This window comes from Streptomyces sp. Y7 (assembly GCF_043195415.1).
Taxonomy (GTDB): Bacteria; Actinomycetota; Actinomycetes; order Streptomycetales; family Streptomycetaceae; genus Streptomyces.
This window is the reverse complement of sequence record NZ_JBIDDQ010000027.1, coordinates 56,985-106,088: the sequence shown is the minus strand read 5'-3', so window position 1 is coordinate 106,088 and position 49,104 is coordinate 56,985. Positions and strand designations below refer to the sequence as shown.

The 49,104-nt window shown below is 72.0% G+C and carries 37 protein-coding genes (1 of these 37 cut by a window edge); 30 read left to right on the top strand and 7 right to left on the bottom strand.

Annotated elements, in window-relative coordinates; translation table 11 throughout:
- Positions 1-253: 253 nt before the first annotated feature.
- Both tgmA and tgmB read left to right on the top strand, forming a co-directional pair.
- On the top strand, positions 254-445 hold the full coding sequence (gene tgmA, locus ACGFW6_RS38045) for a putative ATP-grasp-modified RiPP (protein ID WP_393520648.1): 192 nt from the start codon (positions 254-256) through the stop codon (positions 443-445).
- Positions 446-459: 14 nt separating this feature from the next.
- Positions 460-1,398: an ATP-grasp ribosomal peptide maturase gene (gene tgmB, locus ACGFW6_RS38040; RefSeq protein WP_393520646.1), complete on the top strand. Its 939-nt coding sequence runs from the start codon at positions 460-462 to the stop codon at positions 1,396-1,398.
- Positions 1,399-1,650: 252 nt separating this feature from the next.
- Here tgmB and ACGFW6_RS38035 read toward each other — a convergent pair whose 3' ends face one another.
- Both ACGFW6_RS38035 and ACGFW6_RS38030 read right to left on the bottom strand, forming a co-directional pair.
- Positions 1,651-3,342 carry a C40 family peptidase gene (locus ACGFW6_RS38035; protein WP_393520644.1) on the bottom strand — a complete coding sequence of 564 codons (1,692 nt, stop codon included), beginning with the start codon at positions 3,340-3,342 and terminating at the stop codon, positions 1,651-1,653.
- Between the two features lie 355 nt (positions 3,343-3,697).
- On the bottom strand, positions 3,698-4,756 hold the full coding sequence (locus tag ACGFW6_RS38030) for an NAD-dependent epimerase/dehydratase family protein (protein ID WP_393520642.1): 1,059 nt from the start codon (positions 4,754-4,756) through the stop codon (positions 3,698-3,700).
- 616 nt (positions 4,757-5,372) lie between these two features.
- Between ACGFW6_RS38030 and ACGFW6_RS38025 the strand changes: the two genes are divergently transcribed.
- The 25 genes from ACGFW6_RS38025 (at position 5,373) to paaE (ending at position 39,333) form a co-directional block, all read left to right on the top strand.
- A complete protein-coding gene (locus ACGFW6_RS38025; protein ID WP_393520640.1) occupies positions 5,373-7,238 on the top strand; it encodes a phage tail sheath family protein in 1,866 nt (621 codons plus the stop codon).
- A gap of 33 nt (positions 7,239-7,271) precedes the next feature.
- Complete coding sequence (locus ACGFW6_RS38020; RefSeq protein WP_004003113.1) at positions 7,272-7,796, top strand: phage tail protein; 525 nt, start codon at positions 7,272-7,274, stop codon at positions 7,794-7,796.
- 26 nt (positions 7,797-7,822) lie between these two features.
- Entirely contained in the window at positions 7,823-8,551 is a 729-nt protein-coding gene (locus tag ACGFW6_RS38015; protein ID WP_393520638.1) for a hypothetical protein, read from the top strand.
- Entirely contained in the window at positions 8,544-9,287 is a 744-nt protein-coding gene (locus ACGFW6_RS38010; protein ID WP_393520636.1) for a hypothetical protein, read from the top strand. Before ACGFW6_RS38015 ends, ACGFW6_RS38010 begins: the two co-directional genes overlap by 8 nt.
- A gap of 84 nt (positions 9,288-9,371) precedes the next feature.
- Positions 9,372-10,322, top strand: coding sequence for a DUF4255 domain-containing protein (locus ACGFW6_RS38005; protein ID WP_393520634.1), 951 nt, complete (start codon positions 9,372-9,374; stop codon positions 10,320-10,322).
- Between the two features lie 33 nt (positions 10,323-10,355).
- On the top strand, positions 10,356-12,332 hold the full coding sequence (locus ACGFW6_RS38000; RefSeq protein WP_393520632.1) for an ATP-binding protein: 1,977 nt from the start codon (positions 10,356-10,358) through the stop codon (positions 12,330-12,332).
- Complete coding sequence (locus tag ACGFW6_RS37995) at positions 12,323-12,619, top strand: hypothetical protein (RefSeq protein ID WP_393520630.1); 297 nt, start codon at positions 12,323-12,325, stop codon at positions 12,617-12,619. Before ACGFW6_RS38000 ends, ACGFW6_RS37995 begins: the two co-directional genes overlap by 10 nt.
- Positions 12,616-19,464: a DUF4157 domain-containing protein gene (locus ACGFW6_RS37990; RefSeq protein ID WP_393520628.1), complete on the top strand. Its 6,849-nt coding sequence runs from the start codon at positions 12,616-12,618 to the stop codon at positions 19,462-19,464. The genes ACGFW6_RS37995 and ACGFW6_RS37990 overlap by 4 nt, the downstream gene beginning before the upstream one ends.
- Before the next feature lie 16 nt (positions 19,465-19,480).
- Entirely contained in the window at positions 19,481-20,164 is a 684-nt protein-coding gene (locus ACGFW6_RS37985) for a hypothetical protein (RefSeq protein ID WP_393520626.1), read from the top strand.
- Positions 20,161-20,859: a hypothetical protein gene (locus tag ACGFW6_RS37980; protein ID WP_393520624.1), complete on the top strand. Its 699-nt coding sequence runs from the start codon at positions 20,161-20,163 to the stop codon at positions 20,857-20,859. The genes ACGFW6_RS37985 and ACGFW6_RS37980 overlap by 4 nt, the downstream gene beginning before the upstream one ends.
- Before the next feature lie 10 nt (positions 20,860-20,869).
- Positions 20,870-21,256, top strand: coding sequence for a hypothetical protein (locus ACGFW6_RS37975; RefSeq protein ID WP_393520622.1), 387 nt, complete (start codon positions 20,870-20,872; stop codon positions 21,254-21,256).
- Positions 21,249-22,388: a hypothetical protein gene (locus ACGFW6_RS37970; protein WP_393520620.1), complete on the top strand. Its 1,140-nt coding sequence runs from the start codon at positions 21,249-21,251 to the stop codon at positions 22,386-22,388. Before ACGFW6_RS37975 ends, ACGFW6_RS37970 begins: the two co-directional genes overlap by 8 nt.
- Positions 22,389-22,426: 38 nt before the next feature.
- On the top strand, positions 22,427-22,963 hold the full coding sequence (locus ACGFW6_RS37965) for a phage baseplate assembly protein V (protein ID WP_393520618.1): 537 nt from the start codon (positions 22,427-22,429) through the stop codon (positions 22,961-22,963).
- 191 nt (positions 22,964-23,154) lie between these two features.
- On the top strand, positions 23,155-23,490 hold the full coding sequence (locus tag ACGFW6_RS37960) for a hypothetical protein (protein ID WP_393520660.1): 336 nt from the start codon (positions 23,155-23,157) through the stop codon (positions 23,488-23,490).
- The gene (locus ACGFW6_RS37955; RefSeq protein WP_125526666.1) at positions 23,487-23,879 is read left to right on the top strand and encodes a GPW/gp25 family protein; all 393 of its coding nucleotides are present in this window, start codon (positions 23,487-23,489) and stop codon (positions 23,877-23,879) included. The genes ACGFW6_RS37960 and ACGFW6_RS37955 overlap by 4 nt, the downstream gene beginning before the upstream one ends.
- On the top strand, positions 23,876-26,977 hold the full coding sequence (locus ACGFW6_RS37950; RefSeq protein ID WP_393520616.1) for a putative baseplate assembly protein: 3,102 nt from the start codon (positions 23,876-23,878) through the stop codon (positions 26,975-26,977). The genes ACGFW6_RS37955 and ACGFW6_RS37950 overlap by 4 nt, the downstream gene beginning before the upstream one ends.
- Positions 26,974-30,765, top strand: coding sequence for a putative baseplate assembly protein (locus ACGFW6_RS37945; protein WP_393520614.1), 3,792 nt, complete (start codon positions 26,974-26,976; stop codon positions 30,763-30,765). The genes ACGFW6_RS37950 and ACGFW6_RS37945 overlap by 4 nt, the downstream gene beginning before the upstream one ends.
- Positions 30,765-32,951 carry a hypothetical protein gene (locus tag ACGFW6_RS37940; RefSeq protein ID WP_393520612.1) on the top strand — a complete coding sequence of 729 codons (2,187 nt, stop codon included), beginning with the start codon at positions 30,765-30,767 and terminating at the stop codon, positions 32,949-32,951. Before ACGFW6_RS37945 ends, ACGFW6_RS37940 begins: the two co-directional genes overlap by 1 nt.
- A gap of 78 nt (positions 32,952-33,029) precedes the next feature.
- Positions 33,030-34,577, top strand: a complete 1,548-nt coding sequence (locus ACGFW6_RS37935; RefSeq protein ID WP_393520610.1) for a DUF6519 domain-containing protein — start codon at positions 33,030-33,032, stop codon at positions 34,575-34,577.
- Positions 34,577-35,464 carry a peptidoglycan-binding protein gene (locus ACGFW6_RS37930; RefSeq protein ID WP_393520608.1) on the top strand — a complete coding sequence of 296 codons (888 nt, stop codon included), beginning with the start codon at positions 34,577-34,579 and terminating at the stop codon, positions 35,462-35,464. Before ACGFW6_RS37935 ends, ACGFW6_RS37930 begins: the two co-directional genes overlap by 1 nt.
- A gap of 144 nt (positions 35,465-35,608) precedes the next feature.
- The gene (gene paaA, locus ACGFW6_RS37925) at positions 35,609-36,586 is read left to right on the top strand and encodes a 1,2-phenylacetyl-CoA epoxidase subunit PaaA (protein ID WP_393520606.1); all 978 of its coding nucleotides are present in this window, start codon (positions 35,609-35,611) and stop codon (positions 36,584-36,586) included.
- Positions 36,583-36,876, top strand: a complete 294-nt coding sequence (gene paaB, locus ACGFW6_RS37920; RefSeq protein ID WP_030957096.1) for a 1,2-phenylacetyl-CoA epoxidase subunit PaaB — start codon at positions 36,583-36,585, stop codon at positions 36,874-36,876. The genes paaA and paaB overlap by 4 nt, the downstream gene beginning before the upstream one ends.
- Before the next feature lie 10 nt (positions 36,877-36,886).
- A complete protein-coding gene (gene paaC / locus ACGFW6_RS37915) occupies positions 36,887-37,714 on the top strand; it encodes a 1,2-phenylacetyl-CoA epoxidase subunit PaaC (protein ID WP_393520604.1) in 828 nt (275 codons plus the stop codon).
- A complete protein-coding gene (gene paaD / locus ACGFW6_RS37910; RefSeq protein WP_393520602.1) occupies positions 37,708-38,217 on the top strand; it encodes a 1,2-phenylacetyl-CoA epoxidase subunit PaaD in 510 nt (169 codons plus the stop codon). The genes paaC and paaD overlap by 7 nt, the downstream gene beginning before the upstream one ends.
- Complete coding sequence (gene paaE / locus ACGFW6_RS37905) at positions 38,218-39,333, top strand: 1,2-phenylacetyl-CoA epoxidase subunit PaaE (RefSeq protein ID WP_393520600.1); 1,116 nt, start codon at positions 38,218-38,220, stop codon at positions 39,331-39,333.
- 102 nt (positions 39,334-39,435) lie between these two features.
- Here the strand turns inward: paaE and ACGFW6_RS37900 are convergent, their stop codons facing one another.
- Entirely contained in the window at positions 39,436-41,601 is a 2,166-nt protein-coding gene (locus ACGFW6_RS37900) for a TerD family protein (RefSeq protein ID WP_393520598.1), read from the bottom strand.
- 166 nt (positions 41,602-41,767) lie between these two features.
- On the opposite strand from ACGFW6_RS37900, the gene ACGFW6_RS37895 reads away from it, so the two are divergent.
- Complete coding sequence (locus ACGFW6_RS37895) at positions 41,768-42,730, top strand: Dyp-type peroxidase (protein ID WP_393520596.1); 963 nt, start codon at positions 41,768-41,770, stop codon at positions 42,728-42,730.
- Positions 42,731-42,754: 24 nt separating this feature from the next.
- On the opposite strand, the gene ACGFW6_RS37890 is transcribed toward ACGFW6_RS37895, so the two are convergent.
- Positions 42,755-43,147: a DUF5997 family protein gene (locus ACGFW6_RS37890; protein WP_393520594.1), complete on the bottom strand. Its 393-nt coding sequence runs from the start codon at positions 43,145-43,147 to the stop codon at positions 42,755-42,757.
- A 71-nt stretch (positions 43,148-43,218) separates the two neighbouring features.
- On the opposite strand from ACGFW6_RS37890, the gene ACGFW6_RS37885 reads away from it, so the two are divergent.
- Complete coding sequence (locus tag ACGFW6_RS37885; protein WP_393520592.1) at positions 43,219-44,025, top strand: LysR family substrate-binding domain-containing protein; 807 nt, start codon at positions 43,219-43,221, stop codon at positions 44,023-44,025.
- 18 nt (positions 44,026-44,043) lie between these two features.
- Here ACGFW6_RS37885 and ACGFW6_RS37880 read toward each other — a convergent pair whose 3' ends face one another.
- The 3 genes from ACGFW6_RS37880 to ACGFW6_RS37870 all read right to left on the bottom strand — a co-directional run bounded on the left by ACGFW6_RS37880 (position 44,044) and on the right by ACGFW6_RS37870 (position 48,240).
- A complete protein-coding gene (locus ACGFW6_RS37880) occupies positions 44,044-46,866 on the bottom strand; it encodes a beta-L-arabinofuranosidase domain-containing protein (protein WP_393520590.1) in 2,823 nt (940 codons plus the stop codon).
- Between the two features lie 179 nt (positions 46,867-47,045).
- Positions 47,046-47,741: an HAD family hydrolase gene (locus ACGFW6_RS37875; protein WP_393520588.1), complete on the bottom strand. Its 696-nt coding sequence runs from the start codon at positions 47,739-47,741 to the stop codon at positions 47,046-47,048.
- A gap of 19 nt (positions 47,742-47,760) precedes the next feature.
- Positions 47,761-48,240, bottom strand: coding sequence for an Lrp/AsnC family transcriptional regulator (locus ACGFW6_RS37870; RefSeq protein ID WP_393520586.1), 480 nt, complete (start codon positions 48,238-48,240; stop codon positions 47,761-47,763).
- A gap of 196 nt (positions 48,241-48,436) precedes the next feature.
- Here ACGFW6_RS37870 and ACGFW6_RS37865 point away from each other — a divergent pair, with 196 nt between their 5' ends.
- Positions 48,437-49,104: the 5' end (the start) of an FUSC family protein gene (locus ACGFW6_RS37865; RefSeq protein WP_393520584.1), read on the top strand. The gene runs 829 nt beyond the window's last position; the window shows 668 of its 1,497 coding nt (coding positions 1-668); the start codon lies at positions 48,437-48,439; the stop codon falls past the right edge of the window.

Genomic DNA, 49,104 nt, shown 5'->3' with positions numbered 1-49,104 from the left:
GGCCGGACCGCCGCGCCGCGCGGACGGTCCGGCCACCCCGACTCCTCAAAGGCCCTCTGTGAGCGGGCGGTTACCTGTTGTTGCTCCTGTGACAGTTGGGGCGTCCCATTCGATGAATGAATTGCGGGGACGGCGTGCAACTGGTGCGGCTGATGTGACGACCTTCACCCCGTTGTGGCGGAAAGTGATGAATTCCTTACGCAAGGAGCGCGTAAGTGACGGTAACTCAAACAACGCGACACGGAGGTTTAAAGTGCAACCGTTCACCCTCAAGTACGCTTTCCCCAAGGGCATTGCGCACGCGGTGACGCCGTACCACTTCGACGCGGCCCGGCAGCTGAACATGCTGCCCGACGGCCGGCCCGCCATCAGTGACCCGGACCTCCTGCTCGCGGTCGGCACGACGACGTCCACCGCCGGGTCCGCGACCCACTTCGACGACTGACGAACCGACCACGCATGACGGTTCTGATCCTGACGTCCGAGGAGGACGTGACCGCCGACATGGTGGTGGCCAGACTGTACGCGACGGGAACCCCCGTGCTGCGGCTGGACCCCGCCGACCTGCCGGGCAAGGCCGTGCTGGCCGCGGACTACGCCCACGGCGACTTCGACGGCCATCTGTCGGTCAACGGGCATGTGCTCAGCATGGGCGGACTGCGCTCCATCTGGGTGCGCAGACCCGGCGAGCCGGCCGCGCACGCGGCCGAACCCTCACCCTGGCTCACCGCCGAGACCCGGCAGGCGCTGTACGGGATGCTCCACTCCGCCGCCGCACGGTGGATGAACCACCCGCGCAACGCCGAGCAGGCCCGGCTGAAGCCGTGGCAGCTGAGAGTCGCCCATTCCAGCGGCTTCGCGGTGCCACCGACGGTGATCACCACGGCACCCCGCCTGGCACGGGAGTTCGCCGCGGAGCACAGGGACGTGGTCGTCAAGTCGGCCTCGGGGCCGCCGCCCGGAGACTCCGTGTCCCTGCCCACGACCCTGATCGGGCCCGACGCGGACTTCTCCGCCGTCGCGGCCGGGCCCGCGCTGCTCCAGCGGTATGTACCCAAGCGCGCCGACATCCGGCTGACCTGTGTCGGGAACCGGCTGTTCGCCGCACGCAAGGAGGCCGAACCCGGACAGGTCGACGGACGGTTCGGCGAGACCGGGCACGCCTGGGAGCCGGTTCCGGTCCCGGACCGCATCGGCAAGTCGGTGCACGAGTACGTCACCCTCGCCGGACTGGCCTACGCCGCCTTCGACTTCGCCGAGGACAAGGACGGCATCTGGTGGTTCCTGGAGTGCAACCAGGGCGGCCAGTTCGGCTTCGTGGAGCTGGAGACCGGGCAGCCGATCGCCGAGGAGGTCGCCCTGTGGCTGGCACAGCGCAGATCGGACCGCCGCGGTTGATGCCCCGGGGCATGTCGGGGAGCACCGGTCCGGCCTGTGTCGTGAAGACCGGCGCGGACGGCGGCGAGGCGGTGCGACGTCGCCGTGGAGACGGAGCGGACGGGTGGGGCCAAGCCCGTCTTCTCCGACTTTCCCAGCGGCTACCGGCTCCGGCTCCGCTCGCGCACCTGAAGGGCACCGGTTTCCCGGCGCGTGGCCCCCGCGTTCGAGGTTGACGCCCGCTGAAGGCCGCCTGAACGGCCGTACAGCGGCTCAGGCCGGCCGTATCGCGCTGTGGATCGCCGACTCTCCGGCGTAGTGGATCGACTCCTCGCGGACGAGCATCCCGGGCCCCGGGGCGTGGATCATCATGCCGTTGCCGGAGTGGATCCCGACGTGCCCAGCGTGGAAGAGGACCAGGTCCCCGAGTTCGAGCCGGGTCAGGTCGACACCCTGCCCGGCCGTCGCCTGCTCCGGTGCCGTGCGCGGGAGCGCGATGCCCGCCGCCTTCCAGGCGGCCTGGGTGAGACCGGGACCGTCGAACGCCTCGGGGCCGGTCGTGCCCTGGACACAGGGCTTGCCCAGCTGGGCGCGCGCGAACTCCAGGGCCCGGATGGCGCGGGTGTCGTGCGACGCCGTCGACGTGAGGGCGGTGGCGGTCGCCGGGGTGGCGGCCGGGGCAGCGGCCGGAGGCGTCACCGTGAGAGTGCCGAGGTAGGGGTCGGTGACGGTGGCCGGGGTGGAGGTCTGTGGCGTTGCCGTGGTGACGGTGCCGAGGTAGGGGTCGGTGACGGTGGCCGGGTCGGAGGTCTGCGGCGTTGCTGTGGTGACCGTGCCGAGGTAGGGGTCCGTGACGGTGGCCGGGGTGGAGGTCTGTGGCGTTGCCGTGGTGACGGTGCCGAGGTGCGGGTCGGTCACGGTGGCCGGTGCCGCGGCCGTGGTGAGGGTGCCGAGGTAGGGGTCCGTGACGGTGGTCGTGAGGGGGGCCGTCGCCGGGGTGGCCGGTGCGGTCGTCGGCCGCGCCGTCGCTCCGGGCGGCACGGTGGTGAGGTCCGCGGCCGACTGCGTCTGCAGGGCCTGCCACCGGTCCTCCGCCGAGGGCTGGGCCTGGGCCCGCGTGGTGCCCCAGGTGTCGGACGCGGGCAGCGCGGCGATCGCCGCCTGGGGAGCGCTCCGCCCCATGGCGTGCAGGGACAGGATTTCGCGGGCCCGGTCGAGCTTGCGCCGGTTCTGCTCCTTGGTCGTGCGCAGCGAGGCCCGCGTCTGCGGATCGGTCGAGGAGTCGAACGCCGGGACGGGCGCCGAGGCCGAGGCGGGCAGGGCGGGGAGCGCCGGGAGGACCTGGGTGGCCTGAAGATCCGCCGACGGGGTCGCCGGCGCGGCCGGCAGGGCGGCGACGGGGCCGGCGGTCAGCTCGGCGACCGGAGCCGCCCCGGTGCCCCGACCGGACGTCAACTCCCTGACCGGCGCGGCGGGCAGTTCCAGCGGCGCGCGACCCGTCGACTCTCGTGCCGGGGCGAGGTCCTGCATCGCACGCGCGGGCCTGCGCTCGACGGGGCGGTCCGGCGTCCTGTCGCGGGGCAGCACGGCCGGCACGGTCGGACCGAGCCTCTCGCGCGCGGCGTCGAACCACTGCCGGCTGACGGTGTCGAGCACGGGGTTGCTGCGGGTGCCCTCGCCCGCCCGGGTCCCGGAGTCGGCCGGGCCGGCGCCGCGCGTGCGCGGCCCTGTCGACGCCGCGCGGGTGGCGTTGAAGGTTCCCGAGTCGGTCTCGGCCCGGTCGTAGAGGGAGGCGATCCGGCGGCTGACTTCCTCGCGGCTGGGTGCCTCGTCCGCGGACGAGGGGGCGGCGCCCGCCGTCTGGCCGAGCAGCGCCACCGAGGTGAGGGCCGCCGACGCGAGTGCGGAGTTGCGCATGCCGGGCAGGCTGAGAGCCCCCGGCCGCGCGGTGCCTTCCGGCGCCATGGGCGACGTACTCCTTCCGTGCTCCGCCTACCGAGTGGGCGGTGGGGGTACCCCAGGCCGCTCAGGCCCTGGGGGAGGGTTCGGGCGGTGTGCTCCGGAAGGTGTGCCCTACGGCCCGTGCCCCGAAGGGCAGTTGGCCGATTCACCCCAAGTTCGGTCGGGCCCCCGGCTCCGGTGAACCCTGTGAGCGCACCGGACTCGGCGGAGGCCGCGCGTCCCGGCGGGTTCGCCGGAGGTCGTCGTGCGGCCTGATCCGTAACCTAGCCAACTTGTGTGCCTGCCGTGAAGGTTGAGGCGTTAAATGTCCGATACGTTTCTGTGACCTTCGACGCTTCCGAGGGGGCGCCGGCCCGGTTCACTGCGCCGTGCGCCGGCGTCGCCACGCTTCGTAGTGATCGAGGACCGTCTCCTCGATCGGGCGGTAGGTGACACCCAGTTCGTTCACGCTGCGGCTGTTGTCCACCCGGAACCGGATGCCGAGGTGTCCGCGGATGTAGTCCTGCGTCAGGCCGAAGGCCGGGCCGAGGAATCGCACCGGCCAGTGCGGGAGCGCGGTGCGCGGAAGGCGGGGGTCGCGGGGGTACCGGCCGCGCAGGATGCGGGACATCTCGTGGAACGACGTCATGGTCTCGGCGGCGACGATGTAGCGGCCCTTCGCGTCCGGGTTCTCCGCCGCCGCGATGTGCGCGTCGGCCACGTCGCGCACGTCCGCCGTGGTGAAGCTGAAGTCCGGGGCGCCGTAGAAGAAGTAGCCCTTGAACAGTTCCTGGAGCAGGAACAGGCTGCCGGACTCGGAGGCGGGTGTCAGGGAAGGGCCCAGGATCAGGCCGGGGTTGACCGTCACCAGACGCCAGCGCCCCTGGGCGGCCTCCGCGTCCCGCGCGGCGCGCTCGGCGACCGTCTTGGCGTAGTGGTACGGGTTGTTCTCCACGGTGCTGGTGCTGTTGAAGTACCGCTCGCGGAGCACCCCGTCGTCCATCTTCAGGACGTCCGCGTAGTCACCGAAGATCGTGCCCACGGTGGAGGTGAGGACGAGCCGGTCGACCGTGGGCGTCCGTTCGACGGCCCCCAGTACGTTGCGCGTGCCGAGCAGGGCCGGGTCCACCATCTCCCGGCGGCCGTCCTTGATCTTCTCCGGCATGCGGAACGGCGACGCCACGTGGAACACCGTCCGGCAGCCGGTCATCGCCTCGTCGAAGGCTCCGTCGGTGAGCAGGTCCGCCTCGAACAGGGAGAGCCGGCCGGGGTGGGCGTCCTGCATCGCCCGCAGGGGCCGCACCTTGGCCGTGGCGGCCGTACTGCGCACGGTGGCGTGGACGCGGTGGCCGCGTTCCAGGAGCCGATGCACCAGATGACTGCCGACGAACCCACTGCCGCCGGTCACCAACACGGCTGCCGAACCGTCCGAGCCCACGCCCTCACCCCTCACGTCCCGCGGTCGCGGGTCACCTTATGGCCGCGTGTCGCCGGCGCGGCAGACGCGGTGCGCGCTCGCGTCGGTCGCGTAAGGGGCGGTCCTGGGAGGCGAGGTTGACGGGTGCGTTCGCGTCACCCCTGGAAAACCGGCCAAGGAGGGATGTGTGCGACTCGGGGAGGTCGCACGTGCGTGCGACCAGTCGAACGGGGTGGGTCAGGGGTTCCGGCGTGCTCCCCGGCCCGGGAGCCACCCTGTCGCGCGATCCGCTGTGCAGGATCTGTGAACCACCTGGCCGGGGCGCGCAGGCGAGGTGTGCGGATGCCGCGAGGGCGCCTTCACCAAACCCCCTCCCGGGGTGGCCTGAAGGCGCCTTGTTCCGTCAACTTCGCACGCAGCAAGGTGGATTGAGCACTTGAGCATCAGGAGTCACAAGCGCATTGCTTGGCCCGGACAGCCGACAAGTCCGGGGTAACGACGGGGGAACTGATGCGGTGTGCGCAGCCGCCGCCATAGACCCGCGGGGGCCGTTCGCGCACCCGTCCGGCACTTCTCCCTCTTCCGTCTCTTGGTGCCTTCGTCCCGGTGCCCGAGACAGGGATTAGAAGGAGGGGGAATGCCGATGAGCGCGGTGAGCGCCGCCAGGCCGACGTATCCCGGCGTCTACGTCGAGGAGCTTCCCAGCAGCACCCGTACGATCTCGACCCTGACCACGTCCGTGACCGCCTTCGTGGGCCACACCCGACGCGGTCCGCTCAACGAGCCGGTACGCGTCACCAGCTTCACGGAGTTCGAGCGCCGCTTCGGCGGCCTGAGCGCCCGGAGCGCCGTCGGCTACGCGGTCCACCAGTTCTTCGGCAACGGCGGCACCGTGGCGGTGATCGTCCGTGTCGCCAAGGCAGGCAGCGGCAAGGCCGCCTGCGTCACCTTGAAGTCCACCGAGGGCCACAGCGAGGGCCCGGTCCTCGAAGTGCACGCCAAGGAGCCCGGCGTCTGGGGCAACGGTCTGCGCGTCGCCGTCGACCACGACACCCCGTGCCCCGACGAGACCTTCAACCTGAGGGTCTACGACGCCAAGGGCGACGCCCGCGAGAGCTTCACCGGCCTGTCCATGGACACCGGCCACGGCCGCTACGCGCAGACCGTGATCAACGCGGGCTCGAAGCTGATCCGCGTCGAGGTCGTCGGCGAGGGCCGGCCCGACCCGTCCGGCACCGTCTCCAAGCCCTTCGGCGACGAACTCCCGAACCTCGCCGTCGACCTGACGGTCAAGATCGGCGAAGTGGAGCGCGAGTTCACGCTCTACGACCCCGACTGCGACGGCGAAGCCCCGTGCAGCGTGGCCGAGCTGGCGCTGCTGCTCGAACGCAAGCTGCGCGCCCTGCCCGACGCGCCCGGCAACCACGCCTTCGCCGGCGCCGAGGTCACCGCCTTCGGCCGCCGTATCCAGGTCGTCGCCGGCTCCACCGACCCCGAGGACGTCGTCCGCTTCGTCGGGGAGTGCGCCAACGACCTCGGCCTGGAGGCCTCCGTCAACCCGCCGGTCTTCCCGCTGGAGGGCGGCGAGGACGGCGAGGCGCCCGGCCCGCGCGACCTCATCGGCTCCGAGGGCGACAAGTCCGGCATCCAGGCGCTGCGCGGCGTCGCCGACGTCAACCTGCTGGTGCTGCCCGAGCTCGCGGCGTACGAGAAGACCGAGGACGCCCTCACCGTCATCTCGGCCGCCCAGCGGCTGTGCGCCGAGCGCCGGATCTTCCTGCTGGTCGACGCGCCGAGCACCTGGGCCGGTGTCGACACCGCACGCGCCGGGCTCGCCGCCTTCGACGCCGTGCGGGGCAACCACGCGGGCCTGTACTTCCCGCACCTCCAGCTCACCGACCCGCTCACGGGACGGCTGCGCTCCTTCCCGCCGTCCGGCGCGGTCGCCGGCGTCATCGCCCGCACCGACTCCGAGCGCGGCGTGTGGAAGGCCCCGGCCGGCACCGAGGCGCGGCTCGCGGGCGTGCACTCGCTCACCGTCAACCTGACGGACCGCGAGACCGGCCTGCTCAACCCGCTCGGCGTCAACTGCCTGCGTACGTTCCCCGTCACCGGCCCGGTCGTCTGGGGCGCACGCACGCTGGAGGGCTCCGACGCTCTCGACAGCGAGTGGAAGTACGTGCCGGTGCGCCGGCTCGCCCTCCACGTGGAGGAGAGCCTGCAGCGCGGCCTGCAGTGGGTGGTCTTCGAGCCCAACGACGAGAACCTGTGGCAGCAGATCCGGCTCGCCGCCTCCTCGTACCTGCACACCCTCTTCCGGCAGGGCGCCTTCAAGGGCGGCACCCCGCGCGAGGCGTACTTCGTCAAGTGCGACAGCGACACGACGACCACCGAGGACATCGAGAACGGCGTCGTCAACGTCCTCGTCGGCATCGCGCCGGTGAGGCCGGCGGAGTTCGTGATCGTCAAAATCCAGCAGACGTCCGGGCAGTTCGCGCTCTAGGCGCCGGGAATCGTGGAGAACTGAAGGAATCCGATGGCAGAGTTCACGGTCAACGCGCATCGCTTCGACCCCTACAAGAACTTCAAGTTCCTGGTCCTGTGGGACGGTCGCACGGTCGCGGGCATCAGCAAGATCAGTCCGCTGAAGCGGACGACGGAAGTCGTCAAGCACCGGCACGGAGGCGACCCGTCGTCCCCCAGGAAGTCGCCGGGCCGCTCCGAGTTCGAGGGCATCACCCTGGAGCGCGGCGTCACGCACGACCCCGAGTTCGACCGCTGGGCCAACAAGGTCTGGCAGGTCGGCGCGGGCCTCGGCTCCGAGGTGTCCCTCGCGGACTTCCGCAAGGACATCGTCATCCAGGTCCTCAACGAGGCCGGTCAGGTCGCCGTCTCGCACAAGCTGTACCGGACCTGGCCGAGCGAGTACCAGGTCCTGGGCGAGCTGGACGCCAACGCCAACGCGGTGGCCATCCAGTCGCTGAAGCTCGAGTGCGAGGGCTGGGAGCGGGACTACGAGGTGCCCGAGCCGGAAGAGCCGTCGTTCCTCAACCCAGCTTGAGCAGTGGGTAGTTGAGGGGGGACGAGATGGGTATCACCGGGGCGGCCGAGCTGCTGGCCACCTGGGAGGCGGGCCTCGCCGAGGCCCCGACGGGGCGCGCCCTGCTGCTGCACCGCACGGCGCGCCCGGACGCCGACGCGACGACCCTGCCGGTGCTGCCGGTGGGGGAGCGCGAGGCCGACCTGTTCGCGCTGCGCCGCGCCCTGTTCGGGGAGCGGATGCAGGTGCGGCTGGGCTGCGCGGCGTGCGGCGAGGACATGGAGTTCGACCTGGACGCGGGCGAGTTCGCCCGGTCGCTCAACGGGCCGGGAGAAGCGCTCGTGCGGGTCGAACAGGACGGCTGGGACGTACGGTTCCGGCTGCCCGGAACCGCCGACCTGGCGGCCGCGGCCCGTTCGGCGGACCCCCGTGCCGCCCTGCTCGCGCGCTGCCTGGTCTCGGCGGCGCGCGACGGGGCGGCGGTGACCGCCGGCGAACTGCCCGCCCCGGTGCAGCGCCGGATCGCCGAAGCCGTCGAGGCCGCCGACCCGGGGGCCGACGTGACGCTCACCATCGCCTGCCCCGAATGCGGCGCCGCGACCCGGGCCGAGCTGGACATCGCCTCCTACCTGTGGACGGAACTGGACGCCTGGGCACGGGACCTGATGCTCGACGTCCATCTGCTCGCCACGTCGTACGGCTGGAGCGAGCCGGAGATCCTGGCGCTCAGCCCGCTGCGGCGCCGCTACTACCTGGAGCTGTGTGCGGATGTCTGACACCGACGGGGCGCCGGTGCCCGACTTCCTCGACCGGCTGATCGCCCGGCACGCCCCGGCCGCCGCCGGATCCCGCCCGGACGTGGTGCGGGTACGCCCCCGGCTGCCCGGCCCGTTCGAACGGGTCGAGGCGGTACGCGGCACCGCGCCGGAACCGGACGAGGGCGCCGACCTGCTGTGGCCCGCGACCGCACCGGCCGCCGAACGACCGGGGGAGGCGCCGAGCCCGGCACCGCCCGTGGCCCGGCCGCACACGGAACGGGAGCGGACGGTCGTACGCACCGAACACACCCCGGCCGACCCGGCACCGCGGCCCGCCGCCCGGGCCCTGCCCGAGACACCGCTGCTGCGCCCCGTCGCCCCGGTCGCGCCCGGCCCCCGGCCGGCACCGGACGCCGGGCGGGCGGCGGGCCGGGGCCGCCACGAGCGGGGCCCCGCCCAGAGCGCGGCGCCCGTACCCATCCCCCCGGGTACGGACGCCGCATCCCCCGCCGCCGTGTCCACCCCACCGCGGCCCAGCGCCGCGGACACGGCGGCGGCACGCGACGCCGTACGGCAGGCCGCCGCCCGGCGCCCCGGACGGGCGCCCGAGCAGGTCGTGCAGGTGCAGATCGGGCGGCTGGAGGTGACGGCCGGACCGCCGCCGTCCGGCGGCACCCGGCAGCGGACGCCGTCGGCGGGCCGCCAGGGGGCGGCCCTGAGCCTCGCCGACTACCTGGCGCGAGGGCGGGAGTGACATGCGGCCGCTTCAGCGGGACGAGGGCCTGCGGCGCAGCCGGCAGGACGACGTGACAGACCGAGGAACCGAGGAACCGACGCCATGAGCAACGCACTCGCCATCGCCCATGTCACCCAGGCCCTCGCGCTGCTGCTCGCGTCCAACGTGGGACCGGAGTTCGACGAGGCCGTGAAGGTGGAACCGCACAAGCCGCCGACGGAGCCGCCGGACTACCCCACCGTCAACGTCTTCCTGTACCAGGTGACCCCCAACACCTCGATGCGCAACAACGACCTGCCCACCCGCGCGTCCGACGGCACCCTCGTCAAGCGGCCGGTCGCCGCGCTGGACCTGCACTACGTCATCAGCGCGTACGGCGACGAGACGACGCTGGTCGGGCAGCGGCTCATCGGTTCCGTGGTACGGACCCTGCACGAGATCCCGGTCCTCCCGAAGGACGTCATCGAGCAGAGCGGCCAGCTCCCGCACCTGGCGGGCAGCGACCTCGCGGAGGCGACCCAGCGGGTGCGGTTCACGCCCACGGTGATGGACGTCGACGAGACGTCGAAGCTGTGGGGGATGCTCCACCAGACGCCGTACGCGCTGTCGGTGGTGTACCAGGCCACCCTGGTCCTCATCGACGGCCGTGAGCAGCCGGTGCCCGCCAAACCGGTCGAGCGGCCCGAGGTGCGGGTGCTGCCGTTCGGGGCACCGGGCGCGCCGGTTCCCCCGGGGCCGGAGCCGGCGGCCGCTCACGGCACGTCGGTGAACGGCTCCGGTACGGCGACCGAGGCGACCGACGCCGGAGTGGGGCGGGCGCCGGGGAAGGCCGTGGGGCAGGCGCCGGGAAAGGCCGTCGCCAAGACCCCGGGCAGGACCAAGGCGCCCGCGAAGACCGCGGCGACGGCACCGGCCGGGCCCGCCGCCAAGGCAGCCGCGAAGACACCTGCCAAGGCTCCGGCACGCGGCCGCAAGGGGACCGCCCAGCCCGGCAGACCGGCCAAGGCGGGTGGCGCGGCGCCGGACGGCGGAGCCGAGGACACCGAGAACTGACACGGCATGGGAACGACGGGGGCAGGTGAGGGCATGGGGACGAACGAGCCGGGCACGGGGACCACTTCGCGTACGACGGACGGCCACGACACGGGCGCGACACTGATCGAGGAGATCCGCCGCGTCCTCGCCCGCGTCGACGCCCACGCCCGGGCAGCCGACGTCGACGAGAGCCCCGAGGCGGAGCCCGCCACGAACCCGGCGGCACCGGGCACCGGCCCCCTGGACGCCCTCGTCACCTGCTTCGGCCTCACCGCCTTCGAACGCGACGTGATCCTCCTCGCCGCCGCCGACGAACTCGACCCCACCACCGCCGCCCGCTGCGCCGCCGCCTGCGGTGACCCGCAGCGGGCGTACCCGACGTTCTCCCTCGCCCTGGCCGCGCTCGCCGACCCGCACTGGAGCGCGCTCACCCCCGTCGCCCCGCTGCGGCGCTGGCAGATGGCGGAACTGGACGACGAGTCCCGGCTGACCACCTCCCGCCTCCGCCTGGACGAGCGGATCCTGCACTTCCTGCTGGGTTCTCCCTACCTCGACGCCCGCCTGCACGGCCGGCTGCGCCGCACCTCGGTGCCGGAACAGCTGCCGCCGTCGTACGACCTGGCGGCGAGCCGTGTCGCCGAGGGCTGGACGACCGGGGCGGCCCCCGACGCGCCGCTGCTCGTCGAGGTGACCGGCGGTGATCTGCGCAGCCGCGCCGACATCGCCGCCGCGGCGGCCGCCCGGTCCGGGCTCGGGCTGTACGCCATGGGCGCCGAGGACATGCCCACCGATCCCGCCGAACGCGACCGGCTCGCCCGGCTCTGGCAGCGTGAGGCGATCCTGCTGCCCGCCGCGCTGCTGGTCGAGGTCGGAGACCTGGACCGCGACCAACGGGCCGCGACCGAGGCGTTCCTCGCCGGAGCGGCCGTACCCGTCGTCGTGTCCAGCGAGGACCCACTGCGCACGGACCGCCCGCACGGCGCCCGGGTGGCGGTACCGCGCCTCGACGACGAGGAGCAGGTCGAGGTGTGGGGCCGGGCGATGCACCCGATCGCCGACCTCGACGAAGTGGAACTCCGCTCCCTGGTCGCCCAGTTCCAGCTGCCGCCGCACGTCATCCGGACCGCCGCCGCGACGGTACGCCACAGGCTCCCCTACGAGGACCTCGACGCCGCCCAACTCGCGTGGCGGGCGGGGCTGGAGGAGGCCCGGATCGGCATGGACGAGCTGGGCCGCCGGATCGAACCGCAGGCCGGCTGGGGCGACCTGGTCCTGCACGACCGCCAGACCGGCGTCCTGCGCGAGATCGTCGCCCATGTCCGCCAGCGCGCCACCGTCCACCAGGAGTGGGGCTTCGCCGGCACCCTGCGCCGCGGACTGGGCGTCACGGCCCTCTTCGCGGGCGGCTCCGGTACCGGCAAGACGCTGGCCGCGGAGGTCATGGCGAAGGAACTCGGCCTCGACCTGTTCATCGTCGATCTCTCGCAGGTCGTCAGCAAGTACATCGGCGAGACGGAGAAGAACCTCCGACGGGTCTTCGACGCCGCCGAACGCGGCGGCGCGCTGCTGCTGTTCGACGAGGCCGACGCGCTGTTCGGCAAGCGCAGCGAGGTCAAGGACAGCCACGACCGGTACGCCAACCTGGAGGTCAGCTACCTCCTGATGCGGATGGAGGCCTACCGCGGCCTCGCCATCCTCACCACCAACATGAAGAAGGCCCTCGACACCGCCTTCCTGCGGCGCATCCGGTTCGTCGTCGACTTCCCCTTCCCCGCCGAGCACGAGCGCGCCGAGATCTGGCGGCGGGTCCTGCCCTCGCGGGCCCCGGTCAAGGGCATCGACGCGGACCTGCTCGCCCAACTCACCGTCGCGGGCGGCTCGATCCGCAACATCGCGCTGTCCGGCGCGTTCCTGGCCGCCGAGGAGGGCGACCGCCTCCAGATGCGCCACATGCTGGCGGCGGCCCGCACCGAGTACCAGAAGCTGGAGCGTTCCCTGACGCCGGGGGAGGTACGGGGATGGGTGTGAACGAGCCGCAGCGCGGCGAGCCGCGCGAGATCCGGGTCGAGATCGGCGAACTCGCCCTCAACGGCTTCGCCGTGGACCCGGAACGGGTGTCGGACGCCTTCGAGCACGAGCTGACCCGCCTGGTCCGGGCGCACGGTGTACCCCTCGCGTCGGACGGCGCGGTCGCCGTCGGTGCCCTCACCGACCTGCCCACGCTGCCCGCCGGCCTGACCGCCCGCCGCCTCGGCCAGGAACTGGCCCGCGCCGTGCACGAAGGGCTCAGCGGCCACGGGGAGGTGACCCCATGAGCTCCCAGACCCAGGACGGCCACGCCGAACAGTCCGCGGAACAGCGCCGCCGCAAGCGCAAGGAACGCGCCGCCAAGTCCCGTACGCCGGAGCCCAAGGACATCGTCAGCGGCGCCGGCCAGCCGCTCGACCCCGGCGTACGACGCGACTTGGAGGAACGCCTCGGCCACGACCTCGGCCGCGTACGCCTGCACACGGGCCGCGACGCGGGGCAGCTGACCGAGCTCCTCGGCGCGGACGCCGTCGCCGTCGGCCAGGACGTCTTCTTCGCGGAAGGCGCCTTCAAGCCGGGCACCGACGAGGGGCGCCGCCTCCTCGCCCACGAACTCCTGCACACCGTCCAGAACCCGCACGGTCTGGGCACGTTGCGTGCGGGGCGGGAGCTGGGAGCGGTGAGTCTGCCGCAGGAGGCGATCGAGCGGGAGGCGGAGACGGCCGCGCGGGAGGTCGCGGCGGGAGCGCAGAACGAGGGCGCCGAGCGGGCGGCCGAGGTCGAACAGGGGCAGGGGACGCCCGGGTGGCTGCGGTATGCGACGGTCGATGCTGATCGGCGGCGGATGGAGCAGCTGGATCCGGCGACGCTGGTCGACCGTCTGGCCAACACCGTCCTGCGTTCGCTGCGCGGTGACCCGGAGGACCGGTCCGGCCGGGTGCGGCTGCAACTGGCGCGGATGTCTCCCCAAGTACAGGACGTGGTGTTCGACCGCCTGGACAAGCGGCTGCCCGCGCCCATGCTCGACCGGCTCCTGGAGGCCGTCGAGGAGACAGAGCAGGCCGGTCCGCTTCCGATGGACGCGGCAGCGGCACCGCTGGCCGTGCCCGGGGCATCCGACGAGGTCGCCGAGGAACGTCGTGGCGAGCCGGCCTCGGACGAACGTCCTGACGCGGGCGAGCGGCAGGAGCGCACCGAAGGCAGGACGCAGCCCGACAAGGAGAGCGAGCAGGAGCCCGGCCGGGAAGCGGCCAAGCCCGGTGACGACAAGGGCAGCACGTCCCCCGAGGACGCCGCCGCGCAGGACCAGGAGGAGGCCGACGCCCGGGACCAGGACCGGTCGACGGCCGCGCAGGACGACAAGGAGACTTCCGACCGCGAGAACAAGGACTCCGCTGCCCGGGACGACCGGCAGCAGACCGAGGGCGAGGGCGCGCAGAAGGACGGCGAGAAGAGGGACGAAGCCGCCGCCGAGGAGGATCGGGAAGAAGCCGGAAGTCAGGACGAAGCCCCGCAGGAGCCCGAGCGGCAGGCGGGCGAGCAGCAGGCGCGTCAGGCCGAGGAACCGGTCGCGGCGAACGCCGCCGCTGTCCCGTCGCCCGTGGACAGGAGCGGTGCGGAGCCTGGGGAGCGGTCCCGGACCGGCGGCGACACGGGCACCCACCGACCGGCGGGCGACCCGGAGAACGAACAGGACGCGGACGACGACCCGTTGGGGCTGGACTCGGAGCCCGCCGAGCAGGAGTCGGACGCCGACGAGGACACACCGTCGGCGCGGGCGGACGAACCCGTCCCCGACATCGACCTCGTGGGATACACGGAGGCGGCCAAGAACCCCGGCCTCGTCGAGGAGCGGAAGAAGGGCACCGCGCCCCGGCCGGCCCTCCCGTCCGCGGATGCCGGCCCCGGGCCCGACGCTGCGGCTGACGAGGGATCCGCCGCAGTGCAGGAGGCGCCCGCACGAACTGCCGCCGAGGACGGAAGCGGAGACAACACCGACCAGGACCTCTTCACCGGCGCTCTCGCCGACAACGACCTCGGACCGGACGGAGCCGGCGACGGCTCCCCGGGCAGCGCCACCGGAGCGTCCGGGCTCACCTCCACGTCCCCGGAATCCGCCACGGGCGCTGCCGACAGGACACGGGCGGAGCAGCGCGCGGAGGACGAGGAGGCCCGCCGCAGGGACGAGGACGCGCGCACCGCGGACGGCGCGGGAGCAGGCGCCGCCTCGCCGGAGGGGGAACCGGCCGGGCCCGAGCGGCTCGCGAAGGCGGACGAGGACGCCCGTGCCCAGGACGCGGGCCCTTCTCAGGCTTCAGGCAGGACGGCGGACACGGGCGGACAACCCGAAAGCGCGGGAAAGCAGGACTCGCAGGCCGAGGGCGGCCAGGAGAAGAGCGAGACGAAACCGGACGGCGGAACCGACAAAGAGCCGTCCAAGCCCGCGGACAAGGGCGAGGACAAGGCGGGCGGTGGCGGTACCGGGCCGGGAGGGGGCAGTACCCCTGGCACGAAGCCGGCTCCGAGCCCCGGCGACCAGGACGTCACCGAGGGCAACGGCAACGCCACCACTCCGGGACCGCAGACCGGTCCGGACAAGGTCTCCACGCCGGGGCCCGGCTCCGCTCCACAGCTGGCGCCGGGGAACGGACCCGCGCCCATGTCCGTGGCCGAGGCGAAGACCAATGCGCCCCGGACGGCGGGCGGTTCGGGCGCCGGCGGTGCCGGTACGGCCCCCCAGCCGAAGACGTCAGGCAGCAAGCGCCAGGCGGCACGGAAGGTCGCGCGGAACGCAGGCGGCGGCAGAGGCGGCGGTGGCCGCTCCTCCTCGGGCCCCGCGCCCGCACCGGCGCGCGGCGGTGGCGGTCGCGCAGGTGCGTCGGCCCCGGCGAAGCCCAAGAAGGAAGCCGCCGCACCGGACGTCTCGAACGCCACGCCCGAGGCGGGACTCGCGACCGCCGCGGGCCTGAAGCCGCATCAGATGCTGGACACGCTCAAGGGCGTGAACGGCGCGGTCGGCCGTTCGGTCGACAAGGAGCGTACGGCGCTGCGCAAGGCGCCACCCAAGGAGCAGCGCCCGACCGGCTCCCCGCGCACGGTCCCGGGGGGTCCGACACCGGCCGCTCCGGGTGTCTACACCAACGCCAAGGTGGGCCGTACCGAGGCCACCCCCGGCAAGACGCCCGAGATCGGTGGTGAGCAGAGGCCGCAGGGCGAGGTGCCGGGCGCGAATGTGCCCGAGCCGAGCTGGTGGGACATCGCCCTCACCATCGGCGCGCAGCTCTTCGGCAAGCTGCTGAAGGAGATCCTGCCGCTCGACGACTTGATCGACTCGATCCTGGGGCTCCCCACGAAGGACGAGGGCCTCAAGAACGCCAAGGTGGGTGACGCGCCGAGGTTGCCGCTGGAGAACGACTCGGACCCCCAACGCACCGACGAGCAGGGGCAGAAGCTCGACGAGCGCAAGGGGGAGCTGCACCGCTCCGGTCGGGAGGACGCGGCCCGCCCCATGGGCGAGGACCAGATCTACCCGGACGTGCCCAAGGAGACCCTCACCGGCAAGGTGCCCGGCGGCAACGGCAAGAACGCCAAGGGCGGCGGACGCTCCGTGTCCTCCGGAGTCCCGATCGAGTCCGCTTCCGCCGTGGCCGAGCACGACCGCGGGCCGCAGATCCAGGCCGGCTTCGGCGAGGGCCGGCAGAGGATGGGGCAGGAGCGCAGGACCAAGGACGACAAGGCGCACAAGGACCGGCAGAAGCACGATCAGGACCTCAAGCGCGAGGTCGACAAGAGCAGCAGGCAGCAGTCCGACACCCGTGACAAGGGCCGCTCCGACATCGCCGATTCCCGCGACAAGTGGCGCAAGGAGCAGGACGACAAGACCGCGGAGATCGACGGCAAGAAGGGCAAGAAGTACGACGAGGTCCGCAAGGACATCGACGGCAAGCAGGAGCAGACCGACAAGGACGTCGACAAGCGGACCGAGGACGACAACAAGAAGATCACCGATGAGGAGACCAACGCCGAGAAGGAGGCCGAGAAGAAGCAGGACGAGGGCAAGGACGACGCCGACAACTGGCTCGAAGAGGCCATCGAGAAGCTGAAGGAGTTCTTCGAGGGGCTCAAGAACGCCATCAAGGGCATCTTCGAGAAGGCCCGGCAGATCGTCACCGACCTCATCGACAAGTTCAAGCAGCAGGTCTTCAAGCTCATCGACGACGCCCGCAACTGGGTGATCGACAAGATCAACAAGTTCGCGGACGCGCTGATCGCCCTCGGCGACGAACTCCTCGCCGACTACCCGGCGATGCGCGACAAGTGGCGCAGGACCATCGACGGCGCGCGCGACTGGGCCGTGGAGAAGGTCAACCAGATCGCCGACGGCCTCAAGGAGATCGCCGGGAAGCTGCTCGACGGCCTGTGCGGGGCGCTGCTCGCGGGGCTCGACGTCCTGGAGACCGGACTGCTCGCGGCAGTGGAGGTCGCCGAGAGCGCCACGGTCGGTGCGCTGGAGTTCGGCGCCGCCGTCGTCGAAGGGCTCGGTGAGTGGGCCGCCATCTTCAACGACATCGTCTCAGACCCCGGCGACTGGATCAGCAAGGCGGGGGCCGCCGCGGAGACGGGCGCGAAGGAGCACCTCTTCCACGAGGTCACGAGCGCCGTGAAGGCCTGGTTCAACCAGAAGGTCCAGGAGATCATCGGCATCCCGATCGAGGACTTCCAGGAGTTGATCTCCGGTGGCGTGACGGTCGAGCAGATGGCCCAGATGGCGTGGGACGAGGCGCTGCCCCAACTTCCGGTCATCATCGGCGTGCTGGTCGTGGAGAAGGTCGTCGCGAAGCTGATCCCCGGCGCCGGCTGGGTCATGGCGGTCATCGACGCACTGAAGACGGCGTGGGGAGCGCTGAGCGAGATCCTCGCGGCCTTCGGGCTGTTCATGGACTTCCTGAAGTCGGTCAAGAGCGGCAACGGAGCGCTGCCCTTCGCGAAGGCGGTCGCGGCCGGTGTCGTCGCCCTGCTCGAGCTGATCTACGAGTTCCTGATCGAGGGCGTCGGGAGGTTCATGGGCAAGGTCGCCGACAAGCTCGGCGACATGCTCAAGAACCTCCGCAAGAAGAAGCACCAGCCGGACGGTTCCGACACCCCGCCCGGGCAGCCGAACGCTCCCGGCAAGCCCAAGGACCAGGAGCCGGCGCCCCCGACCCATGACCGATCGCCGGACCCGGACCGTCCGACCGGCCGTCCGTCGGGCCGCGACGACGACCGCCCGACGCCGGGCCGGACCTCCACGGACAAGAGTTCCCGCCCCCCGACGAGGCCGCGTCCCGGCAAGCGCTCCGCCCCGGAGAAGAAGCGCCGCTCGCACACCACTCGCCCGAAGAAGCGCCGTGACGACGAGCGGCGCCGCGAGGAGGGACGCGAGGTCAACGCCGCACGCAAGCGGATGCGGGACGCGGAGCGCCACACACGCAACGACAAGGACGGCACCCCCGACGCCCCGTCACGCCGCCGACCGGACACGGACCGCACGGACAGCCGCGGCCCCGGCCGCCGCCGGACGAGTGATTCCCGCCGCACGGACGACAGACGAACCGACGACAAGCGCCGTACGTCCGACCGGCGCAGCACCCCTGACAAGCGACGCCCCGAGGACCGCCGTCCCGACGACAAGCGCACCGACGACCGCCGTGACACGGACCGGAACCGAGACAAGGACCGCCGCCCCGGCAACCGCGCCCGCCAGACCATCAAGTCGGCCGTCAACAGGGCCCGCCGCGCCGCCGCCAAGCTCTCCGGCAAGGCCCGCCGCAAACTGGGCAACAAGCTTGACGACCGGCTGCGCAGACTGCGGGACCAGTGGCGGAACAAGAAGGATCGCCAGCGTTCACGCGATCGAGACAGGGACCGTACGAGAGACCGGGAAAGGCAGGAGCAACAGGAGGGAAGGCAGGACTACGAACTCCCCTCGGTTCGATTCCGCACGGTGGACGGCTCCATCCACACTCTGCTCTTCGACGGCAAGGGAAAGAGCGCCGACCTTGCCATGCGCAGCACCCTGGCTGAGATCACGACGTACATCAACGACTGGGAACGGGAGAACAATTCGCCTCCCATCTCTGAGCAGCGGGACCTTCACACGGCCCAGGAGGCTGCTCGGAAACGAGCCGCAACACAGAGGGCGTTCGTGGAGGAGGCCCAGGATCGACTGCCCGAGAGAGAGGTCGGCAAGGGCAGAGGCAGTAGGCGCCGCTCCTACGGGGAACCGATCTATCTGCCGGGTGGACGGTCGGGCTTCGACGGCCAGCTGCGCGACCTGCAACGGCTGATGGAACGCCTTGCCGAACTGCTCGAGCTGCGTTCGCGTGGAGCGGGAAAGCCGCCTCTGCCGGAACCGATACTGCCTCCGTTCTCGGACGGCACCGTGGCTCAGTCCTTCAAGGCGTCGTACATCCAGAACAAGGTCAAGAAGGGTACCGAGGCAACCGAGCGTCCTGACGCCTGGCCCCTCGGCTGGAACAGGATCGCCGCGCAGAACCTCGGAGCAGGTGCCGCCTGGGTGCGCATGCATGTGCTCACGGCTCTTCTGGGCGGTCACGCCTCGACGTCCAACTTGGTGCCCGCACGGAAAGCGGACAATGAAGGCGCACGGGACGGTACTGAGCATCCCGCCGCGCGCGCCATCGGGAAGCTGGCACCCGCCGGCTCGGAGGACATGGTCTGGTACGACGTCAATGTCGTGCTCCGCGAAAGGCATCCGGGATTCCCACGCCAGGTCCATATGCGTTGGGGGACCTACCACTACCCCAACGGACACTGGCAACGGCGTCCGGGTCAGAGCGGTCAGTGGAAAGGTCAATTCGATCCGCCGCCCTGGAGCGGTGGTCCCGCGCAGCCGCCGCTCTCGGTGAACCTCAACACGGGGAACCAGCACGAGATCCGAGCCGCACTGAAAATATCCGACCGATGGGTGAAGACGATTCTCCGTGCGAGGGCCAGTGCCGGTGGTTTCAGCGGCATGGGCCAGCTTGAGAGTGAACTGTTGAGGAATGTGAAACCGGCAGGACTAAAGTCTCGAAACCAGTTGATCGGCCTCCTGAAGAAGGCTGACAGTCGCGGGAAAATCTTCTTCTGACCGACGGGAGGTCTTGATGGAAACGGAAGGTCTGACGGCCTACGAAGAAGGCTGGTTCAGTGTCCTGCAGGAGTTGCGTGACAGTCCTGGGGTGCAGGTTCTGAACGAATTTGTAGGCGAGATCGAGCCGTCCGCGGATGCGTCATCCTTCGACGATCTGGAGGAGTGGGAAGGTATCCGACTCGCGCCCTCTTACCATGACGACTTCATTCGCTTCGAACGGCTCGGCAGTCAATGGCAGACGGTATCTTCTTCCGCATTTGTCGCAGGAGAGTTCAGCCTCACGCCGTTGCCGCTTGCTGTGCATGAGGATCCGCCGGACTTCTCGTCCTCCTTGTACTCGGACCGGGAGCGGGAGTTGGGGGATCAGCTGAGGATCATCGATGAGCATCCGTTCACCGGTTCGGGTATCTACGTCGCGCTGCGGCTCCAGGCGGGGATCGAGGACCCAGAGGTATGGCTGTCGGACAACACGGGCCTGTGGAAGATGGACCTCGATTACCGGCAGTACCTGGAGACTTTGCGGCTGACCAAGGGCGCATTCGGTTGGCAGCACCTTTTCACCGAGGCCCCGGTCAGATCCGAGCAGCAGTTTGAAACTGTCGTGAACCAGTTGAACAGCTTGCTGGAAGTGCTTCCGGAGCTTTTCCCCGACCACGACTACACGGACCTCCGGGCCCGGCTGGAGGCCCGTCTGTGACCCGCTACGCCGACATCCCCAAACCCATCCGCTCCGGAATAGTCGTCGTCAACCCCGACACCGGTACCCCCCAACGCATCATCGTCCTGCAGTTCAACCCGGACACCCTGGAGCGCAGCGTCTCCCCCCAGTCCGCCGGAGACAGCGGCGACGCGGGAGGGGGCGGTACCGGGAGTGGGGACCGTAACGAGGCCCTGCGCCTGAAAGGGCCGGCTCAGGAGACCTGGAAGTTCACCGCCGAGATCGACGCCACCGATCAGTTCGAGGTCGCCGCGCCCGACGGGATTCACCCGCAGCTCGCCACGCTCGAAATGCTGGTGCAGCCGACCACCGCTCAGCTCCGTGCGGCGATGAAGCTGTCGCAGAAGGGGGCCATCGAGATCAGCCCGATCGAGATGCCGCTGACGCTGTTCACGTGGGGGAGCAAGCGGGTCATGCCCGTGCGGCTCACCGAACTGTCCGTCAACGAGTCGGCGTTCGACGTGAATCTCAATCCGATCCGTGCCTCCCTCAGCATCGGCATGAAGATCCTCACCGTCAGCGATCTCCCGGCCGGCCACCGCGGAGCGGACCTGTACATGGCGCACCTCGCCCAGAAGGAACGCCTCGCCGCGGCTGCCCGCGGCGGCAGCCTCGGCTCCCTGGGCCTGGGTGGAATCGGCACCGGAACCAACGTCGTGCTCGGAAGGGGCTGAGGAGACACCCATGGCCGAGATCGAGCCCTACGAGAACGCCCTGGACGCGATACCGGGCGCCCACCCCTACCCCCGCACCAGCCGCTACCACGACGCCGAGATCGGGATCCACCGGCAGCCCGACGGGACGGAAGTGCGGTACATCAAGCACCGCCTGCTGCCCCCGCTCGACCCGGCCGGCCCCGACCCCGACCTCACCCAGCCCCACACCGTCGGCGCCGGCGAGCGCCCCGACCTTCTCGCGCAGCGGTACTTCGGTGACCCCTCCCAGTGGTGGCAGATCGCCGACGCCAACCCCGTGCTCGATCCGCGCGAGCTGACCGACGAGGCCGGACGCGTCATCGACATCCCGCTCGCCGGCGGGTTCCCGGGCGGCAGGGGAGACCGGCGTGTTTGATCTGCCCGTGGGGCAGGGCCCCGTGCACATCACGCTCCTCATGGGGCCCAAACTCGCCCGGCCCGTCCCGGCCGAGGTGACCGAGGCCCTGCTGTCCGCGCAGATCACGGCCACCGCGGGAGAGCGGAGCGGGTTTCAACTCGCCTTCGATCTCACCAAGAACGGGATCATCAGCCGCAGGCTGCTCCCCGAGGGGTTCTTCGACCCGAAGACCCGGCTCGTCGTGACCGTCAGCGTCAAGGGCACCCCGGACGTGCTCTTCGACGGACTCGTCGTCCGGCACGAGGTCGGCGCCAGCAACCAGCCCGGCCACTCCACCCTCACCGTCACCGGCGAGGACCTGACCCTGCTCATGGACCTGGAGGAGCGCACCGCCCGGTACCCGAACCTGCCGCCCTCCGAGCGCGTCCTCGCCATCCTGCGCCGGTACTCCGACTACGGCATCCGTCCCGACGTCTACACCGAGAAGGTCGCCCAGCCCCCGCACCAGGACCTCCGCGTCCACTACCAGACCGGCACCGACCTGCAGTACGTCACCGAACTCGCGCGGGCGAACGGCTACACCTTCTATCTCGAACCCGGCCCCAACCCCGGTCAGTCAAGCGCTCGTTGGGGGCCGGAGGTCCGCCTCGGCCTCCGTCAGCACGCCCTCAACGTCAACATGGACGCCAACTCCACGGTGGACCAGCTGACGTTCGCCTACGACGGCACCGCACGCGAAGAGCCGCAGGCCCGCTGGCAGAACCCCGAGACCCGGCTCTCGGACCTGCTCCCGCAGCCGTCCATCAGCCCGCTGCGCCCGCCCCTCGGCAAGCGGCCGACCCCGGCCCTGAAGCGCCGGACGCTCTCCGGCACCGCCAAGCAGCAGCGCGAGCAGGCCGAGGCCGAACTCCTCGCCCGCGCCGCCGTGTCCGCCGACGTCGTCTCCGGTTCCGGCTCGCTCGACGTCATCCGGCACGGCTACATCCTCCAGCCCCGCCAGCTCGTCGGCGTCCGCGGCTCGGGACGGGCGTACGACGGCGACTACTTCGTCAAGTCCGTCACGCACAACCTGCGTCCGGGCTCCTACCAGCAGAACTTCACCCTCTCCAGGGAGGGCCTGGAAGCGCGCAGCGACCACGTCCGGCCGTAACCACCCGTAAGACACCACCGACCAGGAGCATTCCCACCATGGCGGCACCCAGCAATCGCTACCTCGGCAAGTTCCGCGGCCGGGTCGTCAGCAACGACGACCCGCTGCGCATCGGCCGTATCACCGTCGAGGTCCCGGACGTCCTCGGCAACGAGCCGTCCACCTGGGCGCTGCCCTGCCTGCCGTTCACCGGGCCGCAGTCGGGACAGTTCGTGGTGCCGCCGCCGGGCGCGGGCGTGTGGGTGGAGTTCGAGCAGGGCGATCCGAGCTTCCCGGTGTGGACCGGCTGCTGGTACGGGGCGGCGGAGGAACTGCCGCCCGACGCGCGGCGGGAGCTTCAGGCAGGCTCGCCGAACAAGCCCGTCGTCGTGCAGACGCCGCAGGCGCACAAGCTCGTCCTGAACGACACCGCCGGCGCCGAGCAGGGAATCCTGCTCCAGGCCCAGGGCGGCGCGTACATCCGCATCACCAAGGAAGCCGTGGTCATCTCGACCGGAGCGGGCGCCGAGATCCTCCTGCGCGGCAACGAAGTGACCATCAACGAAGGCCAGTTGACCGTGCTCTCCAAGCAATGAACGCGACGAACGCGATGAACGCGATGGATGCGATCAAGGCGATGGATGCGATCAACGCGCTCGACGCGACGAGAGCCATGACGGCCGCACGAGCGGCCACAGCAGCGATGACCGCCGAACCAGCGGCCACAGCAGCGAAGAAGGCCGTACCTGCGGCCACAGTGACGAAGGAAGACGGGGGACCACGAACCATGTCCGGGAGTCTGCTCGACGCCGACGCCGTGATCGGCTGTCCGCACGGCGGCCGTGTCGCGCCCGCCACCACCACCTCCGGCGGCGTACGCCTCGGGGGCGCCGCCGTCGCCACGGCCGCCCACAGCTATGTCGTCACCGGCTGCCCGCACACCGTCGGCGGCGTGCCCGCGCCGTGCGTGACGGTCCGCTGGACCGCCGACGGCGGCGGCGTCACCGTCGACGGCCGGCCCGTGCTGCTCGACACCTCCGCGGCCCAGTGCTTCAGCGCGGCCCTGGTGCCCCAGGGACCGCCCGTCGTCCAGGCCGCGCGGCGAAAGGTCACCGTCCGATGAGCCGCCACCCGAGCGGGCGCCCCCGCAGCGACATCGCGTTCCCCTTTCGTGCCGACCGGCGGGGCCGTACCGCGCACGCCACCCGCGGCGAGCACGTCCACGACCTCATCGAGCAGCTGCTGTTCACCAGCCCCGGCGAACGCGTGATGCGGCCCGACTTCGGCTGCGGACTGCTCGACCTGGTCTTCGCCCCGACCAGCCCGGAACTCATCAGCACCCTCGAACTCTCCGTCCAGGCGTCCCTCCAGCGCTGGCTCGGCGACCTCATCGACGTGGAGGCCCTCGACGTGATCAGTGAGGACAACGTCGTCCGTGTGTATCTGTCGTACGTCGTGCGCGCCGACGGCGCCCGGCGTGACGACGTCTTCGAAGGGAGGGCCGCGGCATGACCGGCACGACCGTCAGCTCCCGCCGGGCCAAGGTCCGCGCCGCCCAGCTCAACGGTGTCGACTCCGTCGAGGTCGGCGACGACGGCCTGCTGCTCACCGTCAGCTTCCTCGGGAAGGCACCGCACGGCCTCGGCCCCGAGAACGTCCGCATCGACGGCGGCCGCCGCATCACCGGCATCACCGCCGTGGACGTCAGCGTGGAGCGGGAGGAGGACCCCGAGCTCGACGACCGGCTGTACGTCACCCTCGACAAGGCCGGCGACACCTCCCGCTACCGGCTCTCCCTCGTCGAGACCGACCCGTACGGACGGCCCGGGACGGAGCCGTACCGCGGCTTCGACCAGCGCTACCACAGCGCGACCTTCGTCTTCCGGCCCGACTGCCCGACCCCCTTCGACTGCAAGGACGACGGGCACGACGCCCCGGAGTTCCCGTCCGCGCCCGTCATCGACTACACCGCCCGCGACTACGACACCATCCGCAAGCTGCTCCTCGACCGGCTCGCGCTCACCACGCCCGACTGGGTCGAGCGCAACCCCGCCGACCTGGGTGTGACCCTCGTCGAGCTGCTCGCGTACACCGGTGACCAGATCAGCTACCAGCAGGACGCGGTCGCCACCGAGGCCTACCTCGACACCGCCCGGCGTCGGGTCTCCGTGCGGCGGCACGTACGGCTCATCGACTACGCGATGCACGACGGCTGCACGGCCCGCGCCTACGTCGCCGTCGAGACCGCCGGCGACCACACGCTCGCCCCGGGCACCTTCCGCTTCGCCTCCGTCGACGTGCGCACCCTCGACCCGCACGACCGCCCCGAGCCGGGCACCGTCGTCGACGAGGCCGACCTCGGCGACCTCGACGAGCGCGGCTCGGTGGAGGTCTTCGAACCCGTCGTCACCGAGGCCCCGCTGGAGCTGCGCGTCGCGCACAACGCGATCCGGCTGTGGACGTGGGGAGGCGAGGTCCGCACCCTGCCGCAGGGCGCCACCTCCGCCACCCTGCGCGACGAGTGGGTCGACCAGGAGACCTGCCGGGAACGCCGACTGGAGCTGCGGCCGGGCGACTTGATCGTCCTGGAGGAGGTCAGGGGTCCGCGCACCGGCACCCCGGGCGACGCCGACCCGGCGCACCGGCAGGCGGTCCGCCTGACGTCCGTCACCCCGGCCGTGGACCGCATCGAGGACCAGCCGGTCCTGGAGATCACCTGGGCCGCCGAGGACGCCCTGCGCTTCCCGCTCTGCCTCACCACGCGCGGCGGCCGCGACTGCCTGCCGGTCGAGGACGTGACCCTCGCCCGCGGCAACGTCGTCCTCGTCGACCACGGCCGTACGCTGCACGGGCTCCCCGAGACGTTCACCGTCCCGCAGGTCCCCGCCGAGGTCGCCCCCTGCGACGGGCCCGCCTTCGGCTGCCACGACCGCGAGGAGGGCAACGCACCCGCCCGGCTCATCAACGCCCTCACCGACAAGTCGGAGTCGGGCGAGGCGCTGACGGCCGACGACGTCCGCGAGCTGTTCGAGGTCGTCGGCGAGGCCACCACCAACCGTGCCGGTCTCGGTCTGGAACGCGCCGGCCAGCGCCACGAGCGAGTCGTGCCCGGCACGGCCTACGCCCAGGCCGCCGCCCTGCGCACGCTGCTCGCCCAGTCCGTCCACCCGGGCATCCTTCCCCGCTTCCGCCCCGTCCTCGGGCGCGTCCCCGTCGTGCAGGCGGTGCCGTTCCCCGAGCCGGCCACCGTCGCAGCCGCGCAGGCCGCGCGGATCGCCGCGATCCCGGGCCTGGTGCGTCAGCGGCTCGTGGAGCTGTGGCGCAGCGCCCGTGACCGGGACGGCCTCGCCGACGAGGAGATCGCCGAGCTCACCGTGATCTACGGGCTGCGGATCCTGGAGCGCATCGAGCTGCGCCGCCATCCCGTCCGCGCCCTGCGGGAACTGCTGTTCCGCAGCGACCAGTTGCTCGACGCCAAGCTGCGCCGGATCGAGGTCCTGACGGCCCGCGCCCGCGCCGGCACCGTCCTCGACGGCCACATCGCCTGGGAGATCGCCCACAGCTGGGGCCCCTCCCATGCGGCCGGGCTGCACCCCGACGAGACGGGACTGCGCGGCTCCGCGACCGCCGCGCTCGACCAGGACCCGCGGCGCGCCCTGCCCGCCGTACGCCTCGACGAGGGCGAGGACGGGACCTGGGAGCCGCGCCGTGACCTGCTCGGCAGCGGCCTGCGGGACCGGCACTTCGTCGGCGAGCTGGAGGACGACGGCCGGCTCGCCCTGCGCTTCGGCGACGGACGTCACGGCGCGAGGCCCACGCCGGGGGCACGGCTCGCCGCGCACTACCGCCTCGGCGGCGGCACCGCCGGAAACGTCGGCGCGGAGGCCATCAACCACCTCGTCGTCCAGTCCGACTGCACGCCCCCGCCCGCCGCCGTGGTCCGCAACCCGCTGCCGGCCGTCGGCGGCACGGAACCCGAACCCGTCGAGCAGGTACGCCAGTTGGCCCCGCTCGACCTGCGCCGCACCCGGCTGCGCGCGGTCACCGCCGAGGACTACGCGAACCTCGCCGGTGCCCTGCCCGGCGTCCAGCGGGCGGCGGCCGCGCTGCGCTGGACCGGCAGCGTCCAGGAGGCGCACATCGCCATCGACGCACACGGCGGCGGCGCACCGTCCGCCGAGCTGCTGGCCTTTGTCGAGCAGGCCCTGGAGCCGTACCGGCGCATCGGCCACGACCTCGTGGTCGGCGCCGCCCGCCCGGTGCCGCTGGACATCGCGCTGACCGTCTGCGCCACGCCCGGCCACCAGCACGGGCAGATCCTGGCGGAGCTGTACCGCGTGCTCGGCAGCGGTGCGCGGGGCCTGTTCCACCCGGACGCCCTGACCTTCGGCGAGCCGGTCCGGCTCAGCCGGCTGGTCGCCGTCGCCGCGGCCGTGCCCGGCGTGGAGAGCGTCCAGGTCACCCGGCTGCGCAGGCTGTTCGAACCGGACCGAGGAGAGAGGGAGGACGGCGTGCTGCGGCTCGGCCCGCTGGAGATCGCCACCTGCGACAACGACCCGGACCGGCCGGAGAACGGCCGGCTGGCGATATCCCTGGGAGGCGCGCGATGACCGAGGTCCCGATCACGGACGACTGCGGCTGCGGCGGCGCCTGCCACGGCGGCCACGACGAGCGCCTCGCCCCGGCTCCCGTGCACAACCCGCCCGGCCGCACCGCCCTCGACTACCGCGTCGGCGAGTACGGCTCCTTCCGCGCCGCCCTGCTCGACCGGCTCGCCTCACCCGCGTACCCGGCCCTGCGGGGCCTCACGGTGCGTACCCCGGACGACCCGGCGATCGGCCTGCTCGACGCCACCGCCGTCCTCGGTGACCTGCTCACCTTCCACTCCGAGCGGATCGCCGACGAGGCCTACGTCCGTACGGCCAACGAGCACCGCTCCCTGGTGCTGCTCGGCCGGCTCGTCGGCCACCGGCCGCGTCCCGGCGTGGTCGCCGCCACGCACCTGGCGTACACCCTGGAGCGCGACCCGCGTGCCGAGGCGCTGCCCGTGCTGATCCCGCGCGGCGCCCGCAGCCACAGCGTGCCGGCCTCGGCCGACGAGCAGTCCCTCACCTTCGAGACCAGCCGTGACCTGACGGCCCGCTGGGACTGGAACGAGCTGAAGGTGCGCCGCCGGCGACCCTCCCTCGTCACGCCCGCGGACCTGGAACGCCGCTCGGAGATCTTCGTCGAGGGCACGGCCAACTCGCTCCAGACCGGCGACCAGCTGCTCTTCGTCTTCGGTGAACAGGCCGGCGGCGAACGCAGGTTGCTGCCGGTCGCGAAGGCGCGAGCGGACCGGGAGGACGAGATCACGGCGATCTCCCTGCCGAAGTCGGCTCCGCCGACGCTGAGGGAACTCGTCGACGAGGTGCGGCGCTGGACGGCCGCGCCGGTCGCGCCGGGGGAGCCGGGCGATGAACCGCCCACGCCCGAGGTGCCCAACCCCCGGCCGGTCAGCCGGCTCATCGAGGACTTCGAGGACCAGGTGCTCGCGCCGCTGCGGGGGGATCTGGACGGGATCAAGAGTCCAGAGCGGCTGGCCGCTCGGCTCGCGGAGCCCGTGGCGCGTCTGGGCGAGGCCCAGGTGCTGGCGGAACCGTACGCGGACGTCGCCGTCTGGTTCGAGCGGTTGGAGGCGGTGCTGGCGGAACTCGCCGAGCGCGCTTTGGAGTTGGCGCCCGCGCAGAGTGATTCGCCTGCGGCGCCGCGGGGGATGGTCGCGCAGCCCCCCACGCCCCCGGGAAGCGGCGATGCGCGCACCGCCGCGCTTGAAGCCCTCGGCGATGTCCTTCCTGCCCTGCGCACCTCGGCGCCCGGCCCGCGCGGCGGCGCCGGCTCGCCCCGTCCGGGCGGTGACACCGCCCGGCTGCTCTCCGCCCTCAACCCCTCCCTCGGCACCCTGTACCCGGCGTGGCGCACCGCCGCCGTCCCCGGCACCCCCCAACTCCTCCGCGAACTGCTCGCCATGCGGGTCACCGCCGCCCCCTTCGGCGCGACGGCCCCGCTCAAGCCGGTCCAGGACGACCGCGGCCGGGTCATCCGCACCGCCGACTGGCCGCTCACCGGTGCGGTCCTCGCGAGCATGCGCGTCGTCTACGACACCTCGGGCCGGACGCCGGTCCGCGCCGAGTTCCAGTACGTCGAGGGCAGCAGCTCCGACCAGCGCGCGGAGAACCTGCCCGTCGCCCAGCCGCTGACCTTCCCGCTCGGCACGGGCCAGGTCGAACTGTCCGTCCGCTCCGGCCAGGACCGTGACCTCAACTGGCTCAACCGGCGCCCCACCGACTCCCAGGACCCCGGCGTCACGGCGCGCTTCCAGGCGGGCCTGCCCGAGCGCACCTTCTTCGTGTCCCGCCCGGACGACGAGGGCCTGGTCCATGTCGGCGTCCACAACGGCACCGCCGTGCAGATCCCGCTGCGGCCGGGCGCGAACGAGCAGGTCACGCACGGCGAGTACGAGATCAGCCTCAAGTACACGGTGGGCACGACCGAGCCGAACGTCGAGGTCGTGATCGCCAGCAAGCCGGAGCCGCTCAACCGCCGCGTCCTCCAGCTGGACACGGTGCACACCGGCATCACCGTCGGCAGCTGGGTCGCCGTACAGCGTCCCGCCAAGGGCGCCCAGGACGGCATCCCCGGCAACGCCTCGCTCGCGTTCGTCACCACCCAGGTCGTCGCGGCGCGTACGGCGGCGTACTCGAACTACGGCATCACCGGGCGCGGTACCGAACTCACCCTCGCCGACCCGTGGCTGGACGAGTTCGACGTCCTGCTCTCCCACATCCGCGACACCACCGTGCACGCGGCCGGCGAACCGCTGCGCCTCGCCGACGAACCGCTCGGCGAGGACGTGCACGGCAACGAGATCGAACTCGCCGACCTGTACGACGGGTTGCGGCCGGGCCGTACCCTCATGGTCAGCGGTGAGCGCAGCGACATCCCGGGCACCGCGGGCGTGCGGGCGACCGAGGTCGTCGTCATCGCCGCCGCGGACCCGGCCGTCGATCCGCGGCTGCCCGGCGACCATGTCCACACCCGCCTGACCCTGACCGCCGATCTGGCTCACCGCTACCGGCGCGAGACGGTCAAGGTCCTCGGCAACGTCGTCGAGGCCACCCACGGCGAGAGCCGCGAGGAGGCCATCGGCAGCGGCGACTCGGACCGGGTGAACCAGACCTTCGCGCTGTGGCAGTCCCCGCTGACCTGGATCGCCGACGACAACCCCCTCGGCGCCACTCCGGTCCTGGAGATCCGCGTCGACGGGGTGCTCTGGCACGAGGTCGACAGCCTCGCCGGACGCGGCCCCGGCGAGCGGGTCCACATCACCGGCTCCACCGCCGACGGCCGCACCACGGTGACCTTCGGCGACGGCGTCAACGGCGCCCGGCTGCCCTCCGGCCACGAGAACATCCGGGCCCGCTACCGCTTCGGCACCGGCAAGGCCGCCAACGTCGCCGCCGACCGCGTCACCCAGCCCCTGACCCGGCCGCTCGGCGTCACCCAGGTGACCAACCCGCGCCCGGCGAAGGGCGGCGCGGACGCCGACGGACCCGGGCTGACCCGCCGGACGATCCCGCTCGCGGTGTCGGCGCTGGACCGGCTGGTCTCCGCGTCCGACTACGAGGACTTCGCCCGCTCCCGCGCCGGCATCGGCCGGGCCGCCGCGCGCGAACTCTTCGACGGGCGCCGGCGCGTGCTGCACGTGACGGTCGCCGGTACCGACGACGTGCCGATCGACGGCGACTCGGACACACTGCGCGCGTTGCGTGGTGCCCTGACCGAGTACGGGGACATGAACCTCCCCGTCCGGGTGGACGTACGGGAGCTCGTCCTGCTGCTCGTCGCCGCCAAGGTGAAGGTCGCCCCCGACCACGCCTGGGAGATCGTGGAACCCCGGCTGCGCAAGGCGCTGCTGACCCGGCTCGGCTACGAGGGGCGGGAGCTGGGCCGACCGGCGCGCCTCTCCGACGTCCTCGCCACCGCCCACTCGGTGCCCGGCGTCGACTACGTGGACGTCGACGTCTTCACCGGCGTCCCCGCGTCCGCCACACCCGAGGAGCTGACCGGAATCCTCACCGATCCCGGCCCGCCCAGGGCATCGGTCCCGGCGCGTCCGGCGACGTACGACGAGAAGACCCACACGGTCCGTGCCGCCGACGGGGAGACGCTCTCCGAGATCTGCGCCCGGTTCGGCGTCCCGCTCGCCGAACTCCTGCGCCTCAACCCCGACATCACCGACACCCGGCGCCTGGCGAAGGGCCGTTCGGTGTTCGTCTTCCGCGGTGTCCGCCCGGCCCAGCTCGCGATGCTGTCGCCGCGGGCCGCGGACACCCTGATTCTGACGGAGGTCAAGTGATGTCCCCGGACGTCGAGTTGGAGACGGCTTCCCCGGCGGCCACGTCCAGGGAACCCGACGGTCTCGCCGCGCTGCTGCCGCGCTGGCACCTGCTGCGCGACGCCGAGGAGGGCGAACCGCTGCGTGCGCTGCTCGCGGTGATCGCCGAGCAGCTCGACCGGGTCCGCGACGGCGTCGAGCAGGGCTACGAGGACCTGTTCGTGGAGACGGCCGCCCCCTGGGTGCTGCCGTACCTCGGCGACCTGGTCGGCTACCGCACCCTGCCCGGCTACGAGCGCGTCCTGACGACCGGTCTGCACGAGGGCGGCCGCGCCGCGCTCGCCGAGGCCGTCGCCCCGCGCGCCGACGTGGCCGCCACCGTGGCCAACCGCCGCCGCAAGGGCACCCTGCACCTGTTGGAGGAACTCTCCGACCAGGTCACCGGCTGGCCCGCCCGCGCCGTCGAGCTGTCCCGGCAGGTCTCCCACACCCAGCCCGTGAAGCTGCACGGCGACACGGGCGTCCACCGCGGCGGCCGCGGCCGGCTCGTCGACCTGCGCGACAACTCCGCCCTGGACCTCGCGGGCGGGCCGTTCGGCGCGACGGCCCGTACGGCCGACGTCCGCCGCGCCGGCTCACGGCACCGGCAGGGCGGTTGGACCCCGGCGGGCGTGGCGCTGTTCGTCTGGCGGCTGAAGGCGCACTCGCTCACCCGGTCCCCGGCGTACTGCATCGACCGTGCCCGCCACCTGTACACCTTCTCGATCCTGGGCAACGACACCCCGCTGGTCACCAAGCCCTTCCCGGAGCCGTCGCCCACGCACATCGCGACCGTCGACAACGTCCCGGCGTTCGTCACCCGCCGCCGACTGCACGACCGGCTCACCGACTACTACGGCCCCGGCAAGAGCCTCGTCATCCGGCGCGACGGCGAGGACCGGCCCGTACCGCCGCAGGACATCGTGGTCGCCGACCTGTCCGACTGGCGCTACCGGCCGAAGCGCGGACAGGTCGCCGTCGACCCGGAACTCGGGCGGATCGCGTTCGGGTCGCGGTCGGCGCCCCGGCAGGGCGTGTGGGTCGACTACCACCACGCGTTCGGCGCGGACATGGGCGGCGGCGAGTACGACCGCCCCGACCGCGAGCCGCGCCCCGAGGCCGAGGTGTACCGCGTCGGACCGGGGCAGCCGCACCGCCAGATCATGGACGCCTACCGGGCCTGGCAGCACGACCGGCGCGCGGACCGGACCGGCCCCGACGGCATCATCGAGATCACGCACAGCGGCGCCTACCAGGAGCAGCTGGACTTCGACCTCGACCCCGGCGACCGACTGGAGGTCCGCGCGGCCGAGGGCACCCGGCCGGTGATCCGCCTGCTCGACTGGTACAGCAACCGTCCCGACGCCCTCAACATCCGTGCGGTGTCCGAGGACTGCGCCCCGCACGAGCGGCCCCGCATCGTCCTCGACGGCCTGCTGGTCGCCGGACGCGGCATCAACGTCACCGGTCCCATGGGCGCCGTCGTCGTACGGCACTCCACGCTCGTGCCCGGCTGGTCGCTGGAGCCCGAGTGCGACCCGCACTCGCCCGAGGAACCCAGCATCGTCCTGGAGAGCACCACCGCGTGTCTCCAGATCGAGCACAGCATCCTCGGCACGATCGAGGTCATCGGCGACGAGGTGAGCGAGGAGCCCCTCGACATCCACCTGCGCGACAGCGTCCTCGATGCCACCGGCCCCGGCCGCGAGGCCCTGTCCGCGCCGGACTGCCGCCACGCCCACGCGGTGCTGCACCTGCACCGCACCACGGTCATCGGCGAGATCTTCACCCATGCCGTGCGGATCGCCGAGAACTGCGTCCTCACCGGCCGGCTGCACGTGGCCCGGCGCGGCATCGGGTGCATCCGGTACTCCTACGTGCCGCCCGGGTCGCGCACCCCGCGCCGGTACCGCTGCCAACCCGACCTGGCCGGTCCCGAACAGGCCGGTCACGTACGGCCGTTGTTCACCTCCGAGCGCTACGGGACGCCCTGGTACGGGCTGCTCGCCGACCGGTGCCCCGAGGGGATCCGGCGCGGCTCGGACGACGGCGCCGAGATGGGCGCCTTCCACGACCTGTACCGGCCGCAGCGCGAGGACGGCCTCAGGGCGCGGCTCGCGGAGTACACCCCGGCGGGCACCGACGCCGGGATCTTCTTCGTGACGTGAGGCGGGACATGAGCCAAGACCTGCGCGCCGCCGCCGTAAGCCCCACCCGCACTTTCCTGAACCAGGGGGACCCCTTTCATGCACGCTGATCTCTCCCGCCTCACGTTCCGCCCGCAGCGGCGGTACTCGGCGGTCATCGCCCAGCAGGGCCGCGTCCAGCTCGACGCCGACATCAACGAGCAGACCGCGATCCAGCTGCACCAGGCCCGCACTCTCGCCGCCGACCTGATCGGCCGGCACGGCGGTCCGCGGGACGCCGCGGGCTTCAAGGTCCAGTACGTCGGCGGCAAGCACGACATCGACACCCTCCACATCCAGGGCGGCCGCTACTACGTCGACGGCATCCTGCTGGATGCGACCCGCCCCGCGCCCGGTGTGCCGGTCCCGGACGAGGACGCCGAGGAGCAGGAGACGGCGGCACCGCCCGCGTACTGGACCTACTGGGACCAGCCCGACGGCTTCCGCGACCCGGAGAAGCCCGGTGACCGGCTGCCCTCGCCCGCGCAGACGCCGTTCGTGGTCTACCTGAACGTGTGGGAGCGCGCCGTCTCCGCCGCCGAGGACCCCGCCCTGCGCGAGGTCGCCCTCGGCGCCGCCATGCCGGACACGGCCGCCCGCGTGAAGGTCGTCTGGCAGGTGCTGCCGCTGTCGCTGGCCGCGCTGGACATCGAGGAGACCGACCCGTCCAAGGAGGTCGTGCGGGCCGCCTTCGACAAGTGGGCGCAGAAGCAGGCCGCGCCCACCGCACGCCTCGCCGCCCGCAGCGAGCGTCCCGACCACGCCGACGAGGACCCCTGCCTGGTCAGGCCGGACGCCCGTTACCGCGGCCAGGAGAACCAGCTGTACCGCGTGGAGGTGCACGCCGGCGGCGAGGCGAAGGACGCCACCTTCAAGTGGTCCCGGGAGAACGGCTCGGTGGTCTTCCCCGTCGACGAACTCGACGGTACCTGGGTGCAGCTGGCCTCCCTCGGCCATGACGACAAGCTGGACCTGGACGTCGGCGACCACGTCGAGCTCGTCGACACCGCCTACGCCTCCCGTCTGGAACCGCTGCCCCTGCTGCGGGTCGAGGAGCTGGACCTGCCGGGCCGCCGCGTCCGCCTCAGCGCCGAGCCCGACCGGTCCGTGGGACGGCTGCCGCACCTCAACCCGTTCCTCCGCCGCTGGGACCACCACGAGGGACCGAGGCGCAAGGGCCGCACGAGTGCCCTGAAGGGCGGCGCCGTGCCTCTCACGGAGGGGGAGTGGCTGCCGCTGGAGGACGGCGTCGAGGTGTACTTCGCCAAGGGCGCCGGCTACCGCACCGGCGATCACTGGATCGTCCCCGCCCGCACCGCCACCGGCAGCGTCGAGTGGCCCGTGGACGCGGCCCGGCGTCCGCTGCTCCAGGGCCCCTCCGGCATCGTGCGCGTCTACGCGCCGCTCGCGCTGGTCAAGGGCGAGGGCGGCACCGTGGATCTGCGCCTCGCGTTCAACCCGCTGGCCAGCAGCATCCCGGCCGCGGACGAGGCGACGCTCGCGGCCGAGGAACAGGCCCGCCGCGAGGAGCAGTTGGCGGAGGACCCGTCCGGCGGGAGGTCGCAGACGACTGCGGATGCCGAGGCCGCGGCGGAAGGAGACGAGTGATGGCCAAGCCCCTGAGCGCGTCCAAGCTGGTGGAGATCCTGCGCAAGGAGGGCCTCACGGTCCACGAGGTCCGCAGCTGGCGCACCCACAACCGCAACAGCAAGGGCCCCTGGGGCCCGGTGAACGGCGTGATGATCCACCACACCGTCACCAAGGGCACCGAGAACTCGGTGAACATCTGTTACAACGGCTACTCCGGGCTGCCCGGCCCGCTGTGCCACGGCGTCATCGACAAGCAGGGCCACATCCACCTCGTCGGCAACGGCCGCGCCAACCACGCCGGACTCGGCGACAGCGACGTCCTGCGTGCCGTGGTCAACGAGTCCGGGCTGCCGCACGACAACGAGGCCGACACCGACGGCAACGCCCACTTCTACGGATTCGAGTGCGTCAACCTCGGCGACGGCAAGGACCCCTGGCCCGAGGCGCAGAAGGAGGCCATCGAGAAGGTCTCCGCCGCGATCTGCCGCCACCACGGCTGGAGCGAGCGCTCGGTGATCGGGCACAAGGAGTGGCAGCCCGGCAAGCAGGACCCGCGCGGCTTCACCATGGACGGCATGCGCAAGCGGATCGCGCAGCGCCTCAAAGGCGGGGGAGGAGGGACGCCCGAGCCGGACCCGAAGCCCGCGCCCAAGCCGAAGCTGGAGCCCTTCCCGGGCAGCGGCTTCTTCCACATCGGGCAGAAGTCCCCGATCATCACCGCGATGGGCCGCCGCCTGGTCGCCGAGGGCTGCGGCCGGTACGAGGAGGGTCCCAGCCCCGAGTGGACCGAGGCCGACCGGCGCTCCTACGCCGCCTGGCAGCACAAGCTCGGCTTCAAGGGCAAGGACGCGGACGGCATCCCCGGCAAGGTCAGCTGGGACCGGCTGAAGGTGCCCAACGTGTGACGCTCGCCCCACACGCGCCGAAGCGGCCCAGGTACCCCGTGGGGGTGTCCTGGGCCGTTTTCACGGCCCCGAAGGGTCTTGCTCCCCTGGCGGAAACACGTCACACTGGACACCGAACGAATGGTCGGTTGGGAAGCGGGAGCGATGACGACTTCACACTCCGCCGAGGCGCCCCCAGAGGAGCCGCTGCAGGAGCACTTCGACGCGACGATCTCGCGCGACCAGCGGATCGAGCCGCGGGACTGGATGCCGGACGGCTACCGCAAGACGCTCATCCGGCAGATCGCGCAGCACGCGCACTCGGAGATCATCGGCATGCAGCCCGAGGGCGAGTGGATCACCCGCGCGCCGTCGCTGCGCCGCAAGGCCATCCTCTTCGCCAAGGTCCAGGACGAGGCCGGGCACGGCCTGTACCTGTACTCGGCGGCGGAGACCCTCGGCGCCGACCGCGCCGACCTGACCGACCGGCTGATCGAGGGCCGCCAGAAGTACTCGTCGATCTTCAACTACCCGACCATGAGCTTCGCCGACGTCGGGGTGATCGGCTGGTTCGTGGACGGCGCCGCGATCTGCAACCAGGTACCGCTGTGCCGCAGCTCCTACGGGCCGTACGCACGCGCGATGGTGCGGATCTGCAAGGAGGAGTCGTTCCACCAGCGGCAGGGCTACGAACTGCTGATGACGATGATGCGCGGCACCGAGGCCCAGCGCGAGATGGTGCAGGACGCCGTGGACCGCTGGTGGTGGCCCTCGCTGATGATGTTCGGCCCGCCCGACGAGAACTCCCCCAACTCGGCGCAGTCGATGGCCTGGAAGATCAAGAGGCACAGCAACGACGAGCTGCGCCGGCGCTTCGTCGACATGACGGTCCCGCAGGCCGAGAAGCTCGGCGTCACCCTGCCCGACCCGGAGCTGCGCTGGAACGCCGAGCGCGGCCACCACGACTTCGGCACCCCCGACTGGGACGAGCTGATGCGCGTCATCAAGGGCGACGGGCCGTGCAACGCCCAGCGGATGGAGCGGCGCAGGAGCGCCCACGAAGAGGGCGCCTGGGTGCGGGAGGCGGCCACCGCCCACGCGGCCAAGCAGGCCGCCCGTGCGGAGAAGGGAGCGGCGGCATGAGCGCCGACAAGAAGGACTGGCCGCTGTACGAGGTGTTCGTACGGGGCAAGCGCGGCCTGAACCACGTCCATGTGGGCTCGCTGCACGCCGCCGACGACCGCATGGCGCTCACGCACGCCCGTGACCTGTACACCCGCCGCAACGAGGGCGTCAGCATCTGGGTGGTGCGCTCGGAGCACATCGCCGCCTCCACCCGCGACGAGAAGGACCCCTTCTTCGCGCCCAGCGCCGACAAGGTCTACCGCCACCCGACCTTCTACGACATCCCCGACGACGTCCCCCACATCTGAAGGAGAGGGCATGAGTGACGACCACGTCTACATGACCCTCGCCGAGGGACACGACGACGACACCCGCTGGGCCTACGGCACCGGCTTCGAGGACCCGCTGCACGGGGTGGACACCACCGTGCCCGAGGGCGTCGACGCCGGTGAACTGGCCGCCGTCTGCGTCGCGCTCGCCGACGACGCGCTGGTCTCGGCCCAGCGCCTGGCCGAGTGGATCACCCGCGCCCCCGAGCTGGAGGAGGAGGTGGCGCTCGCCAACATCGGCCTCGACCTGCTCGGCCAGGCCCGGTTGCTCTACTCCCGCGCCGGCCAGACCGACGGCACCGGTCGCGACGAGGACGCCTACGCCTACTTCCGCGACGCCGGCGACTTCCGCAACGTACGCCTGGCCGAACTCCCCTGCGGCGACTTCGCGTTCTCGATCGTGCGGCTGCTGGTGCTCTCCAGCTGGCGCCTCGCGCACTTCGAGCGGCTGGCCTCCCACCCGGACCCCGTGCTCGCGGCCATCGCCGCGAAGGGCATCAAGGAGCTGGCCTACCACCGGCAGTACGCCGCCGAGTGGGCCGTACGCCTCGGCGACGGCACGGAGGAGTCACATCGCCGCATGCGCCGGGCGCAGGAGCAGGTCGCCCCCTACATCGGCGAGCTGTTCACGGCGTACGACGTGCGCGACCAGGTGGTCGCGGACATCCGCCAGGTCACCGCGGCCGCCGGACTGCCCATGCCGGTGTACCGGCCGCTGCCCGGATCCGGCCGCGACGGTGAGCACACCGAGCATCTCGCGCCGCTGCTCGCCGAGTTGCAGGGCGTGGCCCGCGCCCACCCGGAGGCGACATGGTGACCACCCTGCTCGACGCCCGGCGCGCCCGGCACGTCGCCGCGGCCGTGCCGGACCCCGAGCTGCCCATGCTCACCCTGGCCGACCTGGGCGTCCTGCGGGACGTGGAGCTGACCGAGGACGGCACGGTGGTCGCGAGCCTCACCCCGACCTACTCCGGCTGCCCGGCCGTGGCCGAGATGCGGGCGGACGTCGCCGCGCGGCTGCGGGACGCGGGGTACCCGCGCGTGGAGATCCGTACGGTCCTCGACCCGCCGTGGACCAGCGACTGGATCACCCCGGCCGGCCGTCGCAAGCTCACCGAGCACGGCATCGCCCCGCCCGGCCCCGCCCCGCGCGGCGGCCCCGTCGCGCTCGTGCTGTCCCCGACCCGGCACGCGGTGACCTGCCCGCGCTGCGGCTCGGCGGACACCGAGGAGACCTCCCGCTTCGCCGCCACCTCCTGCAAGGCGCTGTGGCGCTGCCGGGCCTGCCGCGAGCCGTTCGAGTACGTCAAGGAGATCTGAATGGAAGGCGTCACCGAAGCACGGACGGCCACCGGTCCGCGCCCGCGCATCCGCCGCCGTCCGGCCTTCCACCGGCTGCGCGTGGCCGCGGTCCAGCCCCTGTGCGCGGACGCGGTGGCCGTGGGCTTCGACATCCCGGCGGAACTGGCCGAGGAGTTCGCCTTCGAGCCGGGCCAGTCGCTGACGCTGCGGCGCGAGATCGACGGGCGCGACGAACGGCGGTCGTACTCGATCTGCTCGCCGGTGGGTTCCAGCCCGCGCATCGGCGTACGCGTCGTGCCCGGCGGTCTGTTCTCGTCCTGGCTGGTCGACGAGGTACGTCCCGGAGACGTCGTCGAGGTCATGGCACCCACCGGTGCCTTCACCCCCGACCTCACCCTGCCCGGCCACCACGTACTGATCGCGGCGGGCTCCGGCATCACGCCCATGATGTCCATCGCCGAGTCCGTGCTCGCCGCCGACTCCCGCTCGACGGTCACGCTCTTCTACGGCAACCGCCGTACCGACACGGTGATGTTCGCCGACGAGCTCGCCGACCTGAAGGACCTCCACCCGGCCCGGTTCCACCTCGCCCACGTGCTCTCCCGTGAGCCCCGCGAGGCCGAGGTGCTCTCCGGCCGGATCGACGCCGAGCGGCTCGCGACCCTCGTGGACGCGCTCGTCGACGTGAGGAGCGCCGACCACTGGTGGCTGTGCGGACCGCACGGCATGGTCCGGGACGCGCAACGCGTGCTGGCGGACCTCGGGGTGCCGGACGAGCGGGTCCACCAGGAGCTGTTCTTCGCCGACGACGAGCCCGTGCGGGAGGTGCACCACGAAGACGCCGGCCCGCAGGGACCGGTCAGCCAGGTCACCATCACCCTCGACGGCCGCTCCACGACCGCGGCCCTGCCGAGGGAGCACAGCATCCTCGACGGCGCCCAACGCACGCGTCCCGATCTGCCGTTCGCCTGCAAGGGCGGCGTCTGCGGCACCTGCCGGGCCCTGGTCACCGACGGAAAGGCGGACATGCGGCGCAACTTCGCGCTGGAGCCGGCCGAGGTCGACGCGGGCTATGTGCTGACCTGCCAGTCGTACCCGGTGTCCGAGACGCTGACGGTCGACTACGACAGCTGAGCCGTCGGGAAGAGTTGAGTGGCGAGGAAAGCGAAAGGACTATTTCAAGAAGGAATTGAGAAGGAAGTCCCTTCATGGCCTCGCCACGGCCGACTCTAACAGTCACTCCGGGATCAGGTCGCGCAGATTTTCGGGTACGACGATCCGCGACCCCGGATGCAGCCCCTCGGGCCGCTGCAGGCCGATGTAGGTGACCGGACCCTCCGGGATGGTCCTGCCGTCCCAGACGGTCGTCGTCGTGGCGTCCATCAGGCCCGTCAGGTAACGCACCGTCAGTTGCTCGCGCTCCACGATGCCGCGCAGCAGCGTAGCCACCGACACCCGGTTGCCCTCCACCCGGTTGGCCGCCGGCGCGCCCCGCAGATACAGGTGCAGCCACTTGGCACGCCACCGGCCGTCGGAGCCGCGCTGGAACGCGACCGGCAGCGCGACCCGGCCCGGCCCGCGCAGACCGGACTTCATGCGCACGGTACGCGGCTCGAAGGGGCGCCCCTGCTGCTCCGTGTCGCGCAGCATGAACCCGAAGAACGACTCCTCGACCTCCTCGAAGCCCTCCCCGGCGAAGATGTTGACCTGCGGGACGATGAACTCCCCGCGCACCGCGCCGAGACGCAGATTGATGAACTCGGAGGCGCCGTCGGGTGCTTCGGTGATGTCACCGGAGTGCTCGCCCTCGAGGTCCTTGAGGTTGGTGTACGCCAGCCAGCAGACCGTCGCGAAGTCGGCGTCCAGCATCAGCGCCGACAAGTCGTAGTCCGTGCGGTGGGCGGCCTGCTTCCAGTACACGAAGAAGCGCAGCAGCTCACCGTCCACGGGCGACAGCGAGCCGCGCGGCAGCACGCCGAGCCCCGCCCCGGCCGCCCTGCCACTGAGCGGCAGCGCTACATCCAGCGCGTCCGGGTCGATGAGCAGATGGCCGGGGTCCGGCAGCCGGCGCCGCAGCTCCTCGTCGAGTACGGCGATCAGACGCTCCCGCTCGGGCGGCAGCACCGGCGGACGCTCGTCCTCGGTGACCCACGCCCGGCCGAGCCGGTTCACGAACACGCGCGTCTCGCCGGTGTCCTGCGCACGGTTGGCCAGGTGCTCACGGACCGAGAGCAGGACTCGCCCGGAGACGTCGGCCACGACCTCCTCGGCGGCGGCGACCACCGTGTCCCGTTCCTCCTGGTCGAGCGCCATGCGCAACAGCCGGTCCAGCGCCCGGAACAGCTTGCCCGGCGCGGACTTCAGCAACGTCACCGCGCCGGTGACGTCGTGCATGCCGAGCAGCTCCTCGACCCGGCCGTCGAAGGAAGGAACCCGCTTCTCACCACGCGCGACCGCGAACACGTCGGCGGCGTGCGGCCACCGCGGGTACTCGTGCGGGTGCAGCCGCTCGCCGAGGCGCTTCCAGGCCTCGCGGTGCACGCGGACGTCCGCGAGCTTGGCGGGTGCGGCCGCGACCACCGAGTCCAGGCCCGCCAGCAGGGCACGGCGCAGCGGCCGGGACAGCTTGCGGAACCGGGTCGGTCCGACCAGGGTCACATCGCCGTCCGACACCGCGCAGGCCAGCCGCAGCACATCGGTGACCGTGTCCAGCAGCGGTGGCGCACCGGCGCGCAGCCGGGCCCGGTTGAGCACGGCACGGTTCTCCCGCACCGGGATCGTCTCGGGCTGCGGCCCGTCCACGCACACCCGGGCCAGCAGGTCGAGGTCACGCAGCGCCTCCTCGCCGAGCGGCGTGCTGCTGCCCGCCAACGCCAGGTACAGGGCGCCGACTTCGGCCTCCGCGTCGTCGCCGAGATGCAGGACCGTCATCCGGTCCCCGGCCGCGGCGATCAGCTCGTCGTGGTGCCCGAGCATCTCGGCGTACGAGTGCTGGTAGCGGCCGTACGACGGCAGGGTCAGCAGGTCGACGACGCCCGCGCCCAACTGCTCGAGGACGCCTTCTCGCGCCTCGTCGTCGGCGAGCGCCTCGGCGATGCAGCGCGTCCAGAACTCGTACGTGTCCGGCACGTTGGCCGGGAAGTCGACGAAGCGGACGTTGTGCGCCACATGGTCGCCGACCATCTCGCGCACGGTGCCCAGCGTCCGCACGGCGATGTCGACCACCGCGCCCTCGTCGAGCCCCGACAGCCGCTCCAGCAGCTCACCGGAGAGCTTGAAGCCCACGGACATCAGCGCGGCGTCGAACTGGCGCGCCGCGACGGCGCCTTGACCGGCGGGGCCGGTGGGGCGCGGGAGGCGACGGGTGTGCCGGACGACCAGGGATTCGAGGCGGTGGATCATGCCGGGATGATCCCAGACCCGAAGAAGTGTTCGCATGCGGGTTTTTGCGGCCGAATCCGTGGATCTCACCTCGCACACGCGCCAGAAGTGCGCGAATTCGCCGGGTATCGTTCCCGGTTCGGCCGGGCATCGTTAGGTGGCGGGGTCCGAGGGTGAGAGGGGAACCATGCCGTCATCCAAGCCGTCGTCCATACGGCCGGCCGGTGCACTGCCGCAGCCGGTGCTCAGTCCGCCGGCACCCGTCGCGGTGTTCCTGGTGGTCACGATCGAACCCGGGGGCGAGAGCGCCGTACGCGACGTGCTTTCCGGGCTCGCGGGGCTGGTACGAGCCGTCGGCTTCCCCAGCCCGGACGGAGGGCTGTGCTGCGTGGCCGGTGTCGGATCCACCGCCTGGGACCGGCTGTTCGAGGGCCCGCGTCCCGGGCGGCTGCACCCCTTCGAGGAGTTGGAGGGACCCCGGCACCGCGCCGTGGCCACCCCGGGCGATCTGCTCTTCCACATCCGTTCCGCCCGCACGGATCTGTGCTTCGCGCTGTCCGCCGAGATCATGAAGCGGCTGCGGGGCGCGGTCACCGTCCAGGACGAGGTCCTCGCCTTCGCCTACTTCGACTCCCGCAACCTCCTCGGCTTCGTCGACGGCACCGAGAACCCGGTCGGCCCGGCGGCGGCCGAGGCGGCGATCGTCGGTGACGAGGACCCCGCCTTCTACGGCGGCAGCTACGCGATCGTGCAGAAGTACGTGCACGACGTCGACGCCTGGGAGGCGCTGGCCGTGGAGGCTCAGGAGAAGGTGATCGGCCGTTCCAAGCTGACCAACATCGAGCTGGACATGCCCGGCTCCCATATTGACGTGAACACGGTCACCGGTCCGGACGGGGAGGAGCTGGAGATACTGCGGGGCGCCATGCCGTTCGGCAGGCCCGGCCACGGAGAGTTCGGCACGTACTTCATCGCCTACGCCCGGACGCCGGACGTTCCGGAGGCCATGCTCCGCAGGATGTTCGTCGGCGGCCCCGAATCCGGCCCGGACCCGATCCTCGACTACTCCCAGGCGGTCACCGGGACCCTGTTCTTCTGCCCGGCGGCCGGCTTCCTGGAAGCGGTCCCGGAAGTGGCCGACACGCACTGACCGGCCGGGACGGCCCGGCCGGGATCAGGACTGCCCGGCCTCGCGCTCGGCGTTCCGCTTCTTGATCCGGGCCGTCTCCTTGCGGACCTCGGCCTGAGTGGCGCGTTCCTTGGTCAGCCACTCGGGCTGCTCGTCCTTGAGCGCGTCGATCTGCTCGGTGGTCAGCGCCTCGGTGACACCGCCACGGGCGAGCCCCGCGATGGAGACGCCGAGCTTGGAGGCGACCACCGGGCGGGGGTGCGGGCCGTCGCGTCGCAGGTCGCGCAGCCACTGCGGCGGGTCGGCCTGGAGCGCGTTCAGCTCCGCGCGCGTGACGACCCCTTCCCGGAACTCGGCGGGGGTGGCTTCGAGGTACACACCCAGCTTCTTCGCCGCTGTCGCGGGCTTCATGGTCTGGGTGCTTTGGTGCGACGTCATGGTCCCCAGGGTATCGAGTGAGTGAACGGCCGCCGACCACGCCCGCCGGCCACGCCCGGTAACCTGGCCAGGTGACAGGCTCGGAAGCACCCCCGCCCACCCCGCAGGCAGCGCCGTCGTTCCGGCTCGCGTACGTCCCGGGAGTGACCCCCGCGAAGTGGGTGCGGATCTGGCAGGAGCGCTTCCCCGACGTGCCCATCGGCCTCCACTCGGTGACCGCGGCCGAGGCGTCCGACCTGCTCCGGGAGGGCCAGGCCGACGCCGGTTTCGTGCGGCTCCCGGTGGACCGTACGTTCTTCAGCGCCATCCCGCTCTACACCGAGACCACGGTCGTCGTCGTGCCCAAGGACCACGTGATCGCGGCGGTCGAGGAGGTCTCCACCGAGGATCTGGCCGACGAGGTCGTCCTCCACCCCCTCGACGACGTCCTCGACTGGGAGCGACCGCCGGGGGAGCCCGCCTTCGAACGGCCCGCCACCACCGCGGACGCCGTCGAGCTGGTCGCGGCGAACATCGGCCTGCTCGTCGTGCCCCAGTCGCTGGCCCGCCTGCACCACCGCAAGGACCTCACCTACCGGACGCTTCTCGACGCCCCCCAGTCGAGCATCGCCCTGTCCTGGCCGGAGGAGGCGACCACCGACCTCGTCGAGGACTTCATCGGCGTCGTCCGCGGCCGCACGGTCAACAGCACCCGGGGCCGTACGGCGTCCCCGTCCACGGCCGCCCAGGAACAGCCGAAACGCAAGCGTCCGGACACCGGCGGCGGCGCGCGTCGTCAGTCCGGCGGCGGTGGCGCCCGGCGCGGCGGCTCCAGCGGCGGCAGGAGCGGCAAGGGAACCAAGGGCACCGGACGGGGCAAGCCCCGCCGCAGGTCGTAGCGGGGCTCACCGGCCGGCTCAGGGGACGTACGTGGCCTGCTGGGCCGTACGCACGACCGTCTGCCCGTCGGCCTGGCCGAGCAGGCCCGCGCTGACCCAGGCGGACACGGTCGAGCGCACCCGCGCGACCAGGGCGCCCTTGCCCGTGAAGGGAGCCCCGGCCCAGATCTCGTCCAGCAGCGTGGTGCCGTCGGATCTCGCGGGGTTGGCGACGCCGGAGTCGGAGTCGCCGAGGATCACCCGCGGTTCGGAGCGCCGGAAATAGGCGTGGGTGGGGTCCTCGGTGCCCTCGAAGAACGGGGCGAACTCGGTGCCGTCGAGCGTGAAGTGGAGCGGCTTGCCGGACACCGGGGTGAGCGAGGGCAGCACGTCGCCGGAGAGAGCGGCGTTGCGATAGAGGCCCAACCGGAGGTGGGTCGTCGCGGAGTTGCGGCCGACGAGGTTGACCGGGCCGAGGAAGAGGGTCTGCAGCGACCGGTCGTCGAGCGCCTCCTCCACCCGCAGCCGGAACGGGATCGAGATCCTGACCGTGTCGCCGGACCGCCAGGTCCGCGAGACCGTGAAGTAGGCCCCCGGCGCCGGAGTACCGCTCACCGCGCTGCCGTTGACCGTCACCCGGAAGCCGGCGGTCGCCCACGACGGCACCCGCAGCCGCAGCGCGAAGGCCGCGCCGCTCCCGCCGAACGTGAGGGTGGTGCCCTGCTCCCGGGGGAAGGACGTGGTCTGCGTGACCGTCACCCCCTTCTCGGCCCAGGTCAGCACGGACGGGCTGTACAGGTTGACGTACAGGGCGCTGCCGTCGGCGGCCTTGAAGTACACCGAGTCCTGGTACTTGGTCGCGCTCTCCATACCGGTGCCCTCGCAGCAGGTCGTGCCCTGCTTGGGCGTGTAGTCGCGCACATGACCGGGCGTGAGCCCGATGAAGTAGGTGACCAGCGGTTTCTCGGCGTCTGCCCGGTCCTGCTTGGAGCCGAGGACCTGGTTGTACAGGGCCCGTTCGTAGTAGTCCATGTACCGCGGCCGCTGCTCGTGGAAGAACAGGGTCCGGCTCAGCTTCAGCATGTTGTACGCGCAGCACGTCTCCGCGTCGGTGTCGCCGATCGTGCCCGCGATCACGTCGCGCGCCCTCCAGAACTCGGCGGTGCTGGTGCCGCCGATGCCGTACATGCGGTGCGGCACGACCATGCCCCAGAAGTTGCGGGCGGCGTCGAGATAGCGGGCCTCACCGGTCGCGTCGTACAGCCGCAGGTACCCGGTGAAGATCGGTATGTGCTGGTTGGCGTGCAGCCCGTCGAGGATGTCGGTGTTCGCCGCGCAGTTGTCGATGAGCCGATCGAGGTCGAACAGCTGGGCCAGCGCGAGGTGTTCGGCCTTGCCGGTGATCGCGTGCAGGTCGCAGACGGCCTCGACGATGCCGCCGAACTCGCCGCTGGAGAAGAGCCCCCACATGCGCTGGAGCGTGGCCTCGGGCAGTTTGGACAGCCGCGCGTGCATCCAGTCGCACATCCCGGAGGCAAGATCGAGGGCCCGCGCGTCCCGGGTGGCGAGATGGGCGTCCAGCACGCCCCGGAGGATCTTGTGGGCGGTGTAGTAGGGCGCCCACACCTTGGTGTAGTCGCTGGTGGTCCTCGACTCCAGATCGATGAACTGCGTCTCCGGATACGCCGCCAGGAACCCGGGGTGGCTGGGTCCTCCCCAGGTCCGGCGCAGCGTGGCGGCCAGGCCGCGTCCGGAGGCGTCGGCGAACGTCCCGCCCGAGGTCTCCTCGAAGGTGTACGAGGCCAGGTCGCCGCGTCCGGCGGAGACGTCGGCGGCCCGGGCGCTCTGCAACTCGGTGATCTCGGCGGCTCCCAGGGCGCGTGACCAGACGTTGAACTCGTCGTAGGCGCCCGCGAAGACGGGGTCGGCGGCGAAGTTGGAGCGGCCGAGCCAGTTGTTGGTGAGGCTGCCGAGCGCGGCCGGGGTGAGGGACATCGCCGTGTTCCGGGCGACGGCGGTGCCGTTCACGTACAGCGTCCCGGTGCCGCCGCCGAGGGTGACGGCGAGGTGGCTCCACCGGCCGAGCGGGAGCGGTGCGGTGCCGTCCAGGCCCTGCTCGCCGCCCGGTCCGCCGGTGGTGACGGCGAAGCGCGGCACACCGGCCCCGTTGCGGGCCGCCAGGTACAGGTACCGGGTGCTGTCGTCGCCGAAGTCGAAGACCCGCGCCCAGTTACCGTCGTGCGAGGGCCGCACCCAGGCCGACAGGGTGATCGCCGTGGCGCCCCCGAGGACGGCGGCCGGGAGATCGACGTACCGGTACGAGCCACGGACGTTCTCGGCGGCCGTACCGAACCTTCCGCCGACGCTCAGCACGACCGGGTCCTCGCGCAGGGCCGCGCGCACCTCGGTCAGCGCGCCGATCATGGTGCCGATCCGGTCGGCGAACACCTGCTCGCCGGTGCCGGCGTAGGCCTGCGACAGCATGGTCAGGAAGTGCCCGGTGTAGTGCCCGCGCAGATTGCCGTTCGCCTCACCGTCCAGCCCCTCCCAGCCGCCGGGCGCGACGGCGCCACCCGTGTCGAGCCCGGCGTTGGCACGGAACACCTGCAACAGCCGGTTCACGTCGTAGCCGCGGGCGTGATCGAGCATCAACTGCCGCTTGTCGGCGAAGAGTCCGGGCCGCAGGGCCACGTCGTCGAGGGCGAACGGCTGCACGGACCAGGCGGTCGGAACGGCGGTCACGGTCTGCGCCTCCTGAACGGCGGCCGCTGCCCGGCCGGTTGCCGTATGGCCGACGGCGGGGACCGCCGCGGCGAGCGCGGCGGCCTGGAACAGGGATCTTCTGGAGAGGGGCGGTGTCATGGGTGCTCCTCCACACAGGGGTCGTCTGGGTCGCCTTGCTCGTCATGACGATCAGCCTTGTTCGTCATGACGAACAACGTACGAATGGTCGACCAGACGTTATGCGTGGGGTGAGGGGGCGTCAACGGTGTTGACGTGATCGGCACTCGGCCGGTCCGCGGACCGGCCGGCCCGCAGGGTCAGCCGGAGGCCCCGGAGCGCACGAGCCAGTCGTACGCCGCTCGTGCCGTGAACTCCGCCTGGCCGCCCCGTACCAGCAGTCCGGCCGCGGCGAACTCCGGTGCGTCCGCCTGGGTGGCCACATACGGGATCGCGATGCAGCGCATGCCGGCCGCCTGTGCCGCGGCGGCGCCGGGGGCCGCGTCCTCCACGACCAGGCAGTCGGCAGGCGCGGTGCCGAGTCGGGCGGCCGCCTCCAGGAACACGTCGGGGGCGGGCTTGCCATGGGCGACCTCGTCGGCCGAGACCACCGTGCGCAACCGGGCGTCCAGGCCCGTGCCCGCCAGAATCGCAGTGATGGCCTCGCGCGACGAACCCGAGGCCACGGCCATCGGGACGCCCTCGGTCGCGAGCAGCTCCACGAACGCGCGCATCTCGGGGTACACGCGCGTGGCGGTGCGCGCGAGCTCCAGATAGCGGGCGTTCTTGGCGGCGAGGAGTTCGTCCACGGTGGCGCGCAGACCGTACTCCCGCTTCCAGAGCGTGACCGTCTCCAGCGTGCTGATACCGACGTAGCGCTCGTGGTCCGCCCATGTGAAGCCGGGCACCCCGTGCTCGGCCAGGAGCTGTCGGCCCGCCTCGAAATAGTTGGGCTCGCTGTCCACGAGTGTTCCGTCGAGATCGAAGATGACCGACATACCGCTGAGTCCGCTCATGGGCCCAGGATGTCAAAGGTCATTTCCGCGCAGCCGTCCGCCCGATCGACTCCACCAGCGGCAGCAGCCGCTGCGGGACGCGTTCGCGCAGGGCCACCTCGGAGCGGGTGCGGACCACGCCGGGCAGGCTGATCAGCTTCTGGATCACGTCCTCGAGGTGGCCGTTGTCACGAGCCACCACCCGGGTCAGCAGATCTCCGCCGCCCGTGATCGAGAAGGCCTCGACGATCTCCGGAACGGCGGCGAGCGCGTCGCCGACGTCGTCGAGGTGGCCCTGCGTGACCTCGATGTGCACGAACGCCAGCACCGGATGGCCGAGCGCCGCGGGCGAGAGCGTCGGCCCCGTGCCGGTGATCACGCCGTCCCGCTCCAGCCGGTCCAGCCGGGCCTGGAGCGTGCCGCGCGCCACGCCGAGGATCCGGGCGTACTCGCGCACGCTGGTGCGCGGCTGCTCCAGCAGCAGCCGCAGGATGCGGGTGTCCAGCTCGTCCACGGCCATGGTTTCCCGGCCCCTCCACGGATCTGGTCCGTTGGCTCGCCGGTGGACGAGCCGGGACCGATATTCCTGTACCAGTGGCACAGCATAGAGGGCGACACTTGAGCCAGTCTCCGTATGGATGCTGCAATGGGGCGGTCGATGGCGCTGCGGATCCCCGCGGCGCCTTTTTCATGCGGGCGAGAAGGGGCGGTAAACAGTGCTGAAGAGGGTGTTCGCGGCGCCGGACCCGGGGCGGGCGCGGCTGCGCTTCGCCGTGCGGGCCGTGCTCGGCATCGGGCTCGCGGTCGTCGTCTGCGGCCTGGCCGGACATTCCCTCGTCGGTGCCGTCACCGGCGGGCTCGCCGCGCTGCTCGCCCTGTTCACCGTCACCGACGCCACGGTCCGCGGGCAGGCGGTCACCACCGCGCTGCTGCCGCTCGTCGGCCTGCCCGTCCTCGCGGCGGCGGCCGAGCTCCACGACCACCCCGTCGCCCGCGACGTCACCTTCCTCGCCGTCGTCGGCGTCGGCGTCTACGCCCGCCGCTGGGGACCGCGCGGACACAGCCTCGGCGTGTTCGCGTTCATGACCTTCTTCGTGGCGCAGTTCCTGCACGCCACCCCCGGACAGCTGCCCGAGCTGTACGCCGCCGTCCTGCTGTCCCTGCTCACCGCGGCGGCGGTGCGGTTCGGACTGTGGTGCTACGAGCGCCGGCTGCCCCCGGCGCCCGTGCCCGCGCCGCCGGGCGGCGGCGGACTCGCCCGCGTGACCACGCGCCAGGCGATCCAGGCCACCGCCGGCGCGGGCTTCGCCCTGGTCGTGGGCCAGCTGGTGTCCGGGCAGCGCTGGTACTGGGCGGTCGGCGCCACCTGGTGGATCTTCGTCAA

Excerpts from the sequence above, each read along its gene's own strand:
- tgmB (WP_393520646.1), top strand. The coding sequence starts at position 460 with ATGACGGTTCTGATCCTGACGTCCGAGGAGGACGTGACCGCCGACATG.
- ACGFW6_RS38035 (WP_393520644.1), bottom strand. The coding sequence starts at position 3,342 with ATGGCGCCGGAAGGCACCGCGCGGCCGGGGGCTCTCAGCCTGCCCGGC.
- ACGFW6_RS38025 (WP_393520640.1), top strand. The coding sequence starts at position 5,373 with ATGCCGATGAGCGCGGTGAGCGCCGCCAGGCCGACGTATCCCGGCGTC.
- ACGFW6_RS38020 (WP_004003113.1), top strand. The coding sequence starts at position 7,272 with ATGGCAGAGTTCACGGTCAACGCGCATCGCTTCGACCCCTACAAGAAC.
- ACGFW6_RS38015 (WP_393520638.1), top strand. The coding sequence starts at position 7,823 with ATGGGTATCACCGGGGCGGCCGAGCTGCTGGCCACCTGGGAGGCGGGC.
- ACGFW6_RS38010 (WP_393520636.1), top strand. The coding sequence starts at position 8,544 with ATGTCTGACACCGACGGGGCGCCGGTGCCCGACTTCCTCGACCGGCTG.
- ACGFW6_RS38005 (WP_393520634.1), top strand. The coding sequence starts at position 9,372 with ATGAGCAACGCACTCGCCATCGCCCATGTCACCCAGGCCCTCGCGCTG.
- ACGFW6_RS38000 (WP_393520632.1), top strand. The coding sequence starts at position 10,356 with ATGGGGACGAACGAGCCGGGCACGGGGACCACTTCGCGTACGACGGAC.
- ACGFW6_RS37995 (WP_393520630.1), top strand. The coding sequence starts at position 12,323 with ATGGGTGTGAACGAGCCGCAGCGCGGCGAGCCGCGCGAGATCCGGGTC.
- ACGFW6_RS37990 (WP_393520628.1), top strand. The coding sequence starts at position 12,616 with ATGAGCTCCCAGACCCAGGACGGCCACGCCGAACAGTCCGCGGAACAG.
- ACGFW6_RS37985 (WP_393520626.1), top strand. The coding sequence starts at position 19,481 with ATGGAAACGGAAGGTCTGACGGCCTACGAAGAAGGCTGGTTCAGTGTC.
- ACGFW6_RS37975 (WP_393520622.1), top strand. The coding sequence starts at position 20,870 with ATGGCCGAGATCGAGCCCTACGAGAACGCCCTGGACGCGATACCGGGC.
- ACGFW6_RS37965 (WP_393520618.1), top strand. The coding sequence starts at position 22,427 with ATGGCGGCACCCAGCAATCGCTACCTCGGCAAGTTCCGCGGCCGGGTC.
- ACGFW6_RS37960 (WP_393520660.1), top strand. The coding sequence starts at position 23,155 with ATGTCCGGGAGTCTGCTCGACGCCGACGCCGTGATCGGCTGTCCGCAC.
- ACGFW6_RS37955 (WP_125526666.1), top strand. The coding sequence starts at position 23,487 with ATGAGCCGCCACCCGAGCGGGCGCCCCCGCAGCGACATCGCGTTCCCC.
- ACGFW6_RS37950 (WP_393520616.1), top strand. The coding sequence starts at position 23,876 with ATGACCGGCACGACCGTCAGCTCCCGCCGGGCCAAGGTCCGCGCCGCC.
- ACGFW6_RS37945 (WP_393520614.1), top strand. The coding sequence starts at position 26,974 with ATGACCGAGGTCCCGATCACGGACGACTGCGGCTGCGGCGGCGCCTGC.
- ACGFW6_RS37940 (WP_393520612.1), top strand. The coding sequence starts at position 30,765 with ATGTCCCCGGACGTCGAGTTGGAGACGGCTTCCCCGGCGGCCACGTCC.
- ACGFW6_RS37935 (WP_393520610.1), top strand. The coding sequence starts at position 33,030 with ATGCACGCTGATCTCTCCCGCCTCACGTTCCGCCCGCAGCGGCGGTAC.
- ACGFW6_RS37930 (WP_393520608.1), top strand. The coding sequence starts at position 34,577 with ATGGCCAAGCCCCTGAGCGCGTCCAAGCTGGTGGAGATCCTGCGCAAG.
- paaA (WP_393520606.1), top strand. The coding sequence starts at position 35,609 with ATGACGACTTCACACTCCGCCGAGGCGCCCCCAGAGGAGCCGCTGCAG.
- paaB (WP_030957096.1), top strand. The coding sequence starts at position 36,583 with ATGAGCGCCGACAAGAAGGACTGGCCGCTGTACGAGGTGTTCGTACGG.
- paaC (WP_393520604.1), top strand. The coding sequence starts at position 36,887 with ATGAGTGACGACCACGTCTACATGACCCTCGCCGAGGGACACGACGAC.
- paaD (WP_393520602.1), top strand. The coding sequence starts at position 37,708 with ATGGTGACCACCCTGCTCGACGCCCGGCGCGCCCGGCACGTCGCCGCG.
- paaE (WP_393520600.1), top strand. The coding sequence starts at position 38,218 with ATGGAAGGCGTCACCGAAGCACGGACGGCCACCGGTCCGCGCCCGCGC.
- ACGFW6_RS37900 (WP_393520598.1), bottom strand. The coding sequence starts at position 41,601 with ATGATCCACCGCCTCGAATCCCTGGTCGTCCGGCACACCCGTCGCCTC.
- ACGFW6_RS37895 (WP_393520596.1), top strand. The coding sequence starts at position 41,768 with ATGCCGTCATCCAAGCCGTCGTCCATACGGCCGGCCGGTGCACTGCCG.
- ACGFW6_RS37890 (WP_393520594.1), bottom strand. The coding sequence starts at position 43,147 with ATGACGTCGCACCAAAGCACCCAGACCATGAAGCCCGCGACAGCGGCG.
- ACGFW6_RS37880 (WP_393520590.1), bottom strand. The coding sequence starts at position 46,866 with ATGACACCGCCCCTCTCCAGAAGATCCCTGTTCCAGGCCGCCGCGCTC.
- ACGFW6_RS37875 (WP_393520588.1), bottom strand. The coding sequence starts at position 47,741 with ATGAGCGGACTCAGCGGTATGTCGGTCATCTTCGATCTCGACGGAACA.
- ACGFW6_RS37870 (WP_393520586.1), bottom strand. The coding sequence starts at position 48,240 with ATGGCCGTGGACGAGCTGGACACCCGCATCCTGCGGCTGCTGCTGGAG.